Annotated in this window: 46 protein-coding genes and 3 pseudogenes (2 of these 49 running past the window's edge); 28 read left to right on the top strand and 21 right to left on the bottom strand. The window is 70.1% G+C overall.

Annotated elements, in window-relative coordinates; translation table 11 throughout:
- On the bottom strand, positions 1-1194 hold the 5' portion of the coding sequence (locus tag LZ604_RS01020; protein WP_267970787.1) for a helix-turn-helix domain-containing protein. It extends 327 nt beyond the left edge of the window; 1194 of the gene's 1521 nt are visible here — the first part of the coding sequence; it begins with the start codon at positions 1192-1194; the stop codon falls past the left edge of the window.
- 467 nt (positions 1195-1661) lie between these two features.
- On the opposite strand from LZ604_RS01020, the gene LZ604_RS01015 reads away from it, so the two are divergent.
- Both LZ604_RS01015 and LZ604_RS01010 read left to right on the top strand, forming a co-directional pair.
- Positions 1662-1889, top strand: a complete 228-nt coding sequence (locus LZ604_RS01015) for a hypothetical protein (protein ID WP_234511436.1) — start codon at positions 1662-1664, stop codon at positions 1887-1889.
- 315 nt (positions 1890-2204) lie between these two features.
- Positions 2205-2729, top strand: a complete 525-nt coding sequence (locus LZ604_RS01010) for a hypothetical protein (protein ID WP_234511434.1) — start codon at positions 2205-2207, stop codon at positions 2727-2729.
- A 444-nt stretch (positions 2730-3173) separates the two neighbouring features.
- On the opposite strand, the pseudogene LZ604_RS01005 reads toward LZ604_RS01010, so the two are convergent.
- Positions 3174-3401, bottom strand: a pseudogene (locus LZ604_RS01005) (site-specific integrase); the annotation flags it as partial.
- A gap of 213 nt (positions 3402-3614) precedes the next feature.
- Here LZ604_RS01005 and LZ604_RS01000 point away from each other — a divergent pair.
- From LZ604_RS01000 to LZ604_RS00990, 3 genes and pseudogenes are all read left to right on the top strand, one after another.
- Positions 3615-4685: an NADH:flavin oxidoreductase/NADH oxidase gene (locus LZ604_RS01000; protein ID WP_234511432.1), complete on the top strand. Its 1071-nt coding sequence runs from the start codon at positions 3615-3617 to the stop codon at positions 4683-4685.
- A gap of 57 nt (positions 4686-4742) precedes the next feature.
- A complete protein-coding gene (locus tag LZ604_RS00995; RefSeq protein WP_234511430.1) occupies positions 4743-5129 on the top strand; it encodes a TraR/DksA family transcriptional regulator in 387 nt (128 codons plus the stop codon).
- 126 nt (positions 5130-5255) lie between these two features.
- A pseudogene (locus LZ604_RS00990) lies at positions 5256-5372 on the top strand (IS5/IS1182 family transposase); the annotation flags it as partial.
- A gap of 198 nt (positions 5373-5570) precedes the next feature.
- Here the strand turns inward: LZ604_RS00990 and LZ604_RS00985 are convergent.
- From LZ604_RS00985 to LZ604_RS00970, 4 genes are all read right to left on the bottom strand, one after another.
- The gene (locus LZ604_RS00985; protein ID WP_234511428.1) at positions 5571-11222 is read right to left on the bottom strand and encodes a PDDEXK-like endonuclease domain-containing protein; all 5652 of its coding nucleotides are present in this window, start codon (positions 11220-11222) and stop codon (positions 5571-5573) included.
- A gap of 428 nt (positions 11223-11650) precedes the next feature.
- A complete protein-coding gene (locus LZ604_RS00980) occupies positions 11651-12217 on the bottom strand; it encodes a hypothetical protein (RefSeq protein ID WP_234511426.1) in 567 nt (188 codons plus the stop codon).
- A gap of 362 nt (positions 12218-12579) precedes the next feature.
- Positions 12580-13581, bottom strand: a complete 1002-nt coding sequence (locus tag LZ604_RS00975; protein ID WP_234511423.1) for an acyl-CoA desaturase — start codon at positions 13579-13581, stop codon at positions 12580-12582.
- A 537-nt stretch (positions 13582-14118) separates the two neighbouring features.
- The gene (locus LZ604_RS00970; RefSeq protein ID WP_234511420.1) at positions 14119-14835 is read right to left on the bottom strand and encodes a TetR/AcrR family transcriptional regulator; all 717 of its coding nucleotides are present in this window, start codon (positions 14833-14835) and stop codon (positions 14119-14121) included.
- 134 nt (positions 14836-14969) lie between these two features.
- Here LZ604_RS00970 and LZ604_RS00965 point away from each other — a divergent pair, with 134 nt between their 5' ends.
- The gene (locus LZ604_RS00965; RefSeq protein WP_234511418.1) at positions 14970-16166 is read left to right on the top strand and encodes an FAD-dependent monooxygenase; all 1197 of its coding nucleotides are present in this window, start codon (positions 14970-14972) and stop codon (positions 16164-16166) included.
- A gap of 290 nt (positions 16167-16456) precedes the next feature.
- Here the strand turns inward: LZ604_RS00965 and LZ604_RS00960 are convergent, their stop codons facing one another.
- Positions 16457-16603 carry a hypothetical protein gene (locus tag LZ604_RS00960; RefSeq protein ID WP_234511416.1) on the bottom strand — a complete coding sequence of 49 codons (147 nt, stop codon included), beginning with the start codon at positions 16601-16603 and terminating at the stop codon, positions 16457-16459.
- A gap of 121 nt (positions 16604-16724) precedes the next feature.
- Here LZ604_RS00960 and LZ604_RS00955 point away from each other — a divergent pair, with 121 nt between their 5' ends.
- The 4 genes from LZ604_RS00955 to LZ604_RS00945 all read left to right on the top strand — a co-directional run bounded on the left by LZ604_RS00955 (position 16725) and on the right by LZ604_RS00945 (position 19168).
- Positions 16725-17099 carry a hypothetical protein gene (locus LZ604_RS00955; RefSeq protein ID WP_234511414.1) on the top strand — a complete coding sequence of 125 codons (375 nt, stop codon included), beginning with the start codon at positions 16725-16727 and terminating at the stop codon, positions 17097-17099.
- A 125-nt stretch (positions 17100-17224) separates the two neighbouring features.
- Positions 17225-17449, top strand: a complete 225-nt coding sequence (locus tag LZ604_RS00950) for a cold-shock protein (RefSeq protein WP_234511411.1) — start codon at positions 17225-17227, stop codon at positions 17447-17449.
- Between the two features lie 221 nt (positions 17450-17670).
- Positions 17671-17802, top strand: a complete 132-nt coding sequence (locus LZ604_RS35635) for a hypothetical protein (protein ID WP_267970786.1) — start codon at positions 17671-17673, stop codon at positions 17800-17802.
- A gap of 286 nt (positions 17803-18088) precedes the next feature.
- Positions 18089-19168: a PP2C family protein-serine/threonine phosphatase gene (locus LZ604_RS00945; RefSeq protein ID WP_234511409.1), complete on the top strand. Its 1080-nt coding sequence runs from the start codon at positions 18089-18091 to the stop codon at positions 19166-19168.
- An 898-nt stretch (positions 19169-20066) separates the two neighbouring features.
- Here LZ604_RS00945 and LZ604_RS00940 read toward each other — a convergent pair.
- The gene (locus tag LZ604_RS00940; RefSeq protein ID WP_234511407.1) at positions 20067-20390 is read right to left on the bottom strand and encodes a hypothetical protein; all 324 of its coding nucleotides are present in this window, start codon (positions 20388-20390) and stop codon (positions 20067-20069) included.
- A 345-nt stretch (positions 20391-20735) separates the two neighbouring features.
- Here LZ604_RS00940 and LZ604_RS00935 point away from each other — a divergent pair, with 345 nt between their 5' ends.
- Complete coding sequence (locus tag LZ604_RS00935) at positions 20736-21536, top strand: hypothetical protein (RefSeq protein WP_234511405.1); 801 nt, start codon at positions 20736-20738, stop codon at positions 21534-21536.
- Between the two features lie 554 nt (positions 21537-22090).
- Positions 22091-23341 carry an MFS transporter gene (locus tag LZ604_RS00930; RefSeq protein WP_234511403.1) on the top strand — a complete coding sequence of 417 codons (1251 nt, stop codon included), beginning with the start codon at positions 22091-22093 and terminating at the stop codon, positions 23339-23341.
- Between the two features lie 294 nt (positions 23342-23635).
- Here the strand turns inward: LZ604_RS00930 and LZ604_RS00920 are convergent, their stop codons facing one another.
- From LZ604_RS00920 to LZ604_RS00910, 3 genes are all read right to left on the bottom strand, one after another.
- The gene (locus tag LZ604_RS00920) at positions 23636-24958 is read right to left on the bottom strand and encodes an FAD-binding oxidoreductase (protein ID WP_234511401.1); all 1323 of its coding nucleotides are present in this window, start codon (positions 24956-24958) and stop codon (positions 23636-23638) included.
- 532 nt (positions 24959-25490) lie between these two features.
- Positions 25491-25829 carry an alkaline phosphatase gene (locus LZ604_RS00915; protein ID WP_234511399.1) on the bottom strand — a complete coding sequence of 113 codons (339 nt, stop codon included), beginning with the start codon at positions 25827-25829 and terminating at the stop codon, positions 25491-25493.
- Between the two features lie 58 nt (positions 25830-25887).
- Positions 25888-26463 carry an alkaline phosphatase gene (locus LZ604_RS00910; protein WP_234511396.1) on the bottom strand — a complete coding sequence of 192 codons (576 nt, stop codon included), beginning with the start codon at positions 26461-26463 and terminating at the stop codon, positions 25888-25890.
- A 178-nt stretch (positions 26464-26641) separates the two neighbouring features.
- On the opposite strand from LZ604_RS00910, the gene LZ604_RS00905 reads away from it, so the two are divergent.
- Genes LZ604_RS00905 through LZ604_RS00890 form a run of 4 tightly spaced genes read left to right on the top strand, consistent with a single transcriptional unit; the run spans position 26642 to position 30544 of the window.
- On the top strand, positions 26642-26866 hold the full coding sequence (locus LZ604_RS00905) for a DUF397 domain-containing protein (RefSeq protein WP_234511394.1): 225 nt from the start codon (positions 26642-26644) through the stop codon (positions 26864-26866).
- A 47-nt stretch (positions 26867-26913) separates the two neighbouring features.
- Positions 26914-27423, top strand: a complete 510-nt coding sequence (locus LZ604_RS00900; RefSeq protein ID WP_234511392.1) for a (2Fe-2S)-binding protein — start codon at positions 26914-26916, stop codon at positions 27421-27423.
- A complete protein-coding gene (locus LZ604_RS00895; protein ID WP_234511390.1) occupies positions 27420-28409 on the top strand; it encodes an FAD binding domain-containing protein in 990 nt (329 codons plus the stop codon). The genes LZ604_RS00900 and LZ604_RS00895 overlap by 4 nt, the downstream gene beginning before the upstream one ends.
- Positions 28406-30544 carry a xanthine dehydrogenase family protein molybdopterin-binding subunit gene (locus LZ604_RS00890; RefSeq protein WP_234511387.1) on the top strand — a complete coding sequence of 713 codons (2139 nt, stop codon included), beginning with the start codon at positions 28406-28408 and terminating at the stop codon, positions 30542-30544. Before LZ604_RS00895 ends, LZ604_RS00890 begins: the two co-directional genes overlap by 4 nt.
- Before the next feature lie 239 nt (positions 30545-30783).
- Here the strand turns inward: LZ604_RS00890 and LZ604_RS00880 are convergent, their stop codons facing one another.
- The 3 genes from LZ604_RS00880 to LZ604_RS00870 form a co-directional block, all read right to left on the bottom strand.
- Entirely contained in the window at positions 30784-31107 is a 324-nt protein-coding gene (locus LZ604_RS00880) for a transcriptional regulator (RefSeq protein WP_234511382.1), read from the bottom strand.
- 8 nt (positions 31108-31115) lie between these two features.
- Complete coding sequence (locus LZ604_RS00875; protein WP_234511380.1) at positions 31116-31622, bottom strand: hypothetical protein; 507 nt, start codon at positions 31620-31622, stop codon at positions 31116-31118.
- Positions 31623-31826: 204 nt separating this feature from the next.
- Positions 31827-33143, bottom strand: coding sequence for a serine hydrolase domain-containing protein (locus tag LZ604_RS00870; RefSeq protein WP_234511378.1), 1317 nt, complete (start codon positions 33141-33143; stop codon positions 31827-31829).
- A 282-nt stretch (positions 33144-33425) separates the two neighbouring features.
- Here LZ604_RS00870 and LZ604_RS00865 point away from each other — a divergent pair, with 282 nt between their 5' ends.
- A complete protein-coding gene (locus tag LZ604_RS00865) occupies positions 33426-33935 on the top strand; it encodes a nitroreductase/quinone reductase family protein (RefSeq protein WP_234511376.1) in 510 nt (169 codons plus the stop codon).
- Positions 33936-35334: 1399 nt separating this feature from the next.
- Here LZ604_RS00865 and LZ604_RS00860 read toward each other — a convergent pair.
- A pseudogene (locus LZ604_RS00860) lies at positions 35335-36483 on the bottom strand (hypothetical protein); the annotation flags it as partial.
- 130 nt (positions 36484-36613) lie between these two features.
- Between LZ604_RS00860 and LZ604_RS00855 the strand changes: the two are divergent.
- Together LZ604_RS00855 and LZ604_RS00850 are read left to right on the top strand one after the other, a co-directional pair.
- Positions 36614-37279: a nucleotidyl transferase AbiEii/AbiGii toxin family protein gene (locus LZ604_RS00855; protein WP_234511373.1), complete on the top strand. Its 666-nt coding sequence runs from the start codon at positions 36614-36616 to the stop codon at positions 37277-37279.
- A 261-nt stretch (positions 37280-37540) separates the two neighbouring features.
- On the top strand, positions 37541-38398 hold the full coding sequence (locus LZ604_RS00850; protein ID WP_234511370.1) for a slipin family protein: 858 nt from the start codon (positions 37541-37543) through the stop codon (positions 38396-38398).
- A 46-nt stretch (positions 38399-38444) separates the two neighbouring features.
- Here the strand turns inward: LZ604_RS00850 and LZ604_RS00845 are convergent, their stop codons facing one another.
- The gene (locus LZ604_RS00845; RefSeq protein WP_234511368.1) at positions 38445-39683 is read right to left on the bottom strand and encodes an MFS transporter; all 1239 of its coding nucleotides are present in this window, start codon (positions 39681-39683) and stop codon (positions 38445-38447) included.
- Positions 39684-39806: 123 nt separating this feature from the next.
- Between LZ604_RS00845 and LZ604_RS00840 the strand changes: the two genes are divergently transcribed.
- The 3 genes from LZ604_RS00840 (at position 39807) to LZ604_RS00830 (ending at position 42297) form a co-directional block, all read left to right on the top strand.
- Positions 39807-40772: an ArsR family transcriptional regulator gene (locus tag LZ604_RS00840; protein WP_234511366.1), complete on the top strand. Its 966-nt coding sequence runs from the start codon at positions 39807-39809 to the stop codon at positions 40770-40772.
- Positions 40773-40807: 35 nt separating this feature from the next.
- Positions 40808-41317, top strand: a complete 510-nt coding sequence (locus tag LZ604_RS00835; RefSeq protein WP_234511364.1) for a glutathione peroxidase — start codon at positions 40808-40810, stop codon at positions 41315-41317.
- A 101-nt stretch (positions 41318-41418) separates the two neighbouring features.
- On the top strand, positions 41419-42297 hold the full coding sequence (locus LZ604_RS00830; RefSeq protein ID WP_372482071.1) for a MerR family transcriptional regulator: 879 nt from the start codon (positions 41419-41421) through the stop codon (positions 42295-42297).
- A gap of 100 nt (positions 42298-42397) precedes the next feature.
- Here LZ604_RS00830 and LZ604_RS00825 read toward each other — a convergent pair whose 3' ends face one another.
- A complete protein-coding gene (locus tag LZ604_RS00825) occupies positions 42398-44302 on the bottom strand; it encodes a DUF8823 domain-containing protein (RefSeq protein WP_234511359.1) in 1905 nt (634 codons plus the stop codon).
- Between the two features lie 254 nt (positions 44303-44556).
- Positions 44557-47193, bottom strand: coding sequence for a serine hydrolase (locus LZ604_RS00820; protein WP_234511357.1), 2637 nt, complete (start codon positions 47191-47193; stop codon positions 44557-44559).
- Between the two features lie 228 nt (positions 47194-47421).
- Between LZ604_RS00820 and LZ604_RS00815 the strand changes: the two genes are divergently transcribed.
- The 3 genes from LZ604_RS00815 to LZ604_RS00805 all read left to right on the top strand — a co-directional run bounded on the left by LZ604_RS00815 (position 47422) and on the right by LZ604_RS00805 (position 49778).
- On the top strand, positions 47422-48174 hold the full coding sequence (locus LZ604_RS00815) for a GOLPH3/VPS74 family protein (RefSeq protein ID WP_234511354.1): 753 nt from the start codon (positions 47422-47424) through the stop codon (positions 48172-48174).
- A 323-nt stretch (positions 48175-48497) separates the two neighbouring features.
- Entirely contained in the window at positions 48498-49355 is an 858-nt protein-coding gene (locus LZ604_RS00810; RefSeq protein ID WP_234511352.1) for a helix-turn-helix domain-containing protein, read from the top strand.
- Between the two features lie 234 nt (positions 49356-49589).
- On the top strand, positions 49590-49778 hold the full coding sequence (locus tag LZ604_RS00805) for a DUF397 domain-containing protein (RefSeq protein ID WP_234511350.1): 189 nt from the start codon (positions 49590-49592) through the stop codon (positions 49776-49778).
- 108 nt (positions 49779-49886) lie between these two features.
- Here the strand turns inward: LZ604_RS00805 and LZ604_RS00800 are convergent, their stop codons facing one another.
- The gene (locus LZ604_RS00800; RefSeq protein WP_234511348.1) at positions 49887-50726 is read right to left on the bottom strand and encodes a hypothetical protein; all 840 of its coding nucleotides are present in this window, start codon (positions 50724-50726) and stop codon (positions 49887-49889) included.
- A gap of 79 nt (positions 50727-50805) precedes the next feature.
- Here LZ604_RS00800 and LZ604_RS00795 point away from each other — a divergent pair, with 79 nt between their 5' ends.
- The gene (locus LZ604_RS00795; protein WP_234511346.1) at positions 50806-51591 is read left to right on the top strand and encodes an SDR family oxidoreductase; all 786 of its coding nucleotides are present in this window, start codon (positions 50806-50808) and stop codon (positions 51589-51591) included.
- 371 nt (positions 51592-51962) lie between these two features.
- On the top strand, positions 51963-53534 hold the full coding sequence (locus LZ604_RS00790; RefSeq protein WP_234511344.1) for a sodium:solute symporter family protein: 1572 nt from the start codon (positions 51963-51965) through the stop codon (positions 53532-53534).
- Between the two features lie 53 nt (positions 53535-53587).
- On the opposite strand, the gene LZ604_RS00785 is transcribed toward LZ604_RS00790, so the two are convergent.
- On the bottom strand, positions 53588-54703 hold the full coding sequence (locus LZ604_RS00785) for an ADP-ribosylglycohydrolase family protein (RefSeq protein WP_234511342.1): 1116 nt from the start codon (positions 54701-54703) through the stop codon (positions 53588-53590).
- Positions 54704-54857: 154 nt separating this feature from the next.
- Here LZ604_RS00785 and LZ604_RS00780 point away from each other — a divergent pair, with 154 nt between their 5' ends.
- The gene (locus LZ604_RS00780; RefSeq protein WP_234511340.1) at positions 54858-55367 is read left to right on the top strand and encodes a DUF2165 domain-containing protein; all 510 of its coding nucleotides are present in this window, start codon (positions 54858-54860) and stop codon (positions 55365-55367) included.
- A gap of 63 nt (positions 55368-55430) precedes the next feature.
- Here the strand turns inward: LZ604_RS00780 and LZ604_RS00775 are convergent, their stop codons facing one another.
- On the bottom strand, positions 55431-57671 hold the 3' portion of the coding sequence (locus tag LZ604_RS00775) for a bifunctional FO biosynthesis protein CofGH (protein WP_234511338.1). The gene runs 345 nt beyond the window's last position; the window shows 2241 of its 2586 coding nt (coding positions 346-2586); the start codon falls outside the window, past its right edge; its stop codon occupies positions 55431-55433.

The following is a 57671-nucleotide window of genomic DNA, read 5'->3' as shown; positions in this document are numbered from 1 at the left end:
GGGCGGCAGATCACTGCCGCAGCCCTGGCCCATGGCGTACGCGTTGCCGGTGACCGGGGTGCCGCGGCTGACGATACGGACCCGGAGGGCCGCGAGGACCACGGCCGTGGACGACTTCCCCTGCACCGAGATCTGCACCATCGTCTGCCGCCCAGGTACCGCCTGCTGCGTCGCTGCCCACACTCCGGAGTCCTGCTCTACCGGCGGCTGGGGCACTTGGGCCGGCCCCTTGCCGATGACGTAGTCGTGCCCGCAACCGCCGTCCCAGATCTGCGAGTCGGCGGTCCACGCGAGCGGCACACCGGTTGGCACGGGGGCGTCGCTCTTCGTCTCCGCCGACGATCCGCCCTTCGACTCGGGGCTCCCCGAAGCCCGTACTCCTGTGGAGGGCGAGGCCGAAGAACGGCCGCGGGAGGGGCTGGCCGCAGTGGCCGAGGGGTGGTGTGACGTACCGCTTCCTGTCGTACGGGACTGACCGGGGGCCTTGGCGGAGTTGTCGTGAGACCGGTCGGCCGACAGCGCCGACATACTGCCCAGCGTCACCAGCAGTACGGTCGCCGTGGCTGCGCCGACGACGGTACGGCGACGGCGGTACCAGGGCCGTCCAGTTGAGCGGACCGCATCCCACTGGGCCGTCGACTCGCAACTGCCCGGTCCGGGAGCGTCGGGAGCAGCCAGTGCGGCGTCGGGGGCGCCCGCATCGAGTCGCGGTGGTGAACCGCTCGTGCCGCCCCCGTCACCACCGATGCCGTCGGCGCCACCACCCACACTGCACGTGCTGCCACCCGCACGCCCCGCCGTCCGGCTGTCCGGACCCGAAGCCCGCTCGTCCCCTGTCGGCTTCAGTGCTCCTTCGGTCTTTGTCGGCTCCGCTGCCTCGTCACCCGCCCTCGGCCTCTGTCGTGCCGTCACCGCGAGCAGCCACAGGCGGTGCAGATCGAGGCGTTCCTCCGGTGTTGCTCCGCAGAAGGCAGCCAACCGCTCCACCGGGGCGTAGTCCTGCGGGACCGTCTCGCCCGCGCAGTAGCGGTGCAGCGTGGAGGTGTTCATGCCGAGACGGCGGGCCAGGGAGCCGTAGCTCCGCTCCGTGCGGTCCTTCAGCCGGCGCAGCAGCGCCGCGAACTGCTCGACGTCGTCCTCGGTCGACACCGCTCCCCCAACCTCCCACGTGTCCCCGTATCTCAGGCGGTCCATATACCTGCACGTCAGATGGGCTGGGATGGTTCCACCCTCGCCGGGCGGGCGTCCGGCGTTGCGCCGAGCCGTCGTGACGGCTGATGCTCTTGGTGTCGCACCGACCAGGACCGGACCAACCAGTCGGCGACGGGCGGCAAACGACACCCATCCACTCATCCACGGGAGACACCCATGCCCCAGCGCACCCGAGCAGGCCCGCCCCTCTCACTCGGCGTCACGGGCTCGCCCTCGGCACGACGCTCGCCACACTGGCAACGTCGCGGCCAAGGCGTCGGCTTCCTCACGGCGGCCCAACTCCCGTCGTGTCCAAGCTCGTCCTGAACGGTCGGCAAGGTCACCGCCTGCGTACCGGAGGTGGTGGAACAGGACCGCTGTCTACGCATGGCGCTGGGCGGCGACAGCCCGGACCTGGTACCGGGAGCTCCGCACCGGAGTCGACAGGAGCGACCGTCCGTCAGGTCAGAGTGCAGTTGTCCAGGACGGCCTGTGGCGAAGGGGCGCTTCTCGCGGCCGAGCAACGACATCAAGTCCTGTGCGCACGTATCGAGAAGGCGGGCCCGGAGACCGAGGCCACGCTGAAGGACTACGGCACGCTGCCTGTCGAGGACAGCGGGCACGGCTACGGCCTGCACACGGTGACCTCCTGGGGCGTCTTTGACACCCGTCTGGCGACTTCCGGCATGCGCCGGTGAAGTCCTTCAAGAAGACGGCCATCACGGGCCGTGGACAAGCTCCGCTGACCGCATGACCGAGGCCGCCCTCCGCCACGGGGGTGGGGAGGGCGGCCAATCGACCGCTGGCAGGGTCATTCGGCGCGACTCAGCAGGACTTGCTGTCGTCGATCGCGCCCCGAGCCGCGGCAGGGGGAACGGGTCCGCGCAGCAGCAGATGTTCCTGACTCCGGGGCAGCGCTCGCTGGCCCGAAAAGGCGATAGCCACACGACGGCCCCGGCACGAAGACACCGGGCCGTGAGCAACCACATATGGACCAGAAAAGGAAGATGCACATGAACAGGAAGTCCCCCGCACACCGCCGTCCGGGCCGCCGCGCGGCCGTCGCCGCCGGCCTCGTCCTGGCTGTCGGACTCGGTGTGTCGACACAGGTGTCGGCACAGGCATCCGTCCATGCCCCCGCAAAGTCGTCCGCCGCCGCACCGCAGTCGGTCAGCGGCACGAGCGGCCAAGTGGTGACCCGGGTCGCCGACTTCTACGGCGCGTACATCGACGCGATCGGCGACTACACGGACCCGGACGCGACACTGGAAACGGTGCTCCGCAAGCACTACCTGACGCCCGACTTCGCCAAGCGACTGGCGGCCTGGGAGAAGAAGCACGGGGCGGACGGTGTCCTGCGTGCCCAAAACGTCCCGCGGAAGTGGACGGTGACCGACAACGGCGCCGTGGGTAACGGCCATGAGGTCGTCGTCGCCCTGACCTTCGGCAGCGGGGAGACGACGCAGAAGACCAAGCTTTTCGTGCTGGTGGAGCGGTACAACCACATCGTCGACATCGGCACCACGAGCAACCGCTGACAGCGGAGCCGCTCCGCCCGGTCTGTCATGGTCAACCTCACGACGGACGAGACCATACCCATCTGGCGAGTAACCTACTGGCACGTAAGGGGCAAAAACTTCACATCAAACGCCTTCACCATCCTTGCCGGCGTGGGCGGCATCCTGGCGATCAAGTCAGGCATAGCGGCTAAGTTGCAACCACTGTTCGGTGGGGGTTGGTGACGGAGCCAGCTGACATCCACGTCTGACATCAACGGCAGCAGACGTAGGCACCCCGTGGAGACCGTTCGTGGCCCGCCCCCACATGAGCCGCCAGGAAGTCCCTACCTGGTGATCGAACTCCTAAAGCGGGTGCCGCAGGTTCGAATCCTGCCGGGGGCACAGAGCAAAGGGCCAGCTCAGGAGGGGTTTCCTCCCGGGCTGGCCCTTCGGCGTTTCAGGGGTCATGGCACAGGCGTGCCACTACGGGCCCGGAGGGTCCTTCTCAGACGGGTCGGAGGCCGCTCCCCCACCACCGCCGCTGATCACGGCACCTAGCCGATCGGCGATGGCCCGGCCCCGGTCGCTGGTCATGTGCTGGTAGATCAGCGCGGCACGCGAGCTGCTGTGGCCCATGCGGGTCATCAGCTCCCGCGTGCCGGCCCCGGCCGGGGAGGCCAGCGTGTTGCCCGTGTGCCGCAGATCATGGAATCCCAGGTGCGCACGCGACCACGGCCCGGGGCCGCCACGTGCCCGGACATCCGCGCGGGTGAGCACGCCTGGCCGGTGGTGTGGGCCACGAGCGGCCGGGGTACTCGGGGGTGCACCCACCGTGCGGGGCGCCCCGCAGGAACCCAGGCCGTCACGGCTCGACGGCTGGGGGGGGGGCACCCGGCGTCCCACATCCCTCCTGCGAGGCCTCCGATGAGCCATCTCTTCTCGCCGCTCACCCTCCGCGGCACGACCTTCCCAAACCGGGCCTGGGTGGCCCCCATGTGCCAGTACAGCTCGGTCGACGGCTATCCGCAGGACTGGCATCTGGTCCATCTCGGCTCCCTGGCACGCGGCGGGTCCGGCCTGGTCATGCAGGAGGCCACGGCAGTGGAACCTGAGGGCCGGATCACCCCTTCCGACGCCGGCATCTGGGATGACGGGCAGGCCGCCGCGTACAAGCGGATTACGGACTTCGTCCACGGGCAGGGAGCCATTGCCGGCATCCAGATCTCCCATGCCGGCCGCAAGGCGTCGACGGCACCGCCCTGGGAGGGTGACGTGTACGTCGAACCGGAGGCCGGAGGATGGCAGACGGTCGCACCGTCACCGCTGCCGTTCGGCGACTGGCCGGCCCCGCGGGAGCTCGGCGCGGACGACATCCGCGCTCTGGTCCGGGCCTTCGGCGAGGCCGCCGCGCGGGCGTTGTCCGCCGGCTTCGAGGTCCTGGAGATCCACGCCGCGCACGGCTATCTGCTGCACCAGTTCCTGTCACCGCTGTCCAACCACCGCAGCGACGAGTACGGAGGCGACCTCGACGGGCGCAGCCGTTTCCTGGTCCAGGTCACCGACGCCGTACGGGCGCAGTGGCCGGAGGACCGCCCGCTGTTCGTACGCTTCTCGGCCACGGACTGGGCCGACGGCGGCTGGACCCCGGAGGAGACGGTCGAGCTGTCGCGGCACCTGGTGGCCCACGGCGTCGATCTGGTGGACATCACCAGCGGCGGGCTCGTCCACAACGCCCGTATCGAAGTGGAGCCCGGCTACCAGGTGCCCTTCGCCCGAGCCGTCCGCGAGGGCGCGGCCCTGCCCGTCTCCGCGGTCGGCCTGATCACCGCACCGGAGCAGGCCGACCAGATCCTCGTGGACCGCTCGGCCGACGCGATCATGCTCGCGCGCGAACTGCTGCGCAACCCGACCTGGCCGCTCCGCGCGGCCCACGTGCTCGGTGACGACGTCCCGTGGCCGAAGCAGTACCAGCGTGGCCGCCCACGTCATCGCTGAGGCCATCGTCGCCCGAGCACCCGGGAATTCGGCACAAGACAATGAGGTTCCTCCGATATGAGCGATAAATGCATCAATGCCGCTTTTTCCGCACCCCAGGGCGAGTCGGTGCGGGCGCTGCTCGCGGCTGACCGTGTCGGCACGCTGCAGCAGATATCCGCCCTTGGCCGTGAGTTCGAAGGGATCGTCGAGGCGAACGCACTGGTGGCCATTGACGACGAGCACGACCCGGAGGGGGCGAGCACGGCCTTCGAGCGGGCGCACGTCGCCGCCCTGCTGTCCCAGGCGCGCGAGCATCTGAACGATCTCGATCGCGCCCTGGAACGGTTGGAGAGAGGCGACTACGGGCGCTGCGAGCAATGCGGTGAGCCGATCCCGCTGGAGCGCCTCGAAGTTCGCCCGGCGGCGAAAACCTGCGTGCGCTGCGCGTCCGTAGCTCGTTGAAGGGTGCACAGTTGAGGGCGCGACATGTCGTCCTGCCCCAACTCGGCGTGCGGGTAGATGCCGAGTTCCTCCGTCGGCGGCCGTTCACCATCTGACCTTCACCCGGCTTGATCAGGAGAAGACACGGCCTGGCTCGTCGGATGCCGCCGACCGCACCGCCGCTACGAACGCAAGGCCGACCACCTCCTCGCTTACACGAGCATCGCCTGCACCCTCATCTGCTACCGCAAACTCGCCGGATGAGATGTCTTCTAAGCGCTGGACCCGGATCCTGGGCCGTCTCCGGGCCCGAGGCGAACCGGCGTTGACAGATGATGACAACTAGTCCCGGCATACACGCAGGTCACAAAGGGGCTACAGTAGACCGCCCCACGTGGCAGACTTGGGTCACCACTTGGTTACTCCTCTGCTTCTGGCTCCGGTCGATGACTACGGTTCTGTTCAGTCGCGAACGTGTCGGATGTGGGCGGTGCGGCGCTTACCTGAGCCGTCCTTGTACTCCACCGGGTGGCCGACCTCGCGCCACAGCAAGGCAGTTGCGAGCGGCGTGAACGGGCTGAGCGCCTGGCCCTCCTCCGCCACCGGGTTCTGAGAGGTGATTTCGTACTCTTCGACGACTGCCGAGCCGTCGAAGGTCAGGCCGACCAAGCGACCAGGGGCGACCGTCTCTCCCCCGGTTGGGCGAGGGGTGGCACGGGTTGCCCTGAGGAAGCTCTCCAGGAAGGTGGCACGCTCCGCAAGCTGTTCTCGCCGCTTTTCCCATTTGCGCCGGTTGTCGGCGCGCACCCGGTAATCGGTGGCCGTATCAAGGGGTTCTGGCTGCCGCAGGTACTCGCGTACCTGGGACAGCTCATTCTCGACACGGTGCCAGGATGCCCTGGCCAACGCTGTGACCGGGTAGGTGGTGGCAGAAGGGGACTCGCCAAGCCGCAGAGTCGTCGCGGTTTTGCGCTGCCGCGCGGTGGGAGCGGAAGCCGGAGCAGTCCGGGTTCCGGCTTCCTGACCCTGACCCCCGGGGGGCCGCCGCGCATGCCCGCCGCGTGGCTCGGCTTGTGACAACGACGCTTCCGGTCTCGCCGCGTTCCCCTCAACCGCACCCGGGCTGGGACTGGCACCCACGAGGGCTACCGCGCGTTCGACGGCGGTGCGCAGTCGGGCTTCCGCACCGGACCGGTCGCGGTACCAGTCGGTGCCCCAGATCCGGTGCAGCTCCCAGCCAAGTCCCCGCAGCACTTCTTCGCGCAGCCGGTCGCGGTCACGGGCTGCCTTCGAGGAGTGGTACATGGCGCCATCGCACTCCACCCCCAGTGCGTACAACCCCGGCCGGTGCGGGTGCCGGACGCCCAGGTCGATCCGATAGCCGGCGACTCCGACCTGAGGCTGAACGTCATAGCCCCAGCCGCGCAGCACCGCCAGTACAGATTCCTCGAACGGGCTCTCCGGCTGAGCGTCCGGGTCCGCCGTTTCTTGGGACAACACTGACGGGCCGCTCTGTGCGTACCGCAGGTAGCGGTGGAAGTGCCGGAAACTCTTGCTGCCGGTGTTCCCCACCTCACCCGGGTCGAACGAGGCCACGACCTCCACGCGGTAGCGTGCACGGGTCACGGCGACGTTCAAACGGCGCCAACCATCCGCCTTGTTCATGGGGCCGAAGTTCTTCGAGAACTTGCCATGGGCGTCACGGCCGTACCCGACGGAAAGGATCACGACGTCCCGTTCGTCGCCCTGCACACTCTCCAGATTCTTGACGAAGAACCCGTTCAGCCGGTCCTCGGAGAAGCATTCGTCGAGGTCGGGCCGACTCCGGCGTGCCGCGTCCACGGCGTCCTGGATCGCGACGGCCTGTGACTGGGACAGCGCGACCACGCCCAGCGATCTGCCCTTGCGCGTACTGAAGTGGTGGATCACCCGGCGGGCCACCTCCTCTGCCTCCCCAGGGTTGTTCCGAGCGGCTGCCCCGGAACGGTAGACACCCTCCGTGGCGCGGTAGTAGGCGACCCCGACATCCGGACCCTCGGCGTGAGCCCCCGGGAAGGTGGTCATCGACTCGTCGTAGAACTCCCGGTTGCTGAAAGCAATCAGGTCCTCATGACGACTGCGGTAGTGCCAGCGCAGCGACAAACTCGCCAGCAGCCCGCTTGCCTTGCACAGATCCAGCACGGAACGGAACTGATCCGGTGACTCCTCGTCCTCGCCGTCCTCCTCGTCATCGCCTGTGGTGGAGAAGAATTCGGTCGGTGGGAGCTGCTTCTGGTCGCCGGCTACGATCAGCGCCCTCCCACGGTAGACACAGTTGATGGCGTCCTGCGGCAGCACCTGTGATGCCTCATCGAAGATCACCACGTCGAAGACGAGGTCGGGCGGCAGGAATCGGCTGACTGTAAGCGGGCTCATCACGAAGCAGGGCTTGATCAGCGGTACCGTCTCCCTAGCGGCCTCCAAGAGCTCTCGCACGGGCTTGTGCCGACTCTTCTTCTCGCCCTCTCGCCTGAGCAACGCCGCACCCGGAGCGTCCATCGTTCGCGGGCGTCGAGCGTCACAGGTCTGGATGACGCGCGCACGCGCGTGGTTGGCCAGTCTCGCGTCCAGCTCGCGGAAGCCGGCCACCAAGTCATCGCGATCCGCTGATCGGGGAGTTGCCATCCGTGGATCACCGGACAACTGAAGATCAGCCCAGGCGCGGAGAGCCGCACGTTCGACCAGCGTCGGGAAGTCAGTCGGAGCAACCCCGCGGCGCACCGCCCGGTCCACCAGATCGCCCAGGCCCAGGTCGTCAAGAGCCCTGCGGCCCTTGTCGTAAGCACGCCACTCATCAGGGCCGCCCCGATCACCGTCCAGGATCGCGAGCACCTTCAAAGCCGCATCCTGGCCGCGGGAGAACGACTCACGGAGCTGCTCCGCACGCTCGGGACGAAATAGGTCCGCCAATGCCTCTGTGGCCCGCGACCATGCGCCGTCAGCGGCTTCCAGCTCGGAATCACCCTCCGCGTGGTAGAGGATCTCAGCGGTGGACGCACTCAGTCGCGCCGTGCTCTGAAGTCCACACGCCTCACGCAGGGTGGTGATCCAAGCAAGAGCAGCGGTCAGGTCAGACACGCTCGTGCCGCGGCCCGCGTAGAGGTCACCGAGCAGTGCCCGGTCGTCTTCCGCCTTGGACTCGAAATCCACCTGGGCAGCACGCGCTGCCCGTACGGCATGCACACCGGCGCGTGCCGCGGAGAGAGTCCAGGTACCCGGTGCCCCGACCGCTCCTCCGCTCGCGACGGCGGTCTTCTCCACGACACGTATCAGCCGCTCAGCCGCTCGCAGAGGTGCAACATGCGCGCGACTCCATTGCGCCGCAGCTCTGAGGCTTCCCGACTCCAATTCGTACGAGGGGCCAGGCGCAGGTGGAAGCACCAGCGAATCCCGCCACTCGGCCAGCCGGGCGGCCGCCCGTTCTGCGGTGTTCCTCGCGGCAAGGCGCGGCTGCCCTCCGGAAGCCACCTCGCGCGCCAGCGCATCCTGGTTCATCACTCGGGGTGCGAGCCTGAGGATGTCCTCGGCTCTTGCGATGAGGGAGTCCAGGCCGTCGAAGTCGGTGTCCTCGCCCCGCCAGTGTGGGCCGAGCACAGACGCATGGCGACTGGCCTCAGCGTTCAGTGCCCGTGCCGCCTGCTGCCAAGTCACCGCGGCCGGAAGCGTGGCCACAACGGCTTTGGTGCATTTACCGCCGTCAGGGAGTAGCGACCTGACCAACTGCCGGTCGGCACGGCATCGTGCGGACAGCCTTCCAGCGATGGACCGGTGCACGGTGGCGAACCGGTGCGCGACCTCTTCGAGAGAGTCTTCCTGCAGCACCCGGTCGGTAAAGACCTCTTCTGCTTTCCTCCGAGTCTCACCCAGCCGCCTCACCGCTCCACGCAGGGCCTGTGCGGCGGTCCTGGCCTCGGCCGCGCCGTCACGAGTAAGCCATGCTGGCAGCGGTTTGGCGTCGTCGGAGTGTCCAGCAAGAACGGCGAGGTGCCCCAAGCGAAGGGCGTCGTCGCAGGACTCGGGGGCGGGCAGGCCGTACATCGCAGCAACGGCCGACAGAGACTGGAATGCTTCGTCGAGTGCCGCGGCGTCCGTCTCAAGGCGGTCACCAAGCTCTCGGGCGGCGTCAGCAGTGAGCACACTGATATCCATAGCTGGCGGCAGCACAGCCGACAGAGCGATCTCCTCCGCACTCGGCGTGGGATCCGCTTCGGCCGGCAACCGCTCCCATGCCGCGCCGAGGGCCTCTTCTGCCGACCGTCCGGCTTCGACGATCTCGTCCAGACGGCGTCGGAAGTCTGTCACCGCCGTGGTCAGGCCGCCGTGATGAGCGGTCAGCCAGGAGAGCGGCAGTATCGGCCGAGCGCCAGCGACCTGCAGCAGTGACGTCAGCCGGTGGGTGTCGCGGACTGCTTGCCAATTGAGTTCGGCAAGGAGAGCAGTGTGCGGCAACAGCCGCGTATCGAGCTCGTTGAGGGCTTCGGTGGCGAGGTCAAGCGCCTGCAGCGGGTTACCAGCGTCTGTCAGCCCATACCAGGTGAATGCCGTGCCTTCCAATGCCGGGCGCCAGGACCTGCTGACCTGGCGGGCTGCCGCAGTGGCCTGGTCGAGTTTCTCTGCCGTGAGCCCCGCCGCGTCGAAGGCCGGGTCCGCGGGCAGTGGATGAGAACTGTCAAGCACTGAGATCCTGCCCAGGACGTCGTGCAGGCTCCTACCGAGCCCAGGCCGGGACTCGTTCATCGCGGCCGCGTACCCGGAGAGTTCCTGGCGCAGTTGGCGAGCACGCTGAAGGTCCGCCCGGGCACCGCCCGACAAGGCACGGCGAGGCGCTTGTAACGCCTGGCTGAGTTCCAGGGCTACCTGCTTCCGGCCCGTGTTGTTGCTGTGCAACGCCAAGACGTAGTCGTCGAGACCGACATCGCTCAGACGGTTGCGAACCACGTCCAGGGCGGCTGCCTTCTCGCTGACGAACAGTACGGTACGGCCCTGTTCCAGCAGGCCCGCGATCATGTTCGTGATCGTCTGGCTCTTTCCGGTGCCTGGCGGCCCGTCCATCACGAAACTGCGGCCAGCGACCGCAGCAGCGACGCACTGCCGTTGGGAAGAGTCCGCGTCGAGCACAAGCGGTGCTTTCTCCGGCGGCTGGATCTCGTCGATGAGATCAGTGTCAGCCGGTTCGAAGGCAAAGGTCCCAGGGCTGATGCCAGAGTCCGCGCCGAGCCCAATCGCACGCACGAGGGCGCTGGCCTGCACGCGGTCGGCGTTGTCGAGGAGGTCCCGATACATAACCTCCTTACTTGAGTTGAACGTGTCCAGCACCACCCGGCTGGTGACCTTCCAGCCGCGCATACCCGCTACCGCACGCCGGACCTGCGCGATCAGGGCGGGAAGGTCACGCTGTTCCACCTGCTCGACGCGTGGCCAGTCAACGCCCAACTCGCTCATCTTGATTGCGAGAGCGGGGTTGAGAGCCAGCTCCTCATCCGTATTGACTTTCAAAACGTACGAGTCCCCGCGTCGCCGTTCCAGCACGACCGGCACCATCACCAACGGCGAACTGAAGCTCTTCTCCGCGGACGCGGCCGGCGTCCAGTCGAGAAAGCCCACACCAAGATGAAGAACCCACAGGCCGTAGTCGTTGTACTTCTCCCGCGCGACCAGGGCGAGGCGGCGCAAATGCCGGTCCTGCTCAGCCTGCGTGGTCTTGGACGTGGTGAGCGTGACAGCGGGGCGGTTGCTACCGACTCCTGCCCGGGATGCAGGGGTGTCAATCGGCCTGGCGCCAGCGGTGGAAACGGCAGGGACCCCTCTCGCGGGCGGTACCAGTCCGCCCGACGACACGCTCTCGTCCTCGGATCCCTCGCCGCGTACAGCAGAGAAGGCGCAACCGCGGGAAAGCCCTTCCAGCACGGTGGACAAACCGGGCTCGACCAAATCCATGCCCGCGGACGAGGCACGGCGCTGGTAGTTGAGCAGCCGATTACGGAAGCTCAGATCGATGAGAGAGTCCCGCCATGAGGCCAGCAGCCTCTCCAGCCGAGCGCGGTCCGTGGAAGGCAGACTGCCTTGGAGGGTCATACGGCGCAGCTCCCTCAGTGGTGAAGAGGTCGTGAAGGCAGTAGACGAAATGGGTGAAGCATAGCGGTGTGTCGCAACGGCGTCTGGGGGACGGCACTGGACGACTCTGCCCATATCAGCGTGCTGAAGGACGAAGAAGTTACTTCCTGACCAACATGAGTGAGGAGACCAGGGAGGATAGGCCCTTCCTCCCAACGTCATCCCACTCCCGAGCCGTAGACCCGGCACCTGCACAACGAGACGATTCCGCCGCCCCACCGTCGGTCACAGCCCGTGGCGCAGTCAGCTCACACCACTCACAGGGTTTAGTTGCCCGGATTGGCAGGCCGACCACTGGCGTTCTGGACTGCGTGGGGTTGCTCTCGAGGCCGGGTGAAGTCTGGCCGGTGAACGGCGGGTCAAAGGCGACGACCTCGTTGACCAAGCAGTCACGGATCGGTCAGCTCCCGGATGAGCTCGCCGACCTCCGTGCACCAGGCGCGGTAGGTGTACGTCGTGACCGCCAGTCCAGGCAGTCCACTTGTTCCAGGCTGCACCGCGGGCTTGGTCTTGCACGCGAGGTCGGTCCACGCGGGCTCGTTGCCGCAGTCGGAGTCGACGCTGTTCGTGCCGGCGGTGTAATAGACGGTCTTGAAGGTGCCGGAGCCTCCACCACCGGTGTTGCTCGGCATGCGGGATTCGGTCAGGAGCGGTTGACCGTCGTAGAGGTTGGCATCCTCGTTGTAGACCGCGGACTTGGTGATGTTGAGCTTTCCGGTGCCGGGATCCGTGACGCTCCGCAGCGGAGTGTGCAGTGTCCATCCGAGCGTGTCGGTGCCGATGGTGTACAGGTTCTGGGAGGTGCGGGCGTCCACGTCCGAGCTGCCGGGGACGTCCGAGCCGACGCTCGCGGTCTCCGTCTCGGTCGTCACCAGGTTGTACGGCTGCCCGTCCACATCCTTGTCGCCGTTGGGCGCGCCCTCGTCGTAGGTCGAGTGGGTGTGGCTGCGGATCACCTGGTACGACCCTGCGGCCACCGCGTTGTGGGCGGGACCGTAGGTGTCGATCAGCCGGGTGCCGTCGGCGGAGTACCCAGGATGATCAGCCAGCGGTCCTGGGTGCGCAGGTGCTCCAGCAGGGCGCGGGTGTTGGTCAAGGGCACGCTGTAGGCCACCACAGTCTTGGCAGGCGTCGTTCGAGCGTGTGCCCAGGATGCGGCGGCGCCGTTCGAGCGCGGCTGCGTGGCAAGGACCGTGGGGACGGCCGGGAGAAGCGACGGTTTGCAGTGCCGTCGAAGCCGTACGGCAACCGAGTACAGCACCCACAACGGCAGCCCCTTATCCGGCGGTTCCCGTGGCGAAGCGCTGTTCGAGCGGCGTCAGCCCGTGGACTGGTGCGGGGCACCGGTTTTGGGGAGGAGTCGAGCACTGACGCGGTCCGAGCTCGGCCAGCGCACGTCGTGCACCCAGCGAAGCTTCTCGAACACCCAGATGAGGCGGGCCGCCGGGTCGAGCTGGCCCGGCAGCACGCCGTGGCGCGCGCCCGTGGGATCGGCGTGATGTGAGTTGTGCCAGCTCTCACCGAAGGACAGCAGTGCGAGCGGCCAGAAGTTGGTGGCCCTGTCCCGGCTGGCGAAGGGGCGCCTGCCCGCGACGTGGCAGATCGAGTTTACCGACCAGGTGACATGGTGCAGCAGCGCCATCCGGATCACGCCGGCCCAGAAGAACCCGGTCAGCGCACCGGCCCAGGTGCCGGTGACCAACCCGCCGACCAGCGCCGGGGCCAGGAGCGAGACGGCGGCCAGTGGCCCGAAGAGTCGACCGATGAGCCGCAGATCGGGATCGGCGGCGATGTCGGGCGCGAACCTGGCACGGTTGCTCAGCTCACGCTTCAGCATCCAACCGATATGCGCGTGCAGAAGCCCCTTGAGCAGCGCGCGGGTGTCGGTCCCGTAGCGCCAGGGCGAGTGGGGGTCGCCCTCTCGGTCGGCGAAGGCGTGGTGGCGCCGGTGGTTCGCCACCCACTGGACCGGCGAGCCCTCGACCCCCAGCGAACCCGCGACGGCCAGGGCGATCCGCAGGCCTCGCCGGGCCTTGAACGAGCGGTGCGTGAAAAGGCGGTGATAACCGACCGTGAGCCCGAAGCCGGACACAAGGTAGGCGACCGCCGCCATACCGACGTCGAGGGCGGACAGGCCCCATCCCCACACGAACGGCACCACGGCAATCAAGGAGATCGGCGGGCCGACGACGAAGATCCACATCGCCACCCCCGCCGCGGCCGTCTGGGGGGTGTCGAGCAGCGGCCTGATCCCGGCCTCGGTAACGGCTTCATGTTCGGCGGCGGTCCGTTCGGTAGGGTCGACGTCGCTCGGGTTCATCGGATCCTCGCCATCGCTCAAGCATTTTCGGAGCCGGTGCCGGACCGACGTGGATCCCGCGCCCGTGCGCTTTCGAGCGCCCTCGGCGATCCGGGGCCCACGATCGCACTGGGCGGCATCCGCGCAGGTCGTCGCGGATGTCCAGGGCATGAACGTCGCGGGAGGAATCTCCGTGCGCTTCTGGCTGGCGTTCTGGTCCTCGTCGGGTGTGGGACAGATGGGGCCGGCGGCGCCGGTGTCGCCCTCCGGTGCACTTTCTCGACGCCCCTGCATCCGGTCTCACCGGGCCGGCCAGCGGCGGCCGGTCTCGGCGATGGCGGCGGCAGTCAGGCGGCCCAGGCTCGCGCGCCGCTCGCCTGGAGGGCGTTCGCCGGTTGGGACGTCGGCGCCCCGGGCTTGGGCACTTGCTTCGCAGCCGCAAGGGCGGGCGGCCCTATCCTGCTGCCCTGTCTCCGGGCGCCCAAGCGGACTCCACTCCGTGCCAGGCTGAGGGTCCGCCCAGCGCAGGCGAGGGCGAGACCCGGGGGTAAGCGCCGCTCAGGCTTCCTCGGGGAGGCCGGACTCGGCGCGATCGGCGTCGATCAGGTCGCCGAGCAGGGCGACGGTGGCGGAGGCGAGGTCTCGCAGCGTGGCGTCTGAGGCCGCGGACCCGCTCTCGAACGCGCGTTGGACGGTCCGCGCGAGCAGGTCCGCGCGCCGATCCGGGCCATCCGCGTCTGTGGAGCCTTCGGCCCGCAGGAAGCCCTCGAACGTCGCCTGATAGGCGTAGGCGATCTCATCGACGTGCATGTCGTCGCGGAGCAGGCCGTGCTCGGCGAGCAGTGCGAAGTACCCGTGCGCCATCGCGCTGTGCCGAGTGTCGCGGGCGGTGTCGGGTGAGCTGGTCAGTTTGCCGAGCAGGTCGGGGTCGTCCAGGAGGAACCCGCGCAGCAACGGGCGGTTCGTGATGGCCAGGAAGTAGGCACGCGCGAAGCGGTGCGGCAGGCACGCGCGCGGGTCATGGCGCAGGGCCTGCCGCAGTTCGTCCAGCGCCTGCAGCACCTCCCGCGCGAAAACCGCGCCGAACAGCTGTTCCCTGTTCTTCCAGTGCAGATAGACGGTGCCCTTGCCGATCCCCGCTCCGGCGGCCACGTCGTCGATGGTCACTCGCCGGTAGCCGTGGCGGAGCAGCAGCTCTGCGGCCGTATCAAGGATCCGCGTGGCGCGTTCGGCGCGCTGCTGCGGGGCGCGGAGTCGTCCGGGGTTCCCACTCATGCGGCCATCATGTGACCAGATGCGAGATTTGGTCAACAGCCCCCTATGACCGTTGACCAATTTTCGAAATTGGTCATATAGTCGGAGAGGAGAGCGAGCAGCGGACGGACATCCCCCTACGACGGGAGCGAGCGATGAACGCCAAGGCCACGAACCACCAGACGGTCCTGATCTCCGGAGCCGGGATCGCCGGTACGACGCTGGCGTACTGGCTGGCGCGACACGGATTCCGGCCCACCGTCGTCGAGCGCTCGGCGGGTCTGCGTTCCAGCGGCAACCCGGTCGACGTGCGCGGCCCGGCCGTGGAGGTGGCCGAGCGCATGGGCGTGATGCCGCGGCTGCGCGAGGCCGCCACCCAGGTGACGGCTCTGAGCTTCGTCAACGGCTCCGGCCGCCAGGTCGGCCGGGTCAACATGCGCGCCCTGCAGCGGGCGTCCGACAGCCGCGAGGTGGAGGTGACACGCACCGATCTGGCGGCGATCCTGTACGAGGCGAGCCGGGACTCCGCCGAATTCCTGTTCGGCGACACCATGACCGCGCTTCGCCAGGACGGTGACGGCGTGCAGGTCACCTTCGAAAAGGCCGCGCCCCGCCGGTTCGACCTCGTCATCGGAGCCGACGGCCTCCACTCGACGACCCGCCGACTGGCCTTCGGGCCCGAGTCCGAGTACGTCCGGCACATGGGCCTGTACGTCGCGACGCTGCCGCTGGACGGCCCGGCCGACACCATGCGGGAAGTCGTCATCCACAACGCCCCCGGCCGGATGGCCTCCATCCACCCCGTCCACGGACGAGCCCTGGCGGCCTTCATCTTCCGGCACCCGGAGGTGGCCGGCTTCGACCACCGCGACCTCGCCCAGCACAGGGGGATCCTTACCGACTCCTACGCCGACGACGGCTGGCGCGTGCCCGAACTGCTGGAGCAGGCCCGGGTCGCCGAGGACTTCTGGTTCGACTCGGTCAGCCAGGTGCGGCTCGAGTCCTGGACGAACGGGCGTGTCACGCTGCTGGGCGACGCCGCCTCGTCGGTGTCGCTGTTCGGCGACGGCTCCACGCTGGCCATGGCAGGCGCCCACACCCTCGCCGAGGAGCTGGCCGCGGCCCCCGCCGACGCGCACGCGGCCTTCGCCCGCTATGAGGCCAGGCACCGGACCCTGGTCGATCCTCGGCAGGGGAACGTCACGACGGCCGCCGCGCTCATGGTCCCCGCGACCCGCGCCGGAGTCGTGGCGCGCAACGCGGCCTCCCGGTTCTGGCCGGCCGCGGCGGCCGGTGCCTGGATCCGCAACCGGATCACCCCGTCGCGCAGGCCCGCACCGGTGATGGCCTGACGGCGGCACTGGCCGGACGGCGGCACTGGCCGGACGGCGGCGACGGCTTGGCGGTGGCGACGCCGGACCAGGCGGGGCGCGCTCCCGCCAGGTCCGGCCCGCCGGGTACGGCCCGCCTTACCGGAAGGGCAACCGGCGGTGCGGTGCTGCGAGCGCTCGGCGCGGGGCGGTGCCGCGGACAAGTGCCACGGGGTGAAGGTGGCGGGGCGAACCGCCCCCCGAACGCGGGGTGGTGCACGTCGGCACCCTGTGTGTGCGGGTGCCGACGCCCACCGGCGTGCCCGCGGCACCTACGCGATCTCGGCCCGGGCATACTCCGGCAACGCCGCGCGCCCCTTGGCCTTCGTCAGACGTTCCACCGCCGCCATCGTGCGCATCAGCGGCAGTCGGGCGAACGTGTCGCGGAGCACCACCCGCCCCGCGGACCAACTGTTCATGTGCACCTGGCTCAGCGCGTCGAAGTGAGGAAGTGGCAGTTCTTCAGACGGTCAAGTCGGTAGGATCCGGTCCCTGCTTCAGGTGATCGGCTCGTCTGAGGGACACCCCGGGAGTGCAAGCATGCGACGCGACTTTTACGCGACGGTGGCGCAAGTGCTGCCGGTGTTATTACTGGCGCTTGTGTTCGAATCCCGGCACTTGGAGCGAATAGGCGGCCAGCGGCGCCGGTTACGCCGCGAGGATCCGGAGAATGGCGTGCGTTTCTGGACCAAGGGCCGGGTTCGTGTCTACACGATGTCTGTCGCTGTGATCGTGCTAAGCGACGTGGGGTTGTGTGTGCTGGCTCTGGCCGGAAGTGTCCCCGACAGCGCGCCGCTGCGTGGCTTCGTAGCGGCAGGAGTGATGCTGACGTTGGCGACCTTGTTGTTTCGGATTTCAGTCGACGTCATGGGTGCCACCCGGGAGTTGCAGACACGCACTGGGTCCGACCGTTGAGGCTCCTCATGAGCACAGAGGGCTGAGCCTCCGGCGAGCCCCGGACCTGTGCCTGACCGGGACCAAGGTCACGGAGCCGAGTTGCCTGGTGTGCCGGTGCAGGCACAGACCGTAGGCTTCCGCACATGGTGACTGCGACTGTCCGTGAGTGGAACGACGAGGAGGGGTGGGGCGTGCTCGACTCCCCCGAGACCCCCGGCGGCTGCTTCGGCCACTTCTCGGACATCCAGACGACCGGCTTCCGCACCCTGTCACCCGGACAGCAGGTCGACCTCGCATGGGAAGCCCCCGGCTTCAAACAGGACGGGTACGACTACCGAGCGGTGGCCATCGTGCCTCGGCCTGCCTGACATCGACGCCTGACCATCGTGCCTCGGCCTGCCTGACATCGACGCCTGACACCGACAACGCCTGACCTCAACGATGACGCACGTCCCCGGTCCCCCCAGCTCACCGTGCCCTGGCACCCTCTACCGGGGCGTGCGGTGACGGCTCGTTGATCGAACTCCGTGAGCGGTGGGAGAACCGGGCCAGTGACACGGCCAGGACCGCGACGCGGGATGATCCGCTCATGCGCATACGACGAGAGGTCCGCTGGGTCCTGTGGGGGCTGTGGCTTGCGTGTCTGGTGTTCTCCGCCGGGTTCATCGTCTGGTTCTGCGCGGAGGTGATCAAGCTGTTCCTGGAGGCCGAGTCCTGGTGAAGCGGCCGGGTGTCGTACCACTCCCGCGCCGGAGCGAACGGGGACGCAACCGGGACTCGGGGTTCCGACCAGTGCGTTTGCCCTCTCTGGGCAGCCGCGCTGGCACGTCACCACCGCTCGACGGGTTGTTCGTAGGCCACGGACGAACGGCGATAAAATTGCCCAAGTCGGTGGCCTGCTTCCTGACCCGGGCTTCCGCTCGACCTGTGCGACCTTGGGGAGCGGCACGGTGGCGAGGTCTCCTGAGGAACGCGGAGTCACGCGCCGCTCTGGTGCGCGGAGCAGGTTGCTGCTCGCGCTGCCCGCTCTGCTGCTGGTCATCGGCCTCTTCGTAGGCCTCTTCACACCCCGCGATGTCCGGCCGGATGCCTTCCTCGCCACGGCCATGGTCTCCGCCGCCGCGCTGCTGCCCCTATGGGGGACCGTTCTCATCGGAGTGGGCGCGTGCACCACCTTTGTCGGCCTGATGGTGGACTTCGATTCGCTGCGGGATGCGACCGCCTACTCCGAGCTGGCCACCCTCACGGCGATTGCGGCATTCGCCGTCTTCTTCAACCGCCTGCTCGACCGACGTGCCCATCAGCTGGTTCAGGTCCGCTCGGTGGCCGAGACCGCCCAGCTGGCGGTGCTGCATCCGGTACCGCGACACCTTGGGGACGTCACGCTCGACAGCCTTTACCTGGCCGCCGCGGCGGAAGCCCGGATCGGCGGCGACCTGTACGAGGCGATACGCACCCCGCACGGCGTACGGCTGCTCATCGGCGACGTACGCGGCAAGGGCCTGCTCGCGATCCAGACGGCCGCGACGCTGCTCAGCGCCTTTCGCGAGGCCGCCCACGACGCGCCCGACCTGCCCCACCTCGCGCGCCGCCTGGAGACGAGCATGAGCCGCCACGCTTCCCAGTACCCGGGGGTCCCGGGCTCTGAGATCGCCGAACGTTTCATCACCGCTCTGCTCGCCGAGGTCCCGGACGATGAACCGGTCGTCCGGACCGTCACCTGCGGCCACCCGCCCCCGCTGCTGCTGCACCGCGGCGAGGTCCGGGAGCTGAAGCCCGCCGCTCCCTCGCCGCCGCTCAACCTGGGCATGCTGGTGTGCGACGGGTACTACGTCGACCTCGTCCCCTTCCACCCCGGAGACCAGCTCCTGCTGTACACCGACGGGGTCACTGAGACCCGCGACCGCTCCGGCGCCTTCTACCCCCTCGCCGAACGCGTCCGCTCATGGAGCGGCGAGGCGCCCCACCAGCTCCTCGCCCATCTCCACCGCGACCTGATCGCCTACAGCGGCGGTGAGCTCGACGACGACATCGCTGCCCTCGTCGCCCAGCGGCGTCGAGCGGTTGAGCCTGAGATATGGCTCTGACCTGCTCAGGTCTACACGAACACGCTGGAGGTGCCTGAAGCCGGACAACCCTGGGGCACCGCCGACTCGCCCGGGAGAGCCGCTACTTGGACTCGACATCCCGACTGCCGGAAACCGTTGGGACTCGGGGGAAGCCTCACGGCAATTCCACTCCGCGTATGCGGCCTGGTCCTTGTATGCGGCCTGGTCCTTCCCGGTCAGCCGGTCAGTGCCTTCCGGCGGTCTTGCGATACGGTGCGGCTTCAAATCGACCTTCGAGGGGCCCGTGGACTTTCCGATCAGCCGTGTCGCTCGTTGCGTGACCGCGATCCCCATGACTCTGGCGGCCCTCTGCCTTGCCGGCTGCAACCCGGACCCGACCGACTCCGAGAACGTCGCCCCGATCACCCTGACGAATGACACGTCCAACGCCGTGCACGTCTTCTGGTGTGCCGGCGATGCGGACAACGAGTGCACAGAGCAGGACAGTCTGGGAGTCATAGCCGCAAGGGGCACGCGCCACATACACATTTCGTCCTACGAAGTGCTGCTGCGGATCAAGCCCGCCTCAGGCCCAGGGGGATACGTCTGTGCAGATGACGCCCCGGGTAGTCGAATAGCGCTGAGCACGTCCTATCCCTCGGTGAAGACCGCATACGACCACTGCTCCGACGGGTAGTTCCCCGGCACGACGGGCTCAGCGTCGCACGTCGCCGCTCAGCAGCAAAAGACCCAGCTCGGGGTGGATTCCCGACCTGGGTCTTGTGCTGTCCAGACCAATCCAGCCTCCATATCCATCCGAAAGGTCTCTTCGCCTTTCGCTGTCAGCCGGATATGGCGCTTGGGCTGCTTGGCCTACCCGTTCACCGCCCCTGGGGGTGCGGTGAACGGGCCGGTCCGCCTCGGCGAGTACTCGCCGTCAGGCCGCGCAACGGGCGAAGGCCTGCACGTTCCCGGGCTGCTGCGACTCGTTCTGGAACTGGATCTGCCACTGCGTGGAGCTCATGGCACGGTTGCCCGTCACGTCAATGGTGGCGGAGGACACGTTCCAGCCACCGCTCAGAGCACTGGTGCCCGCAGGGCAGGTGACGACGACGATCTTGGTCTGGCCGGCCGCTATCGGCTCGACCGGACTGCTTGCGACGGGGTTCGGGTCGGTCATATTCACGGCCAGCGCAGGGGATGCCAGGCCGAGGGCCAGTGCGGGGACGGCGGCCAGGGCGAGGAGCTTGGTGCGACTCATGGTGTTTGACCTCCTTGGGTGGCTTGTGCGTTCTATGTGAATCGAACGCATGAGCCCAGGCTAGGAGCGAGGTGGACGGCACCGCCATCCGATGCCACCCGTTAGAGTGATGACCTGGTTACTGTCGGCTACCGATTGCCGACCGCTGGGAATAGTGCAGCCGCCTGCCCGTGACGTGCCCAGTGCACCGGTGAACGACGGGAAACAGCGGGCACCGACAGGCCATGGCCAACCCGTCGGGCCCCGACCAACTCCTTTGACGGCAAGACGACTTCAAACGACTGCACACGCCCGAGCGGTTCCCACTGCCGGCCGACCGGGGGAGCCCTCGCCCCAGGACGACCGATGCCTGCAGACATTGGTCCCGGAAGCGGGTGTCGCAGATTCGGCGGCATTCGAGATGACCTCCCTCTGAAACGGCTCGCGGTTCTGGATGGCGCACGGCTCCGGCGTGATACCGCAGCACTCGCCGAGCCGCCAGCCCGCTACGACACGAGGAGTTCGCCCCCGCTGATTGCGTTTGCGTGCCGTCCCGGCCCGTATACGGTGATACTGCTCGCATCGCAGCAAGCAATCGCCGTCAGAAAGGAAACCGTTATGCCCATTTCAAAATGGTGTCTGGTGGCAGCTTCGATGCTTGCACTGACAGCTGCCGGATGCCCTGCCTCTGCGTCCTCGAGCTCCCAGCCTCGGGGCAATGAGAAAGAGGGGAAGCGCTACGAAGCGGTCCAGGACACCTACGAAGTGATCCATCTTCACGGGAAGATGACGCACTACAAGAGGCTCAACAACGGCGATCGCGCAACCGGCGTAGGCAGTCAGGTTTTCATCACCGAGAACCTTTTCCGCAACGGGAGCAAGTACGGCTTCTCCGCCACGTCGTGCACCCAGGTCGGCGGACCCTTGAATCCCACCGCGGCGAATCCGGCCACTCAGCTGTGCTCGGGGGTTTACAGCCTCCGCAACGGGCAGGTCACCTGGCAGAACACTCTCTCCGTCTCGCGCCAGGGGACTCCGCCACCATGGAAAACGGCTATCACCGGCGGCACGGGGGCGTACACACATGCTCGCGGGTACATCCTCGTCAACGGGACGCAGCGGAACTACACGGTTTATCTCCTTCGAACGTCCCCGGCCGGTTCGTGAGAACGCGAGCCAGACCGTCTTCGCCCGCATTGCCTTGATGGGCAATCAGCCCGGCGACGGCCGCTGAACATCCACGCCTGTGCGCAGCCCGGCCTTACGGCCTCCTTCGACGTCCGCCTCGGGGTTGTCCCCCCAGCATCCGGCCTCCGGCGCCCAGCCGGGTACCGCAGAGCGCCGCGGCCGCCTCGAAGAGAGCGTAAGCCGGGCTTCCGCGCGTCGTGCGGGGACTTCGCCCCGGCGCCGGAGCAGTTCCGGGCGGCGCGGCCGGGCTCTCGCCGGCGGGCCGTAACCCGGCCGGCCGCGCAATGGCGGGCCGGTCATGCCGTATCCATGGACCGTATGACGGCACTCGTCGGCATCCGCCGATCACTCACCCGGCCGTAGCCCGGCCACTTCGCTTCCCCACCGCCACCGACTGCAAAGTCTATCGACATCAAGTATCTTGACGTCGAGATTGATACGGACGGTGGGACGGGGGCCTGCTCATGCGATCGGCGGGGGATGGACTGATAGCGCAGCTGCGGCGGCCGCCGGGCGGGCGGGACGCTCGGACCATGCTGCTCGCACAGTGTGTGGACCGGGCCGGGACGGGGGTGTGGGCCGCGGCGTCCGTGCTGTACTTCACCTTCGTGAGCCGGCTGGACGCGCGACAGCTCGGACTGCTGCTGGGGGTGGGGGCGGTCGCCGGGATAGCCGGGTCACCGCTGGCGGGGCGCGCCGCCGAACGGCTCACAGTGCGCGGCCTGCTGATCGGCTGTCATCTGCTGCGGCTGGGAACGATGGGCCTGCTGCCGGTCGCCGACAACTTCGCCGCCCTGCTGCCCGTGGTCGCCCTCACCTGCCTGGGAGAGCGAGCGGCCAAGACGCTGGAGATGCTCTTCGCCACCCGGGTCGCGGGGGAACAGCGAGCCACCTACCAGGCACTGTTCCGAAGCGTCGCCAACGCCGGATACGCGGTCGGCGCGGGCATCGCCGCGATCGGCCTCGGTGTGGGCACCACGAACGCCTACCGCGCGCTGATCCTGGCCAACGCGCTCTCCTTCATACTGGCCGCCGCACTGGTCTGGCGAACCCGGGAGCCGGCCGGCCACGGCCTGGTCGTGGCACAGAACGGCAGCGGTGCCACCGACGGACCGCCATACGCCTCCAGTCCTTGGCGGGACCGCGGCTACCTGCTCTTCGTACTGCTCGACATCCCGATGAACCTGGACGACTCGGTTCTCAACGTCGGCCTGCCGCTGTGGCTGGTGCACCACACCAGCGCGCCGCATGCGGTCGTCCCCGCCTTCCTGGTGGTCAACACCGTGCTTGTGGTGGTCCTTCAGCTTCGCATCTCTGCACGGGTCCAAGGCCGGCGCAGGGCGGCGGCGGCAGTGGGCTGGTACGGCATGGCCCTGCCCGCCTGCTGCCTGGTACTGGGGACCGCGACCGGCGGTGGGGCCTGGTCGGCCTCACTCGCCATGCTGGGGGCCGCGATACTGGTCACCCTGGCGGAGCTCATACGATCGGTGAGTTCCTGGGAACTGGCGGTCAGCCTGGCGCCGCCTCGTGCCAGGGCTTCCTACCTGGGAGTGGCCGGCATGTCCCAGTCGGTGCAGAGGTCGGTGGGTCCACTGCTGCTGACCGGTGTGGTCATGACGGCCGGTCCGGCGGGCTGGCTGGCGCTCGGCACGGCGGTCACCGGGCTGAGCCTGGTGCAACGTCGGGCCAGCCTGAGGCGACTGGAGACCCTCTCCGCGCCCCCGCAGGCCGTCAACGCCGTAGGCGGTCCGACCGACTCGGCGAGTCGTGAACTCCCAGCCTGACGGAGACAGGAGCTGTCGCGGGGAGGCTTCCCGTCATCACCATCCCCACGCCGACCATGAAAAGGCCACCGGAGCCGTCCGACCAGTCGTCATAGGCGGCGACCGTCAGACCGACCTGGGTGCCGAGCACAGCGCCTGCGATGTAGCCGCGGGAGGCCGCCCAGTACACAGCAGCGGGCAGGGTCACAGATCGTGGCCTGGACAGCCGTCCCCCAAGTCGACCGGCAGGGGCCCGGCTTGGAACCGCGTCGGCATCCCGGGCAGGGCCGACGAGTGCCTCCGGTCTGATGTGGGTCACGTGGGTTCATGCGAGGCTGACGCCGGCGGGATGCTCTGCTCGTACTGGAAGACGTTGTGGGGGTCGTACTTTTTCTTGATCTCGCGCAGCCGGTCGAAGTTGGAGCCCCAGTAGGCGGTTTCCCAACCCTGCATTCCGACGTTCGGCACGTTGGCGTAGGCACCGTTCACATAGGGCCGCAGCGCCTGGCTGAACTTGGCGATCCAGGCCTGGGCCTCCGGGGTGAGTGGGTCGTGGACGTCCGGTTGTGTTCCACGAGTCCCCCAGCCGACGCCGGGCTCGGAGTAGAAAAGCGCGTCGCGATGCGGGAACGCGGTGCCGCCGCGGGGGCTCTTCCTGACCGCGCCGCCGAAGGCCTGGGTGAAGAAATTACTGTCGTCCGTGGGGGCGGTCTGCATGAATGAGGCGATCACGCTGATCGCTTTCTCGGGGAACGGCTTGGTGGTGAACTGTGAGAAGAACTTCCAGTTCGCGGGCTCCTTCTGGTTCGGGACCTGGAATGCCGCATAGACATCGCCCCAGTTGCCGACCTGCACGGAGACCTTGGGGTTGCCGACCGACAGGATCGGGGCCAGCAACTCCCTCGCCTTCGCCTCCGGCCCTTCCGCGAGTACCGCGAACATCAGGATCTGGTTCCGGTGGATCTCGAGCTGGGTGCCGAGGCGGTCGTCGGCGAAGGGTGCCGTGCGCTGCCATGCCTCGAAGACCCCGTGCAGGTCCCCGAGGCCCTGCCATGTCGCCTGCACGTAGGCGACGTTCTTGAGTGGAGTCACTTCATAGGTGAGTGACGTGACAACCCCGAAATTGCCGTTTCCCGCCCCACGGAGCGCCCAGAGCAGGTCCGGATTGTTGCTGAGATCCGCCTTGATCACCTCGGCGCACTCGGTACCCGACGCGACGACGACCTCGGCCCCCACCAGACTGTCGCAGGCCATGCCGAGCCAGCGGGTGAGGAATCCGAAGCCGCCGCCGAGCGTCGCGCCGGACAGGCCTACGGTGCCCTCCGTTCCCGTCGTCACGGCGAGGTCCTGCTTCGCGAGCGTGGTCACTGCTTCCAACTGGCTGAGCCCCGCGCCGACTGTCACGGTACGGGAGCCGCTGCCGATGTGGACCGACTTCAGCTCGCTGACGTCGATCACGATGCCGTTGTCCACGCTCGACCAGCCCTCAAGGCCGTGGCGACCGCTTCGCACCCGCAGCGCGACATCGTTCTGCCGCGCCCACGTGACGGCGTTGACCACGTCCTGGGTGTTCTGGGCGAAGACGATGACCAGCGGGTAGTGAGAGAAGAGCTGATCCCAGCCGAGGCTCGCATTCACATACCCGGGGTCACCGGGGCGGACGATGCGGCCGGTCAGATTCGCCGGCGGGCACTTCACGCTCTCGGATCCTTTACCCGCGGCACTCGCGGACGGGGCCTCTGCCTCCGTAATGGCCGGGACAACGACCGCGCCGGCGCCGGCGGCCGCCGAAGCCTTGAGCAGGCCGCGACGAGGGAGATCTTGCATGGTCCGTATCCTCTCGACCGGGATACGCCAGCATTTGGCTGAGGGAAATCTTGTCCGCCAGCTAGCGCGTTCAATCGTTTGTGGACGATTCCTGAGGCTCGCAGAGTAACAGGGGGTAACCCGTGACGCCGTCACCCAACACGCATATCAGAGATGATGACGACATGTTGAAGAATAATATGTGCGAGCGGCCATGAATCGGCCCGGCCGTTTGGACCCGCAAAAGTACACGTCGACAGCGATTCAAGTTCGCCGGGGTGCAGCGGGAAGGGCCGGCCCGGGAGGTTTCCCTCCCGAGCCGGCCCCTGGCCGTTTCAGACGGCGTGCCGCACGGTCCGGCAGGTCAGTGGCGCGGGGCCAGGATCTGCGACAGGACGTCGTGCACGTGGGTGTTGGCGTGCTTGCCCGTGAAGCGGTTCGCGAGCGGGCCGGCGGCCGTCACCGGGACGTCGACACCGGTGTGGCCGGACGTCGTCCAGTCCAGCGTGAACGTCCGGTCGCTGCCGTGGATCGAGAACGGGCCGTCCTCGGTGGAGATGCCGGTGCCGGTTTCGTCGGACGCGTCGTTCTCCTCGACCGACAGGCCGCCGGTCTCGTGGTCGCCGGTGACGACGAGGAGGGTGTCGGGGTGGGTCGCCTGGTAGGCGCGGGCGACGGCGACGGCCTTCTCCAGCTGCTGCATCGACTGCAGCAGGCGGGTGCCGTTGTTCTGGTGCGCGAACTCGTCGGTGCCCTCCTCCTCAGAGCAGCTTGCCGCCCCGCGCCTGGTCCGGTTCCTTCGCGCTGGTGACGTACGTGTAACCGGAGCGCTTGGCCTTGGCGATCAGGTTGCCCTTCGTGCCGCGGCTGCCCTCGCCGGTGTCCTCGGCGGGCTTGTCGGGGAAGGCGCCCTCGGTTCCGGCCGGCAGCCACCAGTCCTCGCCGCCGCCCAGGATCACGTCCGGCGTGCTGTCTGCGAGGTACTGGCGGGCGATCTCGTCCTGCTTGCCGCGGTCGGCGGCGTTGGCGAAGAACGCCGCCGGCGACGCGTCCGTGACCTGAGCGGTCGTCACCATGCCGGTGGCCTTGCCCGCCGCCTTGGCCTGCGCCCCGAGCGTGGGGAGCGGGTTGCCGTCGGTGTCGACGCTGATGGCACCGTTGTAGGTCCTCCGACCCGTGGCCCACGCGGTGGCGGCCGCCGCGGAGTCCGTGACCACGGCCTTGGGGTCGTCCGGCGTCGTCGTCAGCTGACCGGACGCCGGAAGACGATCCATCGTCAGCTGTCCATGGAGACTTGCGAGGTGCAGTCGCGCCGCCTCGCGGGCGGCCGCGCCCATGCGAACAGTGCATGCCTGCCTCGGCCCGGTCTGCTCGCGCCCGGAGGGATGCACGGTGACCGTGTCCCGGTCGCTCCGTTCCTCGGCCGGCAGGGTGGATTTGCCAGGGGGAAGCGATGGGGAGACGGTGGAGGGGGATACGGAAACGCATGTCCCGAGCGCCGAAGGGAGCTTTCGAATGCAAGCGCGAAAGGCTGATCTGTACGCGCTCGACCTGACGGATGCATGCTGGATCAAGAGCAGCAAGAGCACCCACATGCCTTACTGCGTCGAGGTCGCGGACCTGGGTGGCGGAGCCGTTGCGGTCCGTGACTCGAACCGTGAAGACCTGCCGCCCCTGCGGTTCACCGCGGGAGAATGGGCGGCGTTCCGAGAGGGCGTACGCGAGGGCGAGTTCGGTTAGAGCATCCCGCGATCTCGCCTTCACCGGCACATGGTGCGGGGTGGCCCGTGGACATGGAGATCACTCTGCGGGTGGACGGGCAGGAGCGCCGGCTCGTCGTCGACACTCGCACAAGCCTGCTGGACGCCCTGCGCGAACGTCTCGGGATCACCAGCCCGAAGAAGGGCTGCGACCACGGGCAATGCGGCGCCTGCACCGTTCTGCTCGGCGGGCGCCGGGCGCTCAGCTGCCTGGCGCTGGCGGTGGCGTACGAGGACGCGGAGATCGTCACGGCCGCCGGGCTTGCCGAGGGCGGCGATCTGCACCCCATGCAGCGCTCGTTCATCGATCACGACGCGTTGCAGTGCGGCTACTGCACGCCGGGCCAGATCGTCTCGGCGGTCGGGATGCTCGCGGAGGCGGAGGCGGGCTGGCCGAGTGCGGTGAGCGCCGACCCGGACGCCGACGAGGTCGTCCTCGACGACGCGGAGATCGCCGAGCGGATGAGTGGCAACCTGTGCCGCTGTGGCGCCTACGTCAACATCCGCCCGGCCATCGCGGAAGTGGCGCGCCGATGAAACCGTTTCGCTACCAGCGCGCACGCGATGTACGGGGGGCGGTCGACATGCTCGCCCAGGCGCCGCACGGGGCGTTCCTTGCCGGCGGCACGAACCTCGTCGACCTGATGAGGCTGGGCGTGGCCACGCCGGACCTGCTCGTCGACGTCCGCCGGCTGGCCTGCGACCGGATCGAGGAACTCCCCGACGGGACCCTGCGCATCGGCGCCACGGTCTCCAACAGCGAGCTGGCCGCCGACCGCCGGGTCCGGCGGCGCTATCCCGTGCTCTCCCAGGCGCTGCTGTCGGGGGCTTCGGGGCAGCTGCGCAATCTCGCCACCACCGGCGGGAACCTGCTGCAGCGCACCCGTTGCGTGTACTTCCAGGACCTCACCACCCCGTGCAACAAGCGCGAGCCGGGATCGGGCTGCCCGGCGCGGGAGGGCTACCACCGTGAACTCGCGATCCTCGGCTGGTCGCAGGCGTGCGTCGCGACGCATCCGTCCGACATGGCCGTCGCATTGGCCGCGCTCGACGCGGTCGTGCGCACCCGCGGGCCCGACGGAGAGCGGGCGGTCCCGCTGACCGAGCTGCACCGGCTGCCCGGTGACGAGCCCGAGCGCGACACCGTTCTGCGCCACGGCGAGCTGATCACGGCCGTGGACCTGCCGCCGCTCCCACCGGCGGCCAGGTCCGGCTACCGCAAGGTCCGTGACCGCGCCTCGTATGCCTTCGCACTGGTCTCGGTCGCCGCCGTGGTGGAGCCGGCCGACGGTGCCGTGCGGGACGTGCGCATCGCGCTGGGCGGTGTGGCGCACAAGCCGTGGCGGGCGAGCACGGCCGAGCAGGCGCTGCGGGGAGCGCCCGCAACCGCCGAGCGCTTCCGCGCCGCCGCCGAGGCCGAACTGAGCGCCGCCCGGCCGCTGGCAGGCAACGCGTTCAAGATCCCGCTCGTGTGCAACACCCTCGTCGCCACTCTCGTCGGCCTGGCGGACGAGCCACCATGAGTGTCATCTCGCACGCCGTCGGCACACCGCTCGACCGCCTGGACGGACCGGACAAGGTCAAAGGCGCCGCCGTCTACGCCGCCGAGCACCCGGTCGACCGGCCGGCCTACCTGTATCCGCTGCAGGCCACGATCGCCGTCGGCCGTGTCATCGCCCTCGACACGGCCGCCGCAGGTGCCGAACCGGACGTGCTGGCCGTACTCACCCACCGCAACGCCCCCCGGCTGGCCTCGGCCCACGACGCCGAACTGGCGGTCCTGCAATCCGACGAGGTCGCCTACCGCGGCCAGATCATCGGCGGTGTGATCGCCGAGACTCCCGAGACCGCCCGCCATGCCGCGCACCTGGTCCGCGTCACCTATGCGGAACGGGCGCACGACGTCGCCCTGCGGCCCGACCGCGACGATCTCTACAAGCCGCTGAACGCGGCCTTCTTCTGCCGGGGCGGCGGGGAACTCATGGACGGGTCGCCGGCCGACAGTGCCGTGGGCGATGTCGACGCCGCTCTGGCCGCGGCGGAGGTCAGGCTGGACGCGACCTACACCACGCCGATCAACCACCACAACCCGATGGAGCCGCACACCGCCGTGGCCCTCTGGAGCGACGACGAGCTCACGGTCTACTGCTCCACGCAGGGCGTGACCCTGAGCCGGGATCTGCTGGCCACCGTGTTCGGGCTCGACCCTCGGCGGGTGCGCGTGGTCTGCCCGCACGTCGGGGGTGCCTTCGGGTCGAAGGTCTACTGCCACTCGTACGCAGTCCTCGCCGCGATGGCCGCTCAGATCGTGCACCGGCCGGTCAAGTTCGCCCTCACCCGCCGGCAGATGTTCTCCCTGGTCGGCTATCGTCCCGCCACCGTTCAGCGCATCCGGCTCGGCGCCGACCCGGGCGGCCGGCTCACCGCGATCGCGCACGACGTGGTCGTGCAGACCGCCAAGGCCAAGGGGTACGCCGAACAGGTCGCGGTGTGCACCCGGTGCATGTACGCCGCGCCCCACCGGCGCACCACCCACCGGCTGGCGCCCCTGGACCTGCCGGTGCCGACGATCATGCGGGCGCCGGGACAGGCCCAGGGCATGTTCGCACTCGAGTCGGCCATGGACGAGATGGCCATCGCCTGCGGTCTGGACCCCGTCGAGTTCCGGATCCGAAACGAGCCCGGCGTCGACCCCGAGACCGGCCGGCCGTTCTCCAGCCGCCATCTGGTGGACTGCCTGCGCGACGGCGCCCGCCGGTTCGGGTGGGACCGGCGGGGCCCCGTCTCCCGGGCGCGACGCGAGGGGGCCTGGCTGGTCGGCACCGGCGTGTCCGCCTCGACCCACCCCTCGCCCCGCTTCGCCGGGAACACCACGACGATCCGGGCCGGCCCCGACGGGCGCCACACGGTGCTCATCGCCGCCGCCGACCTCGGCACCGGCACCTGGACGGCGCTCACTCAGATCGCCGCGGATGCGCTGGGTGTGACCGTCGACGAGGTGGAACTGCGCATCGGGGACACGGCGTTGCCTCCTGCCTCGCCCGCCGGCGGCTCGGCGGGGATCGACAGCTGGGGCACATCCGTCGTCGAGACGGCGGGCAGGCTGCGCGCGCTCATCGATTCCCACCACGGCGGCGTCGTTCCGCCGCAGGGACTCGAGGTCACCTCCGACATGCCCGACAACCCCGACGCCGCGCACTATGCGATGCACAGCTTCGGAGCGCAGTTCGCCGAGGTCCGGGTGCACGCCGACACGGGCGAGGTGCGGGTACCGCGCCTGCTGGGGGTGTTCGACGCGGGCCGGGTGATCAACCCCAAGACCGCCCGCTCGCAACTGCTCGGTGGCATGACCATGGGTCTGTCGATGGCGCTGCACGAGCAGGGCGTGGTCGACCCGCGGTTCGGGCACGTGGTCAACGGCGACCTCGCCGAGTACCACATCGCCTCCCACGCCGATGTCGGCTCGGTCGAGGCGTACTGGGTGGAGGCGGAGGATCCCCACACCAACCCGATGGGATCCAAGGGCATCGGCGAGGTCGGCATCGTCGGCACCGCCGCGGCCATCGCCAATGCCGTGCACCACGCGACCGGCATCCGCGTCCGGGACCTGCCGATCACCCTGGACAAGCTTCTGCGACAGCCCGTCGTCGAAGAGTGACGGAGCAGTTCGACCATGTCGTGGTGGGTGGGGCGGCGCCGGGTGTGTCCTTGCCGCGCGGCTGTCGGAGGATCCGCGCAATGGGGTGCTCCTGCTGGAGGCCGGGGCCGCCGGCGGGCCCGGCCGATCGCGGTCCCGCCGGCCGGGATGTCGAAGGCGGGGGTGACCGCCCCAAGGGCGTCGCCGTGCCCACGGAAACCCCGGACGCCGTAGGCGCGGGGACGTACGCCCGGTTTCTCTCACTCCTCGCGACGGCCCGTCTGCGCGCCCGCGGCTTCCGCCGCGTCGACGATCGCCTGCAGGGCGGCGAGGTGGCGCTTGAGGGCGGTGCGGCCGGCGGCCGTCAGGGACAGCCATGTACGTGGCCGGCGGCCCACCGCTCCTTTGCGGATCTTGAGGTACCCGGCCTCCTCCAGGGCGGTCGCGATACGGCTGACGCTCGGATCGGAGACCTGGCAGTACTCACGGACCGCCGCGAACTCGGCCTCGGCGCACCCGGCCAGGAAGGCCATCATCGTCAGCCGTGTCGGATGGTGAATGACCTCATCCAGCTCCGGTGGCACGGCGTGGCTCATTCCGTGCGCCCCAACGCCTGCAGTGCCGCCGCCGACTCCGAGAGGAGCGCCTTCTTCCGGCTCTCCCGCCACCACAGGGAACCTCCTCCGAGGACCCCCAGGGCGATCGGGCCCGCACTCCCGCCCCACGCGAGGAACACGAGGCCGGCGACCGCGTAGGCGGCCACCGGTGCGCCTTCCAGGAGGGTTCGTTGCCTCGTCGTGCCCCATGACGGCCTGGCGCGGACCCGCATACGGAGGACCCGTACCGCGCACATGGCAGGGAAGACGGACAGTGCCGCGATCGTGCCGAGTATCGCCGCGAACTTCCAGGCCGCGCCATCCGCCCGGTACGGAAGCGGCCCGGTGACCAGGGCCATTCCGGCTCCGTGGGTCACACCCGCCACCGGAGCCCACCACCACGGATACGCCTGCGGTGAGGTGTTGGCGGCCAGCCGGGCCCGCCTCGCGGCCTGAAGGTCGCCCCTGGCCTGGGCCGATACGGAGTACTGGTTGTTTGACACGGCTCTCCCGACTTCCCGGACTGGCAGGGCAGTTGACCACATTCTTGCATCTACTTTTGTAGTGCGAAAGTACTTAGCCGCCTTACATGTCCATCGGGGAGTCGACCCGAGCGCGCCGCGTCCGCGACGCAAGTCCGGCCCCTCCTGCCCGCCGGTCGTCCGGAGGGACGGGCGGCGCCCGGCTTCCGCGCCGAGGCCTGGTCATCACTTCGCGCCGGGCGAGAAGGCCGCGGTGGCGACGCGCCGGATGTACGGGGCCTCGGCGCCCTTCAGGCCGGTGGGGTTGAACGAGTACACCAAGCGGCGGGCGAGGCCCCGGGTGGCGAACATGCCGCTGGTGTAGCCGGGGCGCGAGCCGGTCTTGCCCCAGATCTCGGTGCCGTCGGGGAAGGTGAAGCGCATCAGCCCCATGCTGAAACAGGCGTGTCCGGCGGTGGGGCCCTGCTCGCAGTTCTTGTTGTCGTGGTTGGGCACGTCCGGAACGGTGAACAGCAGTCGCTGCTGGGTGGGCGGCAGGAGCCGGCCGCCCAGCAGCGCGGTCAGGAAGCGGTCCAGGTCGGCGGCGCTGGAGATCATCCCGCCCTCGGCCCACGGCCACGCGGTCTGCTCGGTGACGTCGGCCTCCCGAGTGGTGCCGTCCGCGGCGGTGACCGTGAGGTAGCCGTGGGAGTGCGGGCCGGGCAGCCGGGGGTCGTCCACCGCCGGCACCGAGGTCGCGTGCAGGCCGAGCGGCCGGATGATCCGGTCACGCACCTCCTCGGCGAAGGAGCGGCCGCCGACCCGCTCGACGACCAGACCGGCGATGAAGGTGTTGAGGCCGTTGTACTCCTGCGCGGTGCCGGGCGTGAAGTCCATCGGCTGACCTGCGACCAGGCCTTCCACCACCTGCCGCGGGGGCCGGCTCTCGAAGCGGTGGTCGACGAACCACTGGTTGCTGCCGTCGCCCCAGAAGGCCCCTCCACCGCCACCGGGCAGGCCGCTGGTGTGGTTGAGCAGCTCTCCCACCGTGACCGGTGGATAGCCGGCGGGCAGCAGCCCGGGCAGGTACTGCTGGACGGTGCCATCGAGGTCGAGCCGGTGTTCGGCGGCCAGTTGCAGGACGACGGTGGCGGTGAAGACCTTGGAGATGCTGCCGATCCGGAAGCGGGCGTCCGCCGGCACCGGACGTCCGGTGGCGAGGTCGGCCGTGCCGGAGGTGCCCGACCAGTGGCCCGCTCTGCCGGACACCCGGACCAGCGCACCGGTGACGTCTGCGTTGGGCAGCCCTGCGATGGCCTGCCGCAGCACGGCGGGGCTCAGGGGAGGCAGCGACTCGGCGGCGGGCGTGGTCGCGGCGGACGCCGGTACGGCGGCGGACGCCGGTACGGCGGCGGACGCCGGTACGGCGGCGGACGCCGGTACGGCGGCGAACGCCGGTACGGCGGCGGACGCCGGTACGGCGGCGGACGCCGAGAGGGCGGCGAGCAGGGCGGTGGCGGCGGCCACGGTGGTCCAGCGGGCGAGGCGCGAGGTGCTGTGCACAGTCGAACTCCAGTGTGAGGGTACGTCAGGGCCCGGTCATCGGACCGATGTTGACTCTGCCCCTGTCGCCCTGCGCGCTCATCCGGGAGGAGCCCTCAAGATCCCCTGAGATATCCCTCGGGGTTTCCCCTGAGACCGGCCGACGCCCCCGCCCGTGGCCGGCCCTGTCACGCCGCTCCGTTCTCCGAACGTCCTCCGCATGGCCCCGGCGCGGCTCGGCTCGGTCGTGGGACTCGCTGGTTAGCTATGAGCTGGTCAGGTCTTCGGCGGAACGAGGCGGACATGGGCGACGTGAACGAGGTCAACAAGAGGATCATCGGTGAGTTCCGGGCGCAGGGCGGGATCGTCGGCGGCCTCTTCGAGGGCAAGCATCTGCTGCTTCTGCACACGGTCGGACGCCGTACCGGCCAGGCGCGCGTGAACCCTTTGGTGTACGCGGCCGACGGCGACAATCTGCTGGTCTGCGGCTCCTCGCGTGGTGCGGAGAAGGACCCGGCGTGGGTGGGCAACGTCGCCGTCATGTCCGAGGTGACCATCGAGGTGGGCGAGCGCGTTCTGCGGGCGACGCCCACCGTCGTGAGGCCCTCGTCGCCCGAGTGGGAACGTCTCTACGGGATCTGGTCGGCGTACTGGCCCGACAGCACGCAGTACGAGACCAAGACGTCCCGCAGGTTCCCCGTGGTGAAACTGGAGCCCGTCGCGGTGGAGCCGGCTTCCGTGGGTGAGTCCGGGGCGGCTGACGGGGACTTGGCGCACGGCGACGAAGGCCGGGTGGCGCTCGACGGGAGATGACCGCGGACCGGGTCTGGGTTCTGGGCGCCACAGGCCGCTGCGGCCGGGCGATCGCCGCCCGGCTGACGGCCGGCGATCTGCCGCCGGTGCTGGTCGGCCGCGATCCCGAGCGGCTGCGCGAGCTGGCCGGGGCACTCGACGGGGAGCCGCGGACCGTGGTGGCCGGGTCGGTCGGCGCCGTCATGGCGCAGCTGACCCGACACGCGCCGGCGGTCGTGATCAACACGATCGGTCCGTTCACCGAGACGGCGGCACCGATCGCCCGCGCGTGCCCGCCCGGTACTCACTACGTCGATCTCGCGAACGAACTCTCCGCCGTCATCGGGCTGCTGGGGCTGCGTGACGAGGCGATCGCCGCCGGACGGTGTCTCGTGACGGGTGCCGGGTTCGGCGTGCTCGCCACGGAGAGCGTCGTACTGAAGCTGTGTGAGGACCGGCCTGCGGCGGCATGCGTGAGGGTCGACGCGGTGCCGGGGGCCGGGGCCGGAGGCGGCGTCATCGGTTCTGCCCTGGCGGCGAGCATCGTCGACAGTGTCGCGCTCGGCGGACGCCGTTATGAGCGCGGCCGGCTCGTACGCGCCAGGCTGGGGGGTTATGCCGAGCGGCTCGCCCTGCCCGACGGGGCCAGGGTGCACACCGTCGGCGGTCCGAGCGGCGACCTGGAGGCCGCCCACCGGGCCAGCGGTGCGCCGTTCGTGGTCGCCGCGACGAGCGCGGTGCCGGCCGGCCGGGCAGCGCGCGCGGTGCTGCCGGTGGCAGCGGCGTTGCTGTCGCGTCCGGTGCTGGGCCGCGCCGCCAAGCGTCGGCTCGCCCGTGTCCGGGTCACCGCGCGCGGGCGGAGCGGGGAGGTCTCCTGGGCGCGGGCCCGGGTGCGGGACGTCGACGGCCGCACCCGGGAGGGGTGGCTGCGCACAGGTGCGGCCACGGAGTTCACCGCCGCGGTGGCGGCCGAGGTCGCGAGCCGTCTCGTCCGCGGCGAGGGCCGGCCGGGCGCCCACACACCCGGCTCGCTCTTCGGTCCGGAGCTTGCCGTGAAGGCGGGCGGGCAGTTCCTTCTCGGCCGGCCATTCCTCCTCGACGGGCGGTTCCCCTCGGCCGAGGGGCGCCCCGGCCGCGCGAGGGATGGCTGAAAGAGGTCACCGATCCGCCGGCGCGGACCCGTGCGCGGGGCGCGCCGGGGAGATGAACCCGCCTGGCGTGCACCGAGCGGTGGAGCGTGCGCCGGGGAGATGAGGGCGTGCGGTCCGCGCGACGGGGACGAGCGTGCGCCGGAGCGTCGGAACGTGGGACGCACCGCGGTGCCCCGCGGCGGACGGCGGTTCGAAAGCGCCGGTGAAGGGTGCTCGTGAGCGGCCGGCCCCGGGAACGGCCGCGGGTCCTGCGCCCCCTTGCCTCGGCGCTTGTTGCGGGGGGTGCGCTGGGGCCACCACAGCACGTACGCGGCGGAGCCGACCGCGAAGGCCAGCCGGATCAGCCCCCGGGCGGAGTCGGAGGGGACCAGCAGCGCGCTGCCGTACAGCGAGATCAACGCGATCCAGCTGACCCACGGCACCAGCCGCCGCTGCCCGATCGAGTCCCAGATCAGGGTCCCGAGCAGGACCGAGGCGTTGTAGTACGTGTACACGCTCGGGTCCAGCACGATCCGGGCGTCGGCGGCGAGCAGGACGACGGCCGCCCAGCGGCGCCGGAGCACCGCCAGCGCGCCCAGGGCGATGCCCAGTGCCATCTGCGCGGGCCGGTCCCACCAGGGGGTGGCCGGGTCGTCCACACCGAACCAGCGCAGCGACGACGCGGACTGGTTGGGGATGGTGAAGCGAGCGGCGGCCAGGGTGTCCATATGGGTGAGGTAGAACGGCAGCCACGCGGCGGCCACCAGCCCGGCGGCCCAGGCGGCGGAGCGCAGCAGCGCGGGCCGGGGCAGGACCAGCAGCAGCGGCAGAAAGCCCACCGCCCACGGCTTGGAGTCCATGGCCAGCGCCAGGAAGACGCCGACGGCGACGGCGTTGCCGCGCGCCAGCGCGCGTACGGCGAACGTGGTGAAGAACAGCGCCAGCACGTCGTCGAGGTGCGCGAACCGCACCGAGACCTCCACCCACATGGGGATGAAGGCGGTTCCGGCCACCAGCACCCGCTGCTGGAGGCGCCTGTGGTTCAGCCCGGTTCCCAGGTTGTGCTCGGCGGCCGCACGGCCGATGAGAACCAGCATGTACAGACCCAGCCCGGACATGAAGGCCTCGGCCAGGTTCTCGCCGACGGCCGCGGGGTACGGGGCGAACAGCCCGGCGACCAGGAAGCTGACCGGCCCGATCTGCAGTTCGGGATGGTTGGCGTAGAGGGCGAGGCCGCCGCCGGGCACTTGGCTGAAAAGCAGCTCCTCACCGGTCTTCAGATAGTGCCAGGACACGGCCCCGTGCCGTTCGGCCACGAAGAACCAGACCGCCGTCCACACGGTCAGCAGCGCATGGTGCCACCGCACCGGCCAGCCCCCGATCCGGCCGGTCCGCGCCCTGTCCCCGGACGCGGATCGCGCCGTCTCCGCGTTGCGCACATTCCGTCCTTCCCCTGCACGGCGAGACGCTTGCTGGCTTGCGCAACTATAGAGTGAACTCCTGACGCGTACGAACGCACCCGGACCCGATGCGTCAAATCCCGCCAGCCGTCGGGTGATAATCCGGGGCATGGCATCACCGCCCCGGCGTCTGCTCGCCGACGTCCTCGCCGTGGGCGCCCCCTACCCTCTGGCGATCGCCGGTGGCTACGCGGTCCTCGCGCACGGTCTGGTGGACCGGCCCAGCCGGGGCGTGGACGTGGCCACGGAGAGCCCGGAGCGGATGGAGGACATCGCCTCCGCCGTACGGGCCGGCCTGGTGGAACGCGGCTGGTTCGTACGCTCCCTGGAGGCGGAACCGCTCTCGGCACGGCTGGTCGTCGGCGACCCGGTCTCGGGCGAGGAGTGCGAACTCAACGTCCTCAAGGAGGTGCTGTGGCGTCCGCCGGTCCTCACGGATCTGGGCCTGACCCTCTCCCTCGAGGACGCGGTCGGGACCAAGGTGCGCGCCCTGGCCGACCGCGGTTTCGCCCGGGACCTCATCGACGTGCACGCCGCCTCGGACCGCTGGAGCCGTCCCGAGCTGGAGGAACTCGGCCGGCGCCACGCCCGTGACACCTTCGACCTCGCCGATCTGCAGGCCCGGCTGAGCGGCGTGGAGTGGGTCGACGACCGGGAGTTCGCGCTCTACGGGGTCGACGACGACGCGATCGCCGGGCTCCGGCGGTGGGCACAGGAGTGGGCCGACGACATCGCGGAGCGGCTCGCGGAGTCGGAGGAACCGCCCGAGGAGTGAGGTACGGGTGGAGGGAGCGGCCGACGGACGGGTCGACGGACGGACCACTCACGGGACGAACCACACGTCCCGCGGCATGACGTGCCCGCCCGCGTCTCCACGGCGCCACGCCACTGCACGCCGGTCCCTGCCGCCGCGTCACACGGTGCGTCCGTACGGTTTCTTGACGAACTCCTGACACAACGGCCGCATCCGGTGATCCGATCCGTGGTGTCCCCTTGGATGTCACTCATCGACACCCTGTGAGGGAAGTGAAGTGCCATGGAAGGCACCGTCGTCGCGGTTGTACTGGTGGCCGTGCTGGTCCTGCTCGTGCTGCGCAGTGGAATGCGTGTGGTCAACCAGGTCGAGCGTGGGGTTGTGTTCCGCTGGGGGAAGGCGCTGCCGCAGCACCGGCAGCCGGGCATCACGTTCCTGATCCCGTTCGCCGACCGGATGCGGAAGGTGAATGTGCAGGTGGTGACCATGCCGGTGCCGACGCAGGAGGGCATCACCAGGGACAACGTCTCCGTCAAGGTCGACGCCGTCGTGTACTTCCGGGTGACCGACCCGGTGCGGGCCTCGATCGAGGTCCAGGACTACATCTTCGCGGTCGGCCAGGTCGCCCAGTCCTCACTGCGGTCCATCATCGGCAAGAGCGACCTCGACGATCTGCTGTCCGACCGGGAGCGGCTGCACGAGGGGCTCGCCCTGATGATCGACAGCCCGGCCGCCGGGTGGGGCGTGCACATCGACCGGGTCGAGATCAAGGACGTCCAGCTGCCGGAGTCGCTGAAGCGTTCCATGTCCCGGCAGGCCGAGGCGGAGCGCGAGCGGCGCGCCCGCGTCATCACGGCGGACGGCGAGTTCCAGGCGGCCCAGCAGCTCGCCAACGCCTCCCGCATCATGTCGGACACACCGGAGGCCATGCAGCTGCGACTGCTCCAGACGGTCGTGGAGGTCGCGGCCGAGAAGAACTCGACGCTCGTGATGCCCTTCCCGGTGGAACTGCTGCGGTACTTCGACCGGGCGGCCCGCCAGTTCGGCCCCGGGGGCGGCCTCGAGAACGGCCACGCGGACGGTCGCGGGGACAACCACGCGGACGGCCGCGAGGGCGGAGCCGAGGACACCGGAGCCTGAACGACCGCGGTCCCGTGCCCGCCCGCCCGGGACCGCCACCACGCGCTCAGTCTCGTCGGACGCCGGGGCCGGGACGCCGAACGGGACGCGGAACCGGACCGTCGGCCGCCCCACGGGAGGGCCGGCGGCCGGCCACCGCTCCGGCCCATGCCAGGACCGAGGTCGCCAGGAGCGACGCCGCCGCCATCAGTGCCATCGCCGCCGCGGGCGCGGTGAGTTGGGCCAGCGTCCCGGCCAGGGCCGCGCTCACGCCCTGCATCGTGAGCATGCCCGCGGAGTGCAGGCCGAGGGCGTGGCCGCTCAGCTCCCTGGGGGTCAGGCTCATCAGGCGTTCCTGCTGGATGAGGCTCGCGCCGAAGCCGACCGAGGCCAGGGCCGCGCAGACGGCCGCCACGGGCACGGCGGGACGCAGCGCGAACAGCAGATACGGGGCCGCCAGGAGCAGCAGGAACGGAATGCCCAGGCGACGGCGCAGGGCAGGCGGAAGGAGTCGGCCAATGGTGACGTCCCCGGCGAACATGCCGAGCGCCGCGCACGCGAACAGCACGCCCGCCCGGTCGGGCGCGTAGGAGACGTACAGCGATTCGCAGCCGACGACCAGGCCGTTGGGGACCCACAGCAGGAGGTAGGTCGTCCGGCGGGGCGGGGACGACCACAGCAGCGCGTTGGTGCGCCAGGTCTGCGCGATCGTCGGACGGCCGGAGGCGCGCGGGGCACGGCGGGTCAGGCCGAGGCGGGCGCCCGCGGCCGCCGCCAGATACAGCGCCGACGCGATCAGCAGGGTCGTCCGCGGGGACAGCACCGTCACCAGGACGCCGCCCGCGGCGTACCCGCAGACTTGCAGGATGCCGTTCATCATGTTGAAGACGGAGCGGCCCAGCAGATAGCCGTCCTGCGACAGGATGTCGTTCAGCAGGCCCCAGCGGACACCGCCGCCGAGGGACTGGACCAGGCCCAGCAGCAGGACCAGCGCGAAGACCGCGCCCAGCGGCAGGCCGGGCGCCGCCATCGCCGCCGTACCCACCGCGAACACACCCGCGATCCCCGTCATCGTCGCGCGCGGCGGCAGCCGGTCCGCCGCCGACAGCAGCGTCGTCGCGCCCACGACCTGGGCCAGCTGAGGCCCGAACATGCTCACCGCGGACAGCAGGGGCGAGTCGGTGGCCCGGTACACGAGCGTGCCCAGCGCCAGACCGCCGAGGGTGGAGGCGGCCGTCTGGAGGGAGGCGGTCAGGAAAAGCGGGGTGAACTCGCGGGTGCGGAAGAGGTCGGAGTAACTGCGCATGGCCGGAGTCTGAGCGGGCGCCGGGGGCCGTCGTTAATCTTTCGCATGTCCGCGAAAGGTCGCAGCAGGCCGATGACGCCGACGAGTTGATGACGCCGATGAGCCGGGAGGGGTGCAGGCACCATGGGTCTCTGGCACGTCAACGCCGACACCCTCGCCGGAAGCCGGTTCGTGCTCTCGCCGCTCGCGGAGACCTTCGCGAGCCTCAAGGTGCTGCATGCGGGCACCGCCTCCCACCCCGGGGAGCGCGCCTGGCTGGAGACGCATCTGCCCGGCTACCGCCGGCACCTGGCCGCGGATCCCGTCACCGCTCTGCTCGTCCGCTGCGGCCTGGGCAGGGAGTGGATCGCGGACTTCCTCACCCCCACGCCGAGGGACGGGGAGACCTTCGAGGAGGGCCTCGACCGGGTCCGCGCCGTGTCACCGGACGAGGCCCGCGCCCATCTCACCGTCTCCGTGCGCGGCCCGCTCCCGGCCCTCCTGGACCGCGACGACCTGCCCGAGCGCGCTGCCGACCTGCTGACCTACGTGTGGACACGGACCGTGCTGCCCTCCTGGGACCGTCGGCGCCATGTCCTGGAGGCCGACGTGGTCGCCCGGACGGCGCGGCTCGCCCGGGACGGCTGGGCGGCCGCGGTGGACACCCTGCGGCCGGGCCGGACACGCTGGCTCGGCGGGAACCGGCTCCAGGTCAACCTCCACGAGTATCCGGCGCGCGAGATCTCCGGGGCGCAGCTGGTGTTCGTCCCCGTCACTCCGCAGACCGGCTGGGTCTCCTGGGAGGAACGCGACCGGTACGCCGTCGTCTACCCGTGCGCGGGCGTGCTGGCCGGGGGTCCGCACCGGACGGTGCCGACGAGCCTCGCCGCGCTGCTCGGGCTGGCGCGGGCCCGCGTCCTCGTGCTCCTCGACTCGCCCCTGAGCACCAGCCAGCTGGTCGCCCTGACCGGGCAGGGGCTCGGCTCGGTGGGGCGCCATCTCAGGGTGCTGCTGGACGCGGGGCTGGTGGAGCGGCGGCCGGCGGGACGGTCGGTGCTGTACTCGCGCTCGGCCGCGGGTGAGGTGCTGGTCACCACACAGCACGGCTGACGGGAATGTCACGGGGCGGGGTTAGCATCCGCTGCATGACGACTACTGACAACACCGCCGGATCCGTCCTCGACGTGGAGATCGGCGCCCTGCAGGGCGGCCCCGCGCAGCTCTCCCAGTACGCGGGCAAGGCCGTCCTCGTGGTGAACGTGGCCTCCAAGTGCGGTCTGACGCCGCAGTACGCGGGCCTGGAGCGGCTCCAGGAGCGGTATGCGCCGCTGGGCTTCACCGTTCTCGGGGTGCCCTGCAACCAGTTCCTCGGGCAGGAGCCCGGCAGCGCCGAGGAGATCGTCGAGTTCTGCTCGGCGACGTACGGCGTGACCTTCCCGATGACGGAGAAGATCGAGGTGAACGGCGAGGGGCGGCACCCGCTGTACGACCGCCTCGTCGGCTTTGCGGACGCCGAGGGGCACAGCGGGGACATCCGCTGGAACTTCGAGAAGTTCCTGATCGGCAAGGACGGCCGGATCGCCGCCCGGTTCTCGCCGCAGACCGAGCCGGAGTCGGCGGACGTGCTGGCGGCCGTGGAGAAGACTCTCGCCTGAGCCCGGCGCGCGCCTGACCTCGCCGCTTGACCTTGCCCCTGGGGCAGACGGGAGCGTCCTCGTCACCGGGCGGAAGGCGTCCGGTGACGGAGGATGACGGGGTGACCGACGACCTGCTCTCCATCGGCGTGTTCGCCGCCCGCTCGCGGCTGTCGCCGAAGGCACTGCGGCTCTACGACCGGCTGGGGCTGCTCGTCCCCGCGTACGTCGACGAGACGAACGGCTACCGCTACTACCGCACCGACCAGGTCGAACACGCCCGTACGGTGGCCCTGCTGCGCCGCCTCGACATGCCGCTCGCCGGGATCGCCGAGGTGGTCAGGGCGGGCGAGTCGGACGGCGTCCGCGCGTCCGCGCTGCTCGGCGCCTACTGGGCGGACGTCGAGAGGCGGATCGCCGCGCAGCGGACCCTCGCCGAATACCTCCGTGGACGGCTGTCGGGGAGGAGTTCCGAGATGTACGGGAAGTTCGTGGTGGAGACGGTGGACGTACCGGAGCAGGTGCTGATCACCGAGACGCGGCATGTGCTGGCGGAGGAGCTGCCGGCGTGGATCGGGGCCTCGCTGGGTCGGCTGGAGGGCGCGGCCCGGGAGTGCGGCGGGGCGACCGGGGCGCCGTTCGTGGTCTACCACGCGGAGGTGTCGCAGGAGAGCGACGGGCCCGCGGAGGCGTGCGTGCCGGTGGCCGACCGGGAGGCGGCGCGGGCGTGGGCCGAGGGACAGGGGCGGGCGTGGGAGACCCGGGTACGGGTGGAGCCGGCGCAGCGGCTCGCGTACACCCGCATCACCAAGGCGCAGGTCGCGCATCCGCAGATCCTCGCGGCGTTCGAGGCGGTGGAGGCGTGGGTGTCGGAACAGGGGCTGGAGTACGCGGGACCCTGCCGGGAGGTGTACTTCGGGGACTGGGACGCGGCGGGGCCCGAGGACGCGGTGTGCGACGTGGCGTTTCCGGTGCGGGGTCCCGCCGCGGCCGGGGTGTAGGGCGCGTCGGCCCGCGTGGCGCGGCGGTTCCGGCCGCGCCACCCGGGCCGGCGAGCGGGCTACCGGGGCTCGCGGGACCCGGCCGCCGGGCGCGCCACCGTCAGCGCAGCTCCTCCGGGCACGGCGTCCCCCGCGGCAGCTGGTACGGCGCCGCCAGGTGGTAGGTGCCCGCGCGCGGGGCCACGAGTTCCGTCCACTTGTCGCCCGAGGCGTCCTCCGGCGTCTCCATCAGACAGCCGTTGACGTTGTGGTACGTCTTCGGCGTGCCCTCGGGGCGGTGCTTGGACTCGCGCGTCTCCTGCGGCGGCTTGACCCCCTTGCCCTGCGCGTCGACCAGGCCCAGCCACGGCGAGTACGGGATGCGGATGAGCACCCGGCCCGCCTTCTTCACCTCGATCGTCAGCTCGCCCTGGTCCGCGCGGTCGACGACCGCCGGGGGATCCGCCAGCGGGACGGGGTCGGTCACCGCGAACAGCTGCCAGTTGGCGTCGCCCCAGATCTGCCTCAGATAGGGCATGCCCCGCTGGACGAGCTGCCGCTCCCGTTCGCCGCCGCCGTTCCCGTCCGGTTCGTCCTTCGGCAGCACCACGTAGTGCACCGCCCAGCGCTGGAGCCACTCGTGGTAGTTCGCGGAGTTGAGCGTGTCGTCGTAGAAGAGCGGGTTGCGCTCCATGTCGGCCTGCCGGTTCCAGCCGCGGGCCAGGTTCACGTACGGCGCCAGCGCCGACGCCTCGCGGTGCGAGCGCGCGGGGACCACCTCCACGCGGCCCTTCTCGGCACCCGCCACCTGAAGCTGGTTCACCAGCGGGGCGAGCTCACGCGCCCAGGACGCCGCCGGGGTGGTGTGGACGATGTCGTCGACCGTCTTGATGCCGATCCAGGTGGTGAAGCCGGTGACGGCGATGACGGTGACGTACCACTTGCGGCTGCGCGGCACCGTGAACGGCAGCGCCGCGACCAGCGCGACACCCGCGAACAGCATCGCCAGCCGGGTGATGTTCGAGCCGATCTGGGAGCTGATCAGCCACACGAGCACCACGGACAGCCCGTACACCGCCGCGGTGATCCGTACCGTCTTCCACTCCTCGGGGACCAGGTAGAAGACCAGAACCGCCAAGAGGAACGGCAGGAGCATCGACGCCCAGGTCATCGGCTGCGTTCCGGAGAACGGGAACAGCCAGGCCGAGAGGGCCACCACCACGGTCGGTGCGAGGCCGAGGGCCCAGGCGCCCGGGCGGCGCTTCTGCAGGAACAGCGCCACCGCTACCAGGCCGACGAACAGGCCCGCCACCGGTGACGACATCGTGGCCAGGGCCGCCAGCGGGGCGGCGCTCAGGGCCTTCGCCCAGCGTTTGTGGCGCCAGCGGTACGGCCAGCAGAAGACGCACGCCGTCGCGCCCAGGGCGAACATCGTGCCGAGACCGAACGTCACCCGGCCCGAGATGGCGTTGCACAGCAGCGCGAACACCCCGGCCAGGGCGGGTCCCCACGGCTCGCGGACCGCACGGCTGCGGATGAGGATCAGCGTCAGCAGCCCCGCCGAGACCGTCCCCGCGATCATCATCGTCGTACGGACGCCGAGCACCGACATCAGATACGGCGACACCACGCTGTACGACACCGGATGCATGCCGCCGTACCACGCGAGGTTGTACGCCGAGTCCGGGTGCCGTCCGACGAACTCCGCCCACGCGTCCTGCGCGGCGAGGTCACCGCCACTGTTCGCGAAGGTGAAGAACCACACGAGGTGCAGTAGCCCGGCGAGGACCGTGACCGTGAGCACGGGGTGCCTGCGGGCCAGGTCCGCTCCGCGCGAGGAGCGCAGACGGGTGAGCAGGGTGCTCGCTCGGGGGGCCTCCGGGCCGTCCTCGGACGGTGTGGCCGGGTCGGGGTGCACGGTCGTGTCAGCGGCGGGCTCGCCGCGCGGTATTCGCGGGCCCGTGCCCCGGGCCGGATGCCGGCCCCGATCGGCGTCGTCGGCGTGTGTCGGCTCCGCTGTGGCCACCTGAAGGCACTCCCCGTGTCCCGTTTCCGTTATCGCCCCGTGTCCCGTTTCCGTTCCCGTCCCGTGCCCGGACACCCTCGAAAGTTCCGTGACCGTTCCGTCGGGGTTCTCCCGGAAGTCCGTCCCGGGCCAGGCGTCGAGGCTCGGCCTGTCCCGGTCTCGCGACGCTAGCACGCACCCCGCCGACGGGCTCCCGGGTGGGGGCCGCCGACGGGGTGCGTCACGTCGTGCCTGCGGGCGGGCTCTACGGCGGCTCAGCCCAGCCGGGTGAACTTCGCCCCGTAACCCGGCTCGGCGAGGTCCTTCTGCAGGGCGACCGGAATCGTCACCGCATGGCTGGAACCGTCACCGACCGTCAGCTTGCCGACGACCGTGCCGGCCTTCGCCTCGTGCGGGACCGCCTTGCCGTCGCCCCCGATGGAGAGGGCGGTCCGCAGGCCCGGCCAGCCGACCGCCTTCATGTTCCGCGTGGCGACCACCGGCGTCCTGCCGCCCAGCTGGTCGTCCACATACCCGACGACCTCGCCCTTCTTCACCACCGTCGCGGTGGTCAGGCTCTGCTGGACCTTGTCGATCAGCTTCTGGCTGTTGGTGATCGCCAGCTGGAGGCTGTCCCAGACCCGGCCGGTGCGGGCGTCCTGGTTGAGGACCGCGCCGTAGATCGTCTGCGTCTTGCCGTCGACGACCTTCGTGGCCGCCCACACCAGGTTGCCGCCGGCCGGGGTCGACGAACCCGTCTTCAGACCGATCACGCCGACCTGCTTCACCAGCAGGTCGTTGTTGTTGTAGATCGGCCCGGTGAGGCCGGGGATGTCCGCCTTGGCCATGCCGACGATGCTGCGGAACACCGGGTCCTGCATCACCTTCTTCGCCAGCTTCAGCTGGTCGACGGCGGTGCTCACCGTCGACTTGTCCAGGCCGCTCGGGTCCGTGTACGTGGTGTGCGTCATGCCGAGCTGCTTCGCGGCGGCGTTCATCTTGCCGACGAAGGTCCTGGGGTCCGAGTCCCAGCGGGCGAGCAGGCGCGCCGCGTTGTTCCCCGAGGGGATCATCAGCATCTGCAGCATCTGCCGCTCGGTGAACTTCTGGCCCTTCTTCACGGCCGCCGTCGACTCGTCCTCGTTCTTGGACTCGTCCTCGGCCTGCTGGTCCACGGTGATCTGCGGGCCGCCGTCGTTCCCCTTGAGCGGGTGCTCCTGAAGGGTGACGTACGCCGTCATGATCTTGGTGACGCTCGCGATCGGCCGCGGGGTCTGCGCACCCTCGCTGCCGACCATGCCCACACCCTCGACCTCGATGGCCGACTGCCCCTGCCCCGGCCAGGGCAGGTCGAGCTTGCCGCCGCCGAAGGTGTACGTCTCCTCGGCACTCAGCCCGAGGGTCGGGGTCGGCAGCGGACGGACCGCCTGCACGATCGCAAAGATGATCACGAGCAGCACGACGAGCGGGGTCCAGATCTTGATCCGCCGCAGGACGGTGCGCACCGGAGTCTCCGGCGGTGGCGGAGTGTTGGTCAGCTCGGCGAGCAGGTCCAGCGGGGGTTTCGGCGGCAGCGGCTGCTGGGTGGTGCGCTCGGGGCCGACCCGGGGCAGCGCGGCGGTCGCGTCGGCGGGCTTGGCCTGCCCGGGCTCGGGCTGCGCGGTCTTGGGCTGCGGAACCTTCGGCTGCGGGGACCTGGGCTCGTCCAGCGGCTTCAGCGCTACGAACTTGCTGGTGCGCTCGGCGTCGGTCTCGGCGCGCGACGCGGACTTGCCGTCCGGGGCTGCGGCAGAGGACTCGGGCTTGTCGGACTTACCGGACTCACCGGACTTACCGGATGTCGCTGCGGAGGACTTGGCCGCCCATGAGGGAGCCGGCTTCTCCGGCTGCCCCTTCGGCTGCTTCTCCGACTTTTCGAACTTTTCGGACTCTTCCGGCTTTCCCGATGAGTCCGACGACTCCTGCGACTTGGTGCCGCCACCGAGCTTGAGCATGGTGGTGGGCTGATCGACGGCCTTACCGGACTCCTCGGATTTCTCCGGCTTCTCCGGCTTCTCCGACTTCTTGGCCGACTTGGCGTCGCCGAGCTTGAGCATGGTCGTGGGCTGGTCCACGGGCGGCTTGGAACCCGCGTCACCCTCGGAGTCGCCCTCGGCATCGGCATCAGCGGCCTCTACGGTCTCCGCGTCCTGCGCGTCCTGCGCGTCCTCCGCACCCCCCGCGCCCTCCGCGTCGGCACCCGCGTCGGCATCGACATCGACATCGGCATCGGCATCGGCATCGGCATCGGCATCGGAGGAGCCGTCAGGCGCGTTCCCGTTCTCCGAGGTTGCCGCGCCCTCCTCCTCGGAGCCGTCGGCGGCTTCCTCGCCACCCGCGTCCACCGCGCCGTCGGACTCCGCCTCAGCGGACTCCTCGTCGGCGGACTCCTCGTCGGCGGACTCCTCGTCGGCGGACTCCGCCTCGGCAGCCCCCTCCTCGCCGGACCGGTCCTCCGTCTCCCCCGCCTCGGTCTCCGCGCCCTCGCCGGCCCCGGCGGCCCGGTCCTCAGCGCCGTCGGCGGCTTCCTCGGATCCGGTCTCCGCCTCCGACGTGTCCTCCGCTCCGGCCCCGGCCTCGTCCGCGCTCCGCACCCAGGACGCCAGCGACGCCTGCTGCCGCGCACCACCGCCGGTGGTGGACCCCTTGGAGCCGGTGGAACCGTCCTCGTCCACGGCCGTGCCGGCGGAGCCCCGCAGTTCACGCGTGGACAACACCGCCGTCGCCTGGTCGACCCGCGCCTTCTCGCCGGCCACCGCAAGCCGGGGGTCGCGGTCGCCCGCCGCCGGCCCCGGAACCGCAGCCCCACTCCCCGACGTCGCCTCCGCTGACGACGCGTGCTGCTTCGACCTGTCGGGGGACTCGCCCGCCACCGATGCCTCCTCCTTGCGCCACGCACCCACTCGCGCGCCTCGCCCAACCATGAACCGCCGCCCGGACGCCGCTGCCCGAACCATGTACCAGTGTCCTGTGTGAGGGATTGACCCCTGGGCTAGACGAGAACGACATACCTACCGGTTCCACTACATTCCGGTCACGCACCCTCGACAGACCAATGTGAGAGGGGTCACCCTGTCATTCATCCACGCGGGGAGGCATGGATGGGCAGGAGCCGCAGAACGATTCCGGAAGAGCTTCTGCTGCTGGCACTGGACCCGACCACGGGTACCACTGCACAGCCGCAGTCGCTCGACCTTGGTCTGGCCGGAGCACAGCTAGTGGAGCTGGCGCTGGCCGGACGGATAGCCCCGGACGGGGATCGTATCGCCGTGGTGGTACCACGGCCGACTGGAGATCCGACTCTGGACTGTGCGTTGGAGTTGCTGCGCAGGCGTGGCGCTCCGGTACGGGCCGTCCACTGGATCGGCGGGCCGCGTCTCGGGCTGCGCCAGACCTACCTTTCGCATCTGGAGCGGTGCGGCATGGTCCAGGCCGTGCCGGGCCAGATGTGCGGGGTGTTGCCGACGACGCGCTACCAGGCGACGGACACGGCCATCAGCCGGGAGATCAAGGCCCGGCTGGATTCCGCGATCCGCACCGGCGTTCCGCCGGACCCGCGGACCGCGGCGCTCGCCGCGCTGGCCCATGCGGTCGGTCTCGGCAAGCATCTGTATCCGGGCAACGAGGGACGCTCGTCCCGCTCCCGGCTGCGGGATCTGATCAGGCACGACCCCATGGGCGGTCTCGTGGCGCACGCCGTGATGGACGTCCAGAACGGTGCGGCCGCTCAACCGCGCCGCAGCCCGGCCCAGGCAGGCCGCCAGGCCACCGCGGCCAGGCCCGCGCCGGAACCCGCCCGCGGTGTTCCCATGCAGCCGCGCCGTGGATCCATGGCACGCGTCGTGGCCCACTGAGCCGCAGTACCGCGGCCCGGCACGACCGCGGCGCGACAACCGGCCGAACCGGCGGCACCGGTACGGCCGGAACCGCACGACCCGGCGCATCCGCGCCGCCCCGAGGCCCGGTTCGGGAGCCGCCGGCCCGCGCGGGGCGATGAGACGGACGTCCACAGGACGGCACACTCACCGCCCCGCGCGGCCACATGCGAGCGCCGTTCGGCCAAGCGGCGCGCCCACGACGCATATCCGCCGTTTTCCAGCGGTAGAAAGCACCTTGGTGGCAATCTGCTCAGCAGCAGATACGCAAAGTAGAGGCAGGCAGCCGGAGGTGCACGTCCGTGGCGTCGAATGTCAATCCCACCGTCCGGCGGCGTCGACTGGGCCAGGAGCTGCGCCGGCTCCGTGAACTCAAGGGCATGACCGCCGAAGAGGTCGCCGAACGGCTGCTGGTCTCCCAGTCGAAGATCAGCCGGCTGGAGAACGGCCGCCGCAGCATCAGCCAGCGCGATGTCCGCGATCTGTGCGGAGTCTACGAGGTCGAGGATCAGCGCGTCGTCGACTCGCTGATGGAGATGGCGCGCGACTCCCGGCAGCAAGGATGGTGGCACGCGTTCGGGGACATCCCGTACAGCGTGTACATCGGCCTGGAGACGGACGCGGAGTCGCTGCGCGTCTATGAACCGCAGGTCATCACCGGCCTGTTGCAGACCCACTCCTACGCCGAGGCTCTCATCCAGGGCGCGCTGCCCGAGACGTCCGCCGCGGACATCGAAAAGCGCGTACAGGTGCGGTTGCGGCGCCAGGAACGCATCGCCGCCGAACACAACCCGCTGCGTCTGTGGGTGGTGCTGGACGAGGCCGCGCTCCGCCGGGCCGTGGGCGACAACCATGTGATGCGCGAGCAGTTGGAGCACCTCTGCGAGATGTCCCAGCTTCCGCACGTCACGGTGCAGGTCCTGCCGTTCAGGGCGGGTGCCCATCCCGGCCTCAACGGCCAGTACGCGATCCTGGAGTTCGCCGACGCGGCCGACTCCAGCGTGGTGTACCTCGAGGGCGTCACGAGTGACCTGTACCTGGAAAAGGCCCACGACGTGCAGAAGTACGCCGTGATGTACGAGCATCTGCGGGCTCAGGCGCTCAGCGTGGAGGAGTCCCGCCGGTTCATCGCGGACGCGGCCAAGGACTACGCTCAGTAAGGTCTCTCGGACTTCGCGTAAGAGGGCCGCGGATCTTACACCAGCGAAACCTTTAGGCGGAAGACCCGGCTGGAATATGCCATCCGGTCGAGTGAATGGCCCCTACGGCCCAGCAGGTTGCCGAGTAGCTTCGATCACGCCATCAGCCAAACAAGTTGGCGCGATTCGCACCGCGGGGCCGACATGGCTCGCGGTGCGAGGGCAGCAACTCAGCAACTCGCTACCGGAGTGAACATGGCCGTTCTTCAGGGGGCCACGGAAACGTGGACCAAGTCGTCGTATTCGACGGGCAACGGCGCCTGCGTCGAGGTCAAATCGCCCAAGGCGGCGGCGCTCGCCGTGCGCGATTCCAAGGTTCCCGAGGGGCCCGTCCTGGCTTTCCCGGCCGACGCCTGGAACGCCTTCGTGACGTCGATCAAGTAGCACCGACCACCACAACTCCACAGACAGCACGACAAGGCCCTCTCGACTGGTCCGCCGTCCCGGCCGAGGGGGCACGTCCCTTTTCTCCAGGGGTGGGCGCCGCGGGACTCAGCGGAGGTCGCTCACGTACCGGTCCGTCCCCGGCACCGTGGGAACGAACGGCGCCACCAGTTCCACCCTCCCCAGCCCCGCTTCCGCCACCGCCCCGTCCAGACCTGTGAAGTGGGGCTCCCAGCAGTGCCTCGGGTCCTTCTCCAGGAACCAGAGCAGGGTCAGGCGGGTGTCCACACCCTCCACCTGCTTCACGTACGTCATCCGGTCACCGGGCAGCGGGGTCGGGCGGAACAGCACGACCATGGCCGAGGGCGAGCCCGCGAGGCGTCCTGGGAGGTGACGGTCCCGGAGCCAGGCCAGCAGCTCGGCGCGCTGCTGCGGCCCCTCCGCGTCGACGACCTGCAGGACCAGGCCCGCGTACGGGTGGTCCAGGGCATGGACGTCACGCGGGCCCGCCGCGCCGTCCCGGTACACCGTGGCCTCGTGGTCCTGGAAGGCCGTGAAGACGTGGGTGCGGTCCCGGTACACGCGCGCGTCGCGGTTGAGGCGCTTGTTGATGGCGACCGTCCAGCGCATGTGGTCGTCGTAGCGGCCGTCCGTGATCCAGTACGTGGAGAGATAGCAGCCCGCGGTGACCGGCTGCGCCACCGCCGACTTCTCGGGATACCGCAGTAGTTGCAGGTCCCGGGTGGCGACCCAGCGGCGGCCGGCGAACATCCAGGGCATGGCCATCGCACCGGCGTAGTAGTGGTCGTCCTCGTACCAGCGGTTGTATGCATATTCGTGTCCGGGGTGCGGCTCCACCATGGTGATCAGTGCATGGCCCGGGCGGACGCCGTAGGGCCCCAGGGCGGCCAGTTCCGCGTACACCGCGCTGTGTGTGTCCTCACCCATCGCCTTCCCCTTCCCTCCTCCGCAGGACGCCCCTACTCTGACGCTCCGTCAGGAAATGCGCCATATCCGGGAGGGCCCGATGTCACTGCTCCAGGGCAAGACCGTCGTGGTGTCGGGGGTCGGTGCCGGGCTCGGCCACCAGGTCGCCGCGGCCGTGGTCCGCGACGGCGGCAACGCGGTGCTCGGCGCCCGTACGGAGGAGTACCTCGCCAGGACCGCCGCCGCGCTCGATCCGGACGGCGCGCACACGGCCCACCGGACGACGGACATCACCGACGAGGCACAGTGCGAGGGCCTCGCGGCGCTGGCACTGGAACGGTTCGGCCGGATCGACGCGGTGGTCCATGTCGCCGCATGGGACAGCCACTTCGGCGGACTCCAGGACGCGGACTTCGCCACCTGGCACTCGGTCATCGACGTGAACCTGCTGGGGACCCTGCGGATGACCCGGGCCTGCCTGCCGGGCCTCAAGAAGGGCGGCGGCTCGGTGGTCTTCGTCGGCACGCAGTCGTCGGTGGCCGCTCCGTCCCAGGTGCGGCAGGCGGCCTACGCGGCGTCGAAGGGCGCGCTGACCAGCGCCATGTACTCGCTGGCCCGGGAGCTCGGCCCGTACCGCATCCGGGTCAACACCGTGCTTCCGGGCTGGATGTGGGGCCCGCCCGTGCAGGCGTACGTCCGGTTCACCGCGCACACCGAGGGCGTACCGGAGGCGGAGGTGACACGGCGCCTGACGGACCGGATGGCACTGCCGGAGCTGGCCACCGACGGCGATGTGGCGGACGCCGCGGTGTTCCTGGCCTCCGACCGGGCGCGGGCGATCACGGGCCAGTCCCTGCTCGTGAACGCGGGCGAACTGATGCGCTGAACTCCCCCGGGCCCTCGCTCGGCCCGGTGGGGCGTAGCCGTATGCCCCACGTCTCCCCTCCGGGCGGCACGGGACCCGCATCCCGTGAGCCCGATCCGTCGTATGTCCCCGGACTGGCGAAGTGCCCGCTCATGGTGTGGTCCGCGTCACGAGCGCGACAACCGGCGCACGAGTCAAGAGACGGCAAAATCGTTCTACTTACTGACCTGTGTTCATATCCATGACCCGACAAGGGCTTGACCGCCCGCCTGGCCGGCGGTTCAATCCCCGAAGTCCCCCGCTCCCGCACGGGGGCGCCGCCCGTGTGCGCGTACTGGCGAAGTGCCGTCCAGTACCTGCAGGTTCACAAGGCGGACCCCTGGAGGGGGCACATGAACGGTCTCGACTGGGCCGTCCTGGTCGCGTACTTCGGCGTGATGACGGCGATCGGCGTCTGGTCCCACAAACGGGTCGGCGACGTCGGCGACTTCTTCACCGCGGGCGGCAGGATGCCGTGGTGGCTGTCGGGCATCTCGCACCACATGTCGGGCTACAGCGCGGTGATGTTCACGGGCTACGCCGGCATCGCCTACACCTATGGCATCACCTCCTACGTCACCTGGGCACTGCCCATCGCCATCGGCGTGCTGATCGGCGCGAAACTGTTCGCGCCACGGCTGAACCGGCTGCGCTCCCGGCTGCACGTCGCCTCGCCGCTGGAGTACCTGAAGGACCGCTACGACCTGCCCACCCAGCAGGCCCTGGCCTGGTCCGGCATCCTGCTGAAGATCGTGGACGTGGGTGCCAAGTGGGCCGCGATCGCGACACTGCTGAGCGTCTTCACCGGGGTCACGCTCACCCAGGGCATCGTCATCACCGGTGGCATCACGGCCGTGTACTGCACGATCGGCGGTCTGTGGGCGGACGCGCTGACCGAACTGGGGCAGTTCGTCATCCAGTTGCTGGCGGGCCTGGCGATGCTGGTCATCGTCCTCGACAAGATCTCCGGCCAGGGCGGCCTGTCCAGGGCGCTGGACTCGCCGAAGCTGGACGGTCACGGGCACGGGTTCGCCGGACCGTACCTGACCGTCTTCTTCATCGCGTACCTGTTCATCAAGCTCTTCGAGTACAACGGCGGCATGTGGAACCAGGCCCAGCGCTACATGGCCACGGGCAGCGCCCGGCAGGCGGCGCGCTCCGCCCTGCTGTCGGCGGGCCTGTGGTTCGTCTGGCCGGTCGTCCTCTTCATCCCCATGTGGCTGTCACCGCTCCTCGTCACGGCCGAGAAGCCGGACGGCTCGGACGCCTACGGCCTGATGGCCGAACAGCTGCTGCCGCACGGACTGCTGGGCCTGGTGGTCGTCGGCTTCTTCTCGCACACGATGGCCATGTGCTCCTCCGACGCGAACGCGATCGCGGCCGTGTTCACCCGGGACGTGGCGCCGGTGCTCTCGAAGGCGGCGCGGGCGTGGAACAGCCGGACGGGCCTGATCGCGGGCCGGGTCACCACCGTCGCCTTCCTCGGCCTGTCGATGGCGGTGGCGACCCAGGTCGACTCCCCCGCCTTCAAGGACATCATCACGGTGGTCATCAAATGGGTGGCCGGTCTGATGGGCCCGATCGCGATCCCGTTCATCCTGGGCCTGCTGCGCCCGTTCCGCAGGTCCGGCCCGACGGCGGCGCTCGGCAGCTGGGCCGCCGGCCTGCTGGCGTTCTTCTTCGTCAACTACCACCCGGACTTCTCCCAGCGCACGGACGTGAAGCTGGAGTACCAGGTGGCACTGCCGATGGTGATCTCGCTGGTGCTGTACGTCCTGATCGGCCTGGTGAAGCCGGAGGACACACCGGAGCGGGACGCGATCATCGAGTCGGTGAACACGGACGGCGACGGGGCGACGGCGCCCCTGCCCGCACCGGGTTCCGTCCGGCCCGCCCCGGGTACGACAAGCCCCTCCGGCGCCTGAGGGCAAGGAGCGCCACCAGGGCGGCGGGATGGCGGGTGACGGTAAGGACGGTCCTACGCCCGGGGATAGCGCGCCAGCCACGCCGGCGCGGACCCGGTAGGGCCGTGGAGCGCGGGACCCTGCGTCATCTCCATGGCGAAGTCGTCCGCCAGGACCAGCATCGTGGGACGGCCCTCCAGCTCGGCCAGCCAGGCCGGCGGCAGGGCCGTCTCGCCGTGCAGGGCCCCCAGCAGCCCGCCCGTCAGCGCCCCCGCGGCCCCCGAAGGCCCGCCGTGGTTCACGGCGAGGCACAGCCCGTGCCGTACGTCCTCCCCCACGAGCGCGCAGTACACGGCGACCGCCAGCACCCCCTCCGCCGTACCGGGGCCCGCCAGCTCCTCGATCCGGGCGGGCGTGGGCATCCCCTGCCGTACGGTGCCCAGTGCATGCTGCAGCGCCTCCGCGACCGGCTGGTGCCCCGGCCATGGGCCGAGCAGTGCGAGCGCCCGCTGCACGGCCGCGTCCAGGGTCTCCCCGCGGGCCAGCGCATGCACGATCACGGCGTACGCGCCCGCGGCGAAGTACGCGGTGGGGTGCCCGTGCGTCTGTGCCGCGCACTCGATCGCGAGTTGCAGCACCAGTTGCGGATCCCAGCCGACGAGCAGCCCGAACGGCGCGGAGCGGGTCGCCGCCTCGGGGCCCTGCTCGCCGGGGTTCTTGGGCGCGTCCAGCGTGCCCATGGTCTCGTCGCCGAGTCCGAGCAGACAGGCCCGGGCCGGGGAGCGGGGCGCGTACAGCCACTCCTCGCGGGCCAGCCAGCCGTCCTCCGCGCGGCGCTCGTCGGGCCCCCAGTCCCGTTGGGTGGCCGCCCAGCGCAGATACGCCCGGTGCAGATCGGTCGGCGGATGCCAGGCGCCGGTGTCACGGCGGACCTGGGCGCGGATGAGCCCGTCGACGGAGAACAGGGTGAGCTGGGTGTGCTGGGTGATCGCGCCGCGCCCGGCGGGGCCGGCGGCGAGGTCGGCGAGCCCCTCGGGCCCGTGCGCCTGCCGGATCTGCTCCAGCGAGAGCCCGTCGACCGGGGCACCCAGGGCATCACCGACTGCCGCCCCGAGCAGCGTGCCGCGCACCCGGCCGCGGAAGTCCTGCTGCTCGGTGCGGCCCCAGATGGCACCGGCTGTCGCACCCACCCCAGGCCTCCTCATGGCACCGCCCGCACGTCCGACGCGCAGCACTGTAATCGAACGGAGACGGCCGGTCGGGGCGGCGGAGGGTCATGCACACCACACTTCGGTGCCCGAAAATGATCTAGGAGTCGCCGAAAGCCCTCTCCATAGTTGGACCATGGCCGAAACCAGAACCCCCCACACCTCGCCCGCCCTCCCCGTCGCCGCCACCCTCCTCGTCGGCACCGTCGCCCTGTACATCGCGCTCGTCGCGTTCGGGAACATCACCGACTTCGGGACCAATCAGCAGTTCGTCCGCCATGTCCTCGCGATGGACACCACGTTCAAGGACGACGACCTGATGTGGCGCGCGATCACCTCCCAAACGGTGCAGGACTCCGCCTATGTCGCGATCATCGCCTGGGAGGCACTGGCAGCCCTGGTCCTGATCGCCGCGACCTGGCTGTGGGCCCGGCGCCACCCGCGCGCCCGGCAGCTCTCCACCGTCGGCCTGTCGATGCTCCTGCTGCTGTTCGGCGCGGGCTTCGTCGCGATAGGCGGGGAGTGGTTCGCGATGTGGCAGTCCAAGACATGGAACGGCCTGGACGCGGCCACCCGGGTCATCGTCCTCACCGGAGTGGTCCTGCTGGTGACCCATCTGCGGGGGGCGGCCCCGGAGGACAGCTGATCCCTCCGGGACATCCCGTCGATCCCGCGTGTGCCCGTCCCCTCGGCACGCCGCCGGTGGTCGTCACTCCAGGACCGGCAGCAGCTCCGGCAGATGGCCGTCCGACGCCGCCGCCGCACGCTGTCGCTCCTCCGGCACTTCGCCGTAGAGCGTGGTGCGGGGCTTCGCCGGGCGGCCCGCCGCCTGCGCCACAGCGACCAGCTCCCCCACCGACTTGTACGAGCCGTACGAGGAGCCCGCCATCCGGGAGATGGTCTCCTCCATCAGGGTTCCGCCCAGGTCGTTGGCGCCGGAGCGGAGCATCTCCGCGGCGCCCTCCGTGCCCAGCTTCACCCAGCTTGTCTGGATGTTGGGGATATGGGGGTGGAGCAACAGCCTCGCCATCGCCGTCACCGCCCGGTTGTCCCGCATCGTCGGGCCCGGGCGGGCGATGCCCGCCAGATAGACGGGCGCGTTGGTGTGGATGAAGGGGAGGGTGACGAACTCCGTGAAGCCGCCCGTCCGCTGCTGGACGCGGGAGAGGGTGCGGAGATGGCCGAGCCAGTGGCGGGGCTGGTCGACATGGCCGTACATCATCGTCGAGGAGGAGCGGATGCCCAGTTCGTGGGCCGTCGTGACGACCTCGATCCACGTCGCCGTCGGCAGTTTGCCCTTGGTGAGGACCCAGCGGACCTCGTCGTCCAGGATCTCCGCCGCCGTGCCGGGGATCGTGTCGAGCCCGGCCTCCTTCGCCGCCGTCAGCCATTCGCGGATCGACAGACCGGTGCGGGTGGCGCCGTTCACCACCTCCATCGGGGAGAAGGCGTGCACATGCATGCCGGGGACCCGGGACTTCACCGCCTTGGCGATGTCGAAGTACGCCGTTCCCGGCAGGTCGGGGTGGATGCCGCCCTGCATGCACACCTCCACCGCACCCACGTCCCAGGCCTGTTGAGCCCGGTCCGCGACCTGCTCCAGCGACAGCGTGTAGGCGTCGGCGTCCGTACGGCGCTGGGCGAACGCGCAGAAGCGGCAGCCGGTGTAGCAGACGTTCGTGAAGTTGATGTTCCGGGTGACGATGTAGGTGACGTCGTCGCCCACCGCGGACTTCCGCACCTCGTCCGCGGTGCGGCACAGCGCGTCCAGGGCGGGGCCGTCCGCGTGCAGCAGGGCCAGCGCCTCGGCGTCCGTCAGCCGCGTGGGGTCGTCCGCCGCCGTGCGCAGCGCCGCCCGTACGTCCGCGTCGATGCGCTCCGGTGCCATGCCCGGCGCGGCCGCCTCCCGCAGCACCTCCCAGTCGCCGTACACCTCGTCGAAGTCGTCGCGCCGGTCGCCCGTGCGGCCGTCGGTGTCGATCGTGCGGTGCAGATCGGTGCGCCCGGCGGAGGTGAACACCTCCTCCGGCTCCTGCCACGGGTGCCCCTCGACCACCGCGTCCTCCCGGGCCAGGCCCGTCTCCGGGTCGGCGAGGGCGTCCACGTGCGGGCGCAGCCGCGGATCCAGCCACGGCTCCCCGCGCCGCACGAACTCCGGGTAGACACAGAGGCGTTCACGCAGCGCGAAGCCGGCCGCCGCGGACCGTTCCCTCAGCTGCTCGATCTGCGGCCACGGCCGCTCCGGGTTCACATGGTCGACGGTCAGCGGGGACACCCCGCCCCAGTCGTCGATACCGGCGCCGATGAGCCGCTCGTACTCGCCGTCCACCAGGTTCGGCGGTGCCTGGAGGCAGGCGCTCGGCCCCATGATGTGCCGCGCCACCGCCACCGTCGCGACCAGTTCGTCGAGTTCCGCGTCCGGCATCCCGCGCATCGCCGTGTCCGGCTTGGCGCGGAAGTTCTGGATGATCAGCTCCTGGATGCCGTGATACGTCCGCGCCACCTTCCGCAGCGCGAACAGCGACTCGGCGCGCTCCTCGTACGTCTCGCCGATCCCGATCAGGATCCCGGACGTGAAGGGCACCGAGGAGCGGCCCGCGTCCTGAAGGACCCTCAGACGCACCGCGGGTTCCTTGTCGGGGGAGCCGTAGTGGGGTCCACCCGGCTCGGACCACAGCCGCCGGGCCGTCGTCTCCAGCATCATCCCCATCGACGGCGCCACCGGCTTGAGGCGCTGGAAGTCCGTCCACGACACGACGCCCGGGTTGAGATGGGGCAGCAGGCCCGTCTCCTCCAGGATCCGGATGGAGACGGCCCGGACGTAGGCGATCGTGTCGTCGTAGCCGTGTGCGTCCAGCCACTCGCGCGCCTCCGGCCAGCGGTCCTCCGGCTTGTCACCGAGGGTGATCAGGGCCTCTTTGCAGCCCAGGGCCGCGCCCTTGCGCGCGAT

It is taken from the genome of Streptomyces glomeratus (assembly GCF_021462825.1).
GTDB lineage: Bacteria > Actinomycetota > Actinomycetes > Streptomycetales > Streptomycetaceae > Streptomyces > Streptomyces glomeratus.
Note: the sequence above shows the minus strand (reverse complement) of the source record. Positions and strands in the feature narration are given on the sequence as shown.

Coding starts and splice junctions, on each gene's coding strand:
- LZ604_RS00795 (WP_234511346.1), top strand. CDS start 50,806: ATGTCACTGCTCCAGGGCAAGACCGTCGTGGTGTCGGGGGTCGGTGCC.
- LZ604_RS00855 (WP_234511373.1), top strand. CDS start 36,614: ATGGCATCACCGCCCCGGCGTCTGCTCGCCGACGTCCTCGCCGTGGGC.
- LZ604_RS00815 (WP_234511354.1), top strand. CDS start 47,422: ATGGGCAGGAGCCGCAGAACGATTCCGGAAGAGCTTCTGCTGCTGGCA.
- LZ604_RS00890 (WP_234511387.1), top strand. CDS start 28,406: ATGAGTGTCATCTCGCACGCCGTCGGCACACCGCTCGACCGCCTGGAC.
- LZ604_RS00805 (WP_234511350.1), top strand. CDS start 49,590: ATGGCCGTTCTTCAGGGGGCCACGGAAACGTGGACCAAGTCGTCGTAT.
- LZ604_RS00950 (WP_234511411.1), top strand. CDS start 17,225: ATGGTGACTGCGACTGTCCGTGAGTGGAACGACGAGGAGGGGTGGGGC.
- LZ604_RS00905 (WP_234511394.1), top strand. CDS start 26,642: ATGCAAGCGCGAAAGGCTGATCTGTACGCGCTCGACCTGACGGATGCA.
- LZ604_RS00895 (WP_234511390.1), top strand. CDS start 27,420: ATGAAACCGTTTCGCTACCAGCGCGCACGCGATGTACGGGGGGCGGTC.
- LZ604_RS00975 (WP_234511423.1), bottom strand. CDS start 13,581: ATGAACCCGAGCGACGTCGACCCTACCGAACGGACCGCCGCCGAACAT.
- LZ604_RS00930 (WP_234511403.1), top strand. CDS start 22,091: ATGCTGCTCGCACAGTGTGTGGACCGGGCCGGGACGGGGGTGTGGGCC.
- LZ604_RS00910 (WP_234511396.1), bottom strand. CDS start 26,463: ATGGGCGCGGCCGCCCGCGAGGCGGCGCGACTGCACCTCGCAAGTCTC.
- LZ604_RS01000 (WP_234511432.1), top strand. CDS start 3,615: ATGAGCCATCTCTTCTCGCCGCTCACCCTCCGCGGCACGACCTTCCCA.
- LZ604_RS00965 (WP_234511418.1), top strand. CDS start 14,970: ATGAACGCCAAGGCCACGAACCACCAGACGGTCCTGATCTCCGGAGCC.
- LZ604_RS00940 (WP_234511407.1), bottom strand. CDS start 20,390: ATGAGTCGCACCAAGCTCCTCGCCCTGGCCGCCGTCCCCGCACTGGCC.
- LZ604_RS00985 (WP_234511428.1), bottom strand. CDS start 11,222: ATGACCCTCCAAGGCAGTCTGCCTTCCACGGACCGCGCTCGGCTGGAG.
- LZ604_RS00970 (WP_234511420.1), bottom strand. CDS start 14,835: ATGAGTGGGAACCCCGGACGACTCCGCGCCCCGCAGCAGCGCGCCGAA.
- LZ604_RS00800 (WP_234511348.1), bottom strand. CDS start 50,726: ATGGGTGAGGACACACACAGCGCGGTGTACGCGGAACTGGCCGCCCTG.
- LZ604_RS35635 (WP_267970786.1), top strand. CDS start 17,671: ATGCGCATACGACGAGAGGTCCGCTGGGTCCTGTGGGGGCTGTGGCTT.
- LZ604_RS01010 (WP_234511434.1), top strand. CDS start 2,205: ATGAACAGGAAGTCCCCCGCACACCGCCGTCCGGGCCGCCGCGCGGCC.
- LZ604_RS00845 (WP_234511368.1), bottom strand. CDS start 39,683: ATGCGCAGTTACTCCGACCTCTTCCGCACCCGCGAGTTCACCCCGCTT.
- LZ604_RS00865 (WP_234511376.1), top strand. CDS start 33,426: ATGGGCGACGTGAACGAGGTCAACAAGAGGATCATCGGTGAGTTCCGG.
- LZ604_RS00850 (WP_234511370.1), top strand. CDS start 37,541: ATGGAAGGCACCGTCGTCGCGGTTGTACTGGTGGCCGTGCTGGTCCTG.
- LZ604_RS00935 (WP_234511405.1), top strand. CDS start 20,736: ATGCCTGCAGACATTGGTCCCGGAAGCGGGTGTCGCAGATTCGGCGGC.
- LZ604_RS00960 (WP_234511416.1), bottom strand. CDS start 16,603: ATGAACAGTTGGTCCGCGGGGCGGGTGGTGCTCCGCGACACGTTCGCC.
- LZ604_RS00780 (WP_234511340.1), top strand. CDS start 54,858: ATGGCCGAAACCAGAACCCCCCACACCTCGCCCGCCCTCCCCGTCGCC.
- LZ604_RS00915 (WP_234511399.1), bottom strand. CDS start 25,829: ATGCAGCAGCTGGAGAAGGCCGTCGCCGTCGCCCGCGCCTACCAGGCG.
- LZ604_RS00840 (WP_234511366.1), top strand. CDS start 39,807: ATGGGTCTCTGGCACGTCAACGCCGACACCCTCGCCGGAAGCCGGTTC.
- LZ604_RS00790 (WP_234511344.1), top strand. CDS start 51,963: ATGAACGGTCTCGACTGGGCCGTCCTGGTCGCGTACTTCGGCGTGATG.
- LZ604_RS00835 (WP_234511364.1), top strand. CDS start 40,808: ATGACGACTACTGACAACACCGCCGGATCCGTCCTCGACGTGGAGATC.
- LZ604_RS00955 (WP_234511414.1), top strand. CDS start 16,725: ATGCGACGCGACTTTTACGCGACGGTGGCGCAAGTGCTGCCGGTGTTA.
- LZ604_RS00995 (WP_234511430.1), top strand. CDS start 4,743: ATGAGCGATAAATGCATCAATGCCGCTTTTTCCGCACCCCAGGGCGAG.